The 48,685-nt window shown below is 71.3% G+C and carries 48 protein-coding genes and 1 pseudogene; 29 read left to right on the forward strand and 20 right to left on the reverse strand.

The features are described from left to right. Positions 1 to 348: 348 nt before the first annotated feature. Positions 349 to 1,221 (reverse strand): aldo/keto reductase family oxidoreductase, encoded by an 873-nt coding sequence (locus tag AB0J87_RS63020; protein WP_363985450.1) that lies wholly within the window; start codon positions 1,219 to 1,221, stop codon positions 349 to 351. 131 nt (positions 1,222 to 1,352) lie between these two features. Here AB0J87_RS63020 and AB0J87_RS63025 point away from each other — a divergent pair, with 131 nt between their 5' ends. Continuing rightward, positions 1,353 to 1,799: a helix-turn-helix domain-containing protein gene (locus AB0J87_RS63025; RefSeq protein ID WP_355196781.1), complete on the forward strand. Its 447-nt coding sequence runs from the start codon at positions 1,353 to 1,355 to the stop codon at positions 1,797 to 1,799. Positions 1,800 to 1,936: 137 nt separating this feature from the next. Here the strand turns inward: AB0J87_RS63025 and AB0J87_RS63030 are convergent, their stop codons facing one another. From AB0J87_RS63030 to AB0J87_RS63055, 6 genes are all read right to left on the reverse strand, one after another. Further along, complete coding sequence (locus AB0J87_RS63030) at positions 1,937 to 2,272, reverse strand: hypothetical protein (RefSeq protein ID WP_363985453.1); 336 nt, start codon at positions 2,270 to 2,272, stop codon at positions 1,937 to 1,939. A 191-nt stretch (positions 2,273 to 2,463) separates the two neighbouring features. Next, positions 2,464 to 3,708, reverse strand: coding sequence for an FAD-dependent oxidoreductase (locus AB0J87_RS63035; protein ID WP_363985455.1), 1,245 nt, complete (start codon positions 3,706 to 3,708; stop codon positions 2,464 to 2,466). 120 nt (positions 3,709 to 3,828) lie between these two features. Continuing rightward, positions 3,829 to 5,376, reverse strand: coding sequence for a helix-turn-helix domain-containing protein (locus AB0J87_RS63040; protein ID WP_363985457.1), 1,548 nt, complete (start codon positions 5,374 to 5,376; stop codon positions 3,829 to 3,831). 54 nt (positions 5,377 to 5,430) lie between these two features. Further along, complete coding sequence (locus tag AB0J87_RS63045; protein WP_363985459.1) at positions 5,431 to 5,772, reverse strand: TraR/DksA C4-type zinc finger protein; 342 nt, start codon at positions 5,770 to 5,772, stop codon at positions 5,431 to 5,433. A 31-nt stretch (positions 5,773 to 5,803) separates the two neighbouring features. Further along, entirely contained in the window at positions 5,804 to 6,556 is a 753-nt protein-coding gene (locus tag AB0J87_RS63050; RefSeq protein WP_363985461.1) for a rod shape-determining protein, read from the reverse strand. A gap of 272 nt (positions 6,557 to 6,828) precedes the next feature. Then, entirely contained in the window at positions 6,829 to 7,212 is a 384-nt protein-coding gene (locus AB0J87_RS63055) for a hypothetical protein (RefSeq protein ID WP_363985463.1), read from the reverse strand. 142 nt (positions 7,213 to 7,354) lie between these two features. On the opposite strand from AB0J87_RS63055, the gene AB0J87_RS63060 reads away from it, so the two are divergent. Then, positions 7,355 to 9,436 carry a hypothetical protein gene (locus AB0J87_RS63060; protein ID WP_363985465.1) on the forward strand — a complete coding sequence of 694 codons (2,082 nt, stop codon included), beginning with the start codon at positions 7,355 to 7,357 and terminating at the stop codon, positions 9,434 to 9,436. Positions 9,437 to 9,713: 277 nt separating this feature from the next. Here the strand turns inward: AB0J87_RS63060 and AB0J87_RS63065 are convergent, their stop codons facing one another. Beyond that, on the reverse strand, positions 9,714 to 10,094 hold the full coding sequence (locus AB0J87_RS63065; protein ID WP_363985467.1) for an ester cyclase: 381 nt from the start codon (positions 10,092 to 10,094) through the stop codon (positions 9,714 to 9,716). Positions 10,095 to 10,175: 81 nt separating this feature from the next. Here AB0J87_RS63065 and AB0J87_RS63070 point away from each other — a divergent pair, with 81 nt between their 5' ends. The 6 genes from AB0J87_RS63070 to AB0J87_RS63095 all read left to right on the forward strand — a co-directional run bounded on the left by AB0J87_RS63070 (position 10,176) and on the right by AB0J87_RS63095 (position 16,462). Next, positions 10,176 to 10,640: a MarR family transcriptional regulator gene (locus AB0J87_RS63070; protein ID WP_350730862.1), complete on the forward strand. Its 465-nt coding sequence runs from the start codon at positions 10,176 to 10,178 to the stop codon at positions 10,638 to 10,640. 175 nt (positions 10,641 to 10,815) lie between these two features. Next, positions 10,816 to 11,985: an MFS transporter gene (locus AB0J87_RS63075; RefSeq protein WP_363985469.1), complete on the forward strand. Its 1,170-nt coding sequence runs from the start codon at positions 10,816 to 10,818 to the stop codon at positions 11,983 to 11,985. Between the two features lie 146 nt (positions 11,986 to 12,131). Beyond that, the gene (locus AB0J87_RS63080) at positions 12,132 to 12,695 is read left to right on the forward strand and encodes a hypothetical protein (protein ID WP_363985472.1); all 564 of its coding nucleotides are present in this window, start codon (positions 12,132 to 12,134) and stop codon (positions 12,693 to 12,695) included. 303 nt (positions 12,696 to 12,998) lie between these two features. After that, complete coding sequence (locus AB0J87_RS63085; RefSeq protein ID WP_363985474.1) at positions 12,999 to 13,361, forward strand: hypothetical protein; 363 nt, start codon at positions 12,999 to 13,001, stop codon at positions 13,359 to 13,361. Positions 13,362 to 13,515: 154 nt separating this feature from the next. After that, positions 13,516 to 15,222, forward strand: a complete 1,707-nt coding sequence (locus AB0J87_RS63090; protein ID WP_363985476.1) for a SpoIIE family protein phosphatase — start codon at positions 13,516 to 13,518, stop codon at positions 15,220 to 15,222. Between the two features lie 91 nt (positions 15,223 to 15,313). Next, complete coding sequence (locus tag AB0J87_RS63095; protein ID WP_363985478.1) at positions 15,314 to 16,462, forward strand: DUF418 domain-containing protein; 1,149 nt, start codon at positions 15,314 to 15,316, stop codon at positions 16,460 to 16,462. Here AB0J87_RS63095 and AB0J87_RS63100 read toward each other — a convergent pair. Both AB0J87_RS63100 and AB0J87_RS63105 read right to left on the reverse strand, forming a co-directional pair. Next, positions 16,446 to 17,549 carry a HAMP domain-containing sensor histidine kinase gene (locus tag AB0J87_RS63100; RefSeq protein ID WP_363985480.1) on the reverse strand — a complete coding sequence of 368 codons (1,104 nt, stop codon included), beginning with the start codon at positions 17,547 to 17,549 and terminating at the stop codon, positions 16,446 to 16,448. The genes AB0J87_RS63095 and AB0J87_RS63100 overlap by 17 nt on opposite strands. Further along, positions 17,546 to 18,208 carry a response regulator transcription factor gene (locus AB0J87_RS63105; RefSeq protein ID WP_350730873.1) on the reverse strand — a complete coding sequence of 221 codons (663 nt, stop codon included), beginning with the start codon at positions 18,206 to 18,208 and terminating at the stop codon, positions 17,546 to 17,548. The genes AB0J87_RS63100 and AB0J87_RS63105 overlap by 4 nt, the downstream gene beginning before the upstream one ends. Before the next feature lie 151 nt (positions 18,209 to 18,359). Between AB0J87_RS63105 and AB0J87_RS63110 the strand changes: the two genes are divergently transcribed. Next, positions 18,360 to 19,886: a hypothetical protein gene (locus AB0J87_RS63110; protein WP_363985482.1), complete on the forward strand. Its 1,527-nt coding sequence runs from the start codon at positions 18,360 to 18,362 to the stop codon at positions 19,884 to 19,886. On the opposite strand, the gene AB0J87_RS63115 is transcribed toward AB0J87_RS63110, so the two are convergent. Continuing rightward, positions 19,883 to 20,494 (reverse strand): methyltransferase domain-containing protein, encoded by a 612-nt coding sequence (locus AB0J87_RS63115; RefSeq protein ID WP_363985484.1) that lies wholly within the window; start codon positions 20,492 to 20,494, stop codon positions 19,883 to 19,885. The genes AB0J87_RS63110 and AB0J87_RS63115 overlap by 4 nt on opposite strands. A 57-nt stretch (positions 20,495 to 20,551) precedes the next feature. Between AB0J87_RS63115 and AB0J87_RS63120 the strand changes: the two genes are divergently transcribed. Then, a complete protein-coding gene (locus AB0J87_RS63120; protein ID WP_363985486.1) occupies positions 20,552 to 20,698 on the forward strand; it encodes a hypothetical protein in 147 nt (48 codons plus the stop codon). A gap of 56 nt (positions 20,699 to 20,754) precedes the next feature. On the opposite strand, the gene AB0J87_RS63125 is transcribed toward AB0J87_RS63120, so the two are convergent. The 3 genes from AB0J87_RS63125 to AB0J87_RS63135 form a co-directional block, all read right to left on the reverse strand. Continuing rightward, a complete protein-coding gene (locus tag AB0J87_RS63125; protein WP_363985488.1) occupies positions 20,755 to 21,174 on the reverse strand; it encodes a hypothetical protein in 420 nt (139 codons plus the stop codon). A gap of 172 nt (positions 21,175 to 21,346) precedes the next feature. Further along, complete coding sequence (locus AB0J87_RS63130; RefSeq protein WP_363985490.1) at positions 21,347 to 22,543, reverse strand: serine hydrolase domain-containing protein; 1,197 nt, start codon at positions 22,541 to 22,543, stop codon at positions 21,347 to 21,349. Between the two features lie 41 nt (positions 22,544 to 22,584). Then, on the reverse strand, positions 22,585 to 22,962 hold the full coding sequence (locus AB0J87_RS63135; protein WP_363985492.1) for a hypothetical protein: 378 nt from the start codon (positions 22,960 to 22,962) through the stop codon (positions 22,585 to 22,587). Positions 22,963 to 23,434: 472 nt separating this feature from the next. On the opposite strand from AB0J87_RS63135, the gene AB0J87_RS63140 reads away from it, so the two are divergent. The 3 genes from AB0J87_RS63140 to AB0J87_RS63150 all read left to right on the forward strand — a co-directional run bounded on the left by AB0J87_RS63140 (position 23,435) and on the right by AB0J87_RS63150 (position 27,284). Next, the gene (locus AB0J87_RS63140; protein WP_363985494.1) at positions 23,435 to 25,060 is read left to right on the forward strand and encodes a DHA2 family efflux MFS transporter permease subunit; all 1,626 of its coding nucleotides are present in this window, start codon (positions 23,435 to 23,437) and stop codon (positions 25,058 to 25,060) included. A gap of 111 nt (positions 25,061 to 25,171) precedes the next feature. Further along, positions 25,172 to 26,125: a prolyl aminopeptidase gene (gene pip / locus AB0J87_RS63145; protein WP_363985532.1), complete on the forward strand. Its 954-nt coding sequence runs from the start codon at positions 25,172 to 25,174 to the stop codon at positions 26,123 to 26,125. 220 nt (positions 26,126 to 26,345) lie between these two features. Beyond that, positions 26,346 to 27,284 (forward strand): hypothetical protein, encoded by a 939-nt coding sequence (locus tag AB0J87_RS63150; RefSeq protein WP_363985496.1) that lies wholly within the window; start codon positions 26,346 to 26,348, stop codon positions 27,282 to 27,284. A gap of 295 nt (positions 27,285 to 27,579) precedes the next feature. Here AB0J87_RS63150 and AB0J87_RS63155 read toward each other — a convergent pair whose 3' ends face one another. Then, positions 27,580 to 28,284, reverse strand: a complete 705-nt coding sequence (locus tag AB0J87_RS63155; protein ID WP_363985498.1) for a cytidylate kinase family protein — start codon at positions 28,282 to 28,284, stop codon at positions 27,580 to 27,582. 222 nt (positions 28,285 to 28,506) lie between these two features. Between AB0J87_RS63155 and AB0J87_RS63160 the strand changes: the two are divergent. Together AB0J87_RS63160 and AB0J87_RS63165 are read left to right on the forward strand one after the other, a co-directional pair. After that, positions 28,507 to 29,024, forward strand: a pseudogene (locus tag AB0J87_RS63160) (hypothetical protein); the annotation flags it as partial. A 255-nt stretch (positions 29,025 to 29,279) separates the two neighbouring features. Further along, positions 29,280 to 29,714, forward strand: coding sequence for a dihydrofolate reductase family protein (locus AB0J87_RS63165; RefSeq protein ID WP_363985534.1), 435 nt, complete (start codon positions 29,280 to 29,282; stop codon positions 29,712 to 29,714). A gap of 691 nt (positions 29,715 to 30,405) precedes the next feature. Here the strand turns inward: AB0J87_RS63165 and AB0J87_RS63170 are convergent. Then, entirely contained in the window at positions 30,406 to 31,356 is a 951-nt protein-coding gene (locus AB0J87_RS63170) for an NADP-dependent oxidoreductase (protein WP_363985500.1), read from the reverse strand. A gap of 49 nt (positions 31,357 to 31,405) precedes the next feature. Between AB0J87_RS63170 and AB0J87_RS63175 the strand changes: the two genes are divergently transcribed. Beyond that, entirely contained in the window at positions 31,406 to 32,020 is a 615-nt protein-coding gene (locus AB0J87_RS63175; RefSeq protein ID WP_363985502.1) for a helix-turn-helix domain-containing protein, read from the forward strand. A gap of 49 nt (positions 32,021 to 32,069) precedes the next feature. Here the strand turns inward: AB0J87_RS63175 and AB0J87_RS63180 are convergent, their stop codons facing one another. Beyond that, a complete protein-coding gene (locus AB0J87_RS63180; protein ID WP_363985504.1) occupies positions 32,070 to 32,843 on the reverse strand; it encodes an IclR family transcriptional regulator in 774 nt (257 codons plus the stop codon). A 126-nt stretch (positions 32,844 to 32,969) separates the two neighbouring features. Here AB0J87_RS63180 and AB0J87_RS63185 point away from each other — a divergent pair, with 126 nt between their 5' ends. The 8 genes from AB0J87_RS63185 to AB0J87_RS63220 all read left to right on the forward strand — a co-directional run bounded on the left by AB0J87_RS63185 (position 32,970) and on the right by AB0J87_RS63220 (position 40,839). Continuing rightward, the gene (locus tag AB0J87_RS63185) at positions 32,970 to 33,944 is read left to right on the forward strand and encodes an ABC transporter substrate-binding protein (protein WP_363985506.1); all 975 of its coding nucleotides are present in this window, start codon (positions 32,970 to 32,972) and stop codon (positions 33,942 to 33,944) included. After that, complete coding sequence (locus tag AB0J87_RS63190) at positions 33,937 to 34,926, forward strand: ABC transporter substrate-binding protein (protein WP_363985508.1); 990 nt, start codon at positions 33,937 to 33,939, stop codon at positions 34,924 to 34,926. Before AB0J87_RS63185 ends, AB0J87_RS63190 begins: the two co-directional genes overlap by 8 nt. Further along, entirely contained in the window at positions 34,923 to 35,744 is an 822-nt protein-coding gene (locus tag AB0J87_RS63195; protein ID WP_350730899.1) for an ABC transporter permease subunit, read from the forward strand. Before AB0J87_RS63190 ends, AB0J87_RS63195 begins: the two co-directional genes overlap by 4 nt. Further along, complete coding sequence (locus tag AB0J87_RS63200) at positions 35,741 to 36,484, forward strand: ABC transporter ATP-binding protein (protein ID WP_363985510.1); 744 nt, start codon at positions 35,741 to 35,743, stop codon at positions 36,482 to 36,484. The genes AB0J87_RS63195 and AB0J87_RS63200 overlap by 4 nt, the downstream gene beginning before the upstream one ends. Further along, a complete protein-coding gene (locus AB0J87_RS63205) occupies positions 36,481 to 37,995 on the forward strand; it encodes a hypothetical protein (RefSeq protein WP_363985512.1) in 1,515 nt (504 codons plus the stop codon). Before AB0J87_RS63200 ends, AB0J87_RS63205 begins: the two co-directional genes overlap by 4 nt. A gap of 87 nt (positions 37,996 to 38,082) precedes the next feature. Then, complete coding sequence (locus AB0J87_RS63210) at positions 38,083 to 38,871, forward strand: LLM class flavin-dependent oxidoreductase (protein WP_363985514.1); 789 nt, start codon at positions 38,083 to 38,085, stop codon at positions 38,869 to 38,871. Then, positions 38,861 to 39,961 carry an LLM class flavin-dependent oxidoreductase gene (locus tag AB0J87_RS63215; protein WP_363985516.1) on the forward strand — a complete coding sequence of 367 codons (1,101 nt, stop codon included), beginning with the start codon at positions 38,861 to 38,863 and terminating at the stop codon, positions 39,959 to 39,961. The genes AB0J87_RS63210 and AB0J87_RS63215 overlap by 11 nt, the downstream gene beginning before the upstream one ends. Further along, entirely contained in the window at positions 39,958 to 40,839 is an 882-nt protein-coding gene (locus AB0J87_RS63220; protein WP_363985518.1) for an ABC transporter substrate-binding protein, read from the forward strand. The genes AB0J87_RS63215 and AB0J87_RS63220 overlap by 4 nt, the downstream gene beginning before the upstream one ends. Before the next feature lie 20 nt (positions 40,840 to 40,859). On the opposite strand, the gene AB0J87_RS63225 is transcribed toward AB0J87_RS63220, so the two are convergent. Both AB0J87_RS63225 and AB0J87_RS63230 read right to left on the reverse strand, forming a co-directional pair. Continuing rightward, entirely contained in the window at positions 40,860 to 42,113 is a 1,254-nt protein-coding gene (locus AB0J87_RS63225) for an NAD(P)-binding domain-containing protein (protein WP_363985536.1), read from the reverse strand. 4 nt (positions 42,114 to 42,117) lie between these two features. Continuing rightward, positions 42,118 to 42,666 (reverse strand): OsmC family protein, encoded by a 549-nt coding sequence (locus AB0J87_RS63230; RefSeq protein ID WP_355196847.1) that lies wholly within the window; start codon positions 42,664 to 42,666, stop codon positions 42,118 to 42,120. 78 nt (positions 42,667 to 42,744) lie between these two features. Between AB0J87_RS63230 and AB0J87_RS63235 the strand changes: the two genes are divergently transcribed. From AB0J87_RS63235 to AB0J87_RS63255, 5 genes are all read left to right on the forward strand, one after another. After that, positions 42,745 to 43,977: a homoserine O-acetyltransferase gene (locus tag AB0J87_RS63235; RefSeq protein ID WP_363985520.1), complete on the forward strand. Its 1,233-nt coding sequence runs from the start codon at positions 42,745 to 42,747 to the stop codon at positions 43,975 to 43,977. Further along, on the forward strand, positions 43,974 to 45,311 hold the full coding sequence (locus tag AB0J87_RS63240) for an O-acetylhomoserine aminocarboxypropyltransferase/cysteine synthase family protein (protein WP_363985522.1): 1,338 nt from the start codon (positions 43,974 to 43,976) through the stop codon (positions 45,309 to 45,311). The genes AB0J87_RS63235 and AB0J87_RS63240 overlap by 4 nt, the downstream gene beginning before the upstream one ends. After that, positions 45,308 to 45,790 carry a CoA-binding protein gene (locus AB0J87_RS63245; RefSeq protein WP_363985524.1) on the forward strand — a complete coding sequence of 161 codons (483 nt, stop codon included), beginning with the start codon at positions 45,308 to 45,310 and terminating at the stop codon, positions 45,788 to 45,790. The genes AB0J87_RS63240 and AB0J87_RS63245 overlap by 4 nt, the downstream gene beginning before the upstream one ends. 48 nt (positions 45,791 to 45,838) lie before the next feature. Then, on the forward strand, positions 45,839 to 46,231 hold the full coding sequence (locus AB0J87_RS63250; protein WP_363985526.1) for a hypothetical protein: 393 nt from the start codon (positions 45,839 to 45,841) through the stop codon (positions 46,229 to 46,231). 208 nt (positions 46,232 to 46,439) lie between these two features. Next, the gene (locus AB0J87_RS63255; RefSeq protein WP_363985528.1) at positions 46,440 to 47,477 is read left to right on the forward strand and encodes an alcohol dehydrogenase catalytic domain-containing protein; all 1,038 of its coding nucleotides are present in this window, start codon (positions 46,440 to 46,442) and stop codon (positions 47,475 to 47,477) included. 27 nt (positions 47,478 to 47,504) lie between these two features. Here the strand turns inward: AB0J87_RS63255 and AB0J87_RS63260 are convergent, their stop codons facing one another. Beyond that, complete coding sequence (locus tag AB0J87_RS63260; RefSeq protein ID WP_363985530.1) at positions 47,505 to 48,479, reverse strand: NAD(P)-dependent alcohol dehydrogenase; 975 nt, start codon at positions 48,477 to 48,479, stop codon at positions 47,505 to 47,507. Positions 48,480 to 48,685: the final 206 nt, after the last annotated feature.

Raw genomic sequence — 48,685 nt, forward strand, 5'->3', positions numbered from 1 at the left:
GACGGGGCCTTAGACAAGTCCGATCCTCCCAGCTCAAGGGCACTTTTCTTATGTGAACGATCAGGCCGGCTCAAATTCGCCGTGAAAGCCGCAGGTTAGGGCAAAACGGCTCTTCGCAATCCAAGCCGCCGGTTTGGCTCACTTGTTCAGTGTCCGGCCGAGCGTGATGATCCGGCTCAACGCGCTCAGGACGCCTGCCACCGCCGCTCCCCGACGGTTGATGATCTGAAGTCATCCAGGCGAGGGCGAATCGTCCTGCTTCGGCCCCGGTCGCGCAAAGGTGACCGGGGCCGGGAACTTGAATCGTGGCTTCGGTCGTGGCTTGTGGGCCGTTCAGCTCTGGGGCATTCAGCGGCTGATGTCGTCCAGCTCGGTCAAGTCATCCTGAGAGAGGGAGAGTCCCGCGCCGGCGATGTTCTCGCGCAGGTGTGCCGTGGATGACGTGCCGGGGATGAGCAGGATGTTCGGTGATCGCTGCAGCAGCCAGGCCAGTGCGACGGACATCGGTGTCGCCTCCAGTCGAGCGGCGACCGCCGAGAGGGCCGAGGACTGAAGCGGGGTGAAGCCCCCGAGGGGGAAGAAGGGCACGTACGCGACGCCGTCGGTGGCGAGCCGGTCGATGAGCTTGTCGTCGTGGCGGTGGGCGAGGTTGTACATGTTCTGCACGCACACGATCGGCGCGATGCTCTGTGCCTCGGTGACCTGCTCCGCGGTGGCGTTGCTGACCCCGAGGTGGCGGATCAGGCCCTGCCGCTGGAGTTCGACGAGCGTCTCGAACGCCTCGGCGAGCGAGCCGGACTGGGGACCTTCGGCGTTGCCGAGCCGGAGGTTGACCAGGTCGAGCACGTCGAGCCGGAGGGACTTGAGGTTGTCGTGGACCTGGCGGCGCAGATCTTCGGGTCGCCGGGCCGGAGGCCAGCCACCCTGTTCGTCGCGGGTCGCGCCCACCTTGGTCACGATGTGCAGCGACTCGGGATAGGGGTGCAGTGCCTCGCGGATCAACTCGTTGGTGACGCGCGGCCCGTAGGCGTCGCTGGTGTCGATGTGAGTGATACCGAGGTCGACCGCTTCGCGCAGAACGGCCAGGGCACCGTCGCGATCGGCGGGCGGCCCCATGACCCACGGGCCGGCCAGTTGCATGGCGCCGTAGCCGAACCGGGTGACGGTCAGGTCACTCAGAGTCCAAGTGCCGCCGGGAAGAGAGAGGGAGAGCGTGCTCATCTTGTTGCCTTTCGTCGTGCACTTGGGGGTGGCGCCTTCTGCCTCCCTGCATCAGCATTGGAGAGAAACTTCCTGTCAGGAAGTAGGCACTTTGGAGTGCGTAACCCACCCATCGGTGAGAGGTGCGATCAGTGACGACGATGAAGGCGGCCCAGAAGAGGGCTCAGGCCAAGGTGGAGTACAACGCGTTCCTGGCAGAGTGCCCCAGCCGGCAGCTGCTCGACCGGATCTCGGACAAGTGGGTCGTCCTGATCCTGTGCGCGCTGGGCGGCGACAACAGCCCTCGCCGGCCCGGTGCGGCACACGCGGACGCTCCGAAGGCGATGCGTTACTCCGAGATCTCTCGGCTTCTGGCCGGGGTCAGCCAGAAGATGCTGACCCAGACGCTACGGTCGCTGGAACACGATGGCCTGCTCACCCGTACCGTGACGCCAACCGTCCCTGTCACCGTCTCCTACGAGCTGACCGACCTCGGCCTCTCGCTCCACCACATGACGCGCGGGCTCAGAAACTGGGCGCAGACGCACATGGCCGAGGTCCTCGCAAACCGCGAGAACTACGACGCTCGCACCTCCTGACGACTCACCCTTTCAGCGGCGCGACCGTCAGCGGCGACGGGGACGACGATGGACGTCCTGGCCGTGCACGACGAAAGCCCTCGCTGCGACGACGACCGCGCGGACGAACCTCGCCCGCGCGGCGGCATCGGCTTAGGTCAGACCGAGTACCTGCAGATCAGCGCCTGGCTGGCGCCCTGGGCAGAGCCGAGGTAGGTGTAGGTGGGGTTGAAGTACGCGCACGCGGCGGAGGCGCTTCCGCTGCCGGTGTAGGTCATGCCGGAGCCGCCGCTGCTCCAGCGGTAGCAGCTCAGGCCGCCGTTGTAGAAGCCGATGGTGGAGGAGGAATTGACCCTGGCGGAGCAGTAGTCGCCGAGCGAGATCGGGCTGTAGGTCACCTCCACGTCTGCCGCCTGCGCCGGCGCGGCGGAGATGGACAGCGCGCCGAGCGCGGCGAGCATGACGGTGAGGAGGGCAGGGACACGACGAACCACGAGGACCTCCGGGCAGTAAGTCGCCGAGCCGGTGGGACAGGGCGTCACGTGCAGCAGGAGCGCGATGGAGCATCGCGCGCCGCGATACGCTGCGTTGATCGCAGTATTAAATAGGAAAGCTTCCTATGCAATAGCTGTCTCACGCGGCTCCTGGGGTACGTCTCCGTCAGGCTCGGCGGCGCTGCCGTGGGTCAGCGGAGGGGGTCGAAGTCGGCCAGGGCGGCGGGCTGCTTGCCGGTGGTGATCTGTTCGGCCAGCAGCCGTCCCGTGATCGGGCCGTGGGCCATGCCCCACATGCCGTGCCCGCCCGCCACGTAGACGGTGGGAGCCACCGTCGCGCCGATGAGCGGCCGTCCGTCCGAAGTGACGGGGCGGGGCCCCACCCAGAGGTCGGTCCGCTCCTCCCAGCGCACACCCCGCAGCAGCGGACGGGCGGAGGCGATGATGGCCTCCAGCCGGGCGGGCACCTGCGGGGCGTCCGGGTCCCGGAACTCCATGGTGCCCGCCACCCGCAGCCGGCCCTGGTACGGCGTGCACGCCACACGTACGTCGGGCAGGTAGACGGGACCGGGGACGGGATGGTCGACCGGCACGGTGAAGGAGTAACCGCGGCCCGCCCGCACCGGGACGCGCACGCCCCACTCCCGGGCCAGCCGGGGCAGCCACGCGCCGGTGGCGAGCACCACCGCGTCGGCGGACAGGACGGTGCCCTTGGCCGTGCGGACGACCACCTTCCTGTCATCGGTACGCACCTCGTCGACCTCGACCGCGTACACGGTCGCGCCGCGTCGCATGACGGCCTTGCCCAGAGCGTGCACGAAAGCGCCCGGGTCGACGTAGCGCTGGCCGTCGATCCGTACCCCTGCCCTGAGCGCGTCGCCGGCGAGCGGGACGTGCTCGCTGAGCCGGTCGCCGTCCAGCACGGTGTGATCGACCCGCTGCCCGACCGCCTGGAGCCTGCGCAGCTCGCGCAGCAGCCCCTGGGCCTGGCGTGGCGTACGGAACGCGGCCGTGATCGGCGCCGCGACGACCGGGGCGGACACGCCGTCGGCGGCGAGCACCTCGTAGGCCTCGATGCATTCGTCGTTGAGCGGCACGTTGGCCCGCGCGGCGCGGGTCCAGGACCGCCAGTGGCTGTTGGCGGCGAACCCGGCCAGGAACCGCCACAGGCCCGGGTCGAGGCTCGCGGGCACGTGCAGCGGCGCGGCCGGGTTCAGCAGCGAGCGCAGGCCGTAGCGCAGGACGGCGGGCTCGTTCAGCGGGATGGCCAGGCCGGGGGCGATCCATCCGGCGTTGCCCCAGGAGGCGCCGGCCGCCACTCCCCCGCGGTCCACCACGTCGACCTGGACGCCGCGTTCCTGCAGGAACCAGGCGGTCGACAGGCCCACGATGCCCGCGCCCACCACGATCACCGATCTCGGCCAGTTGCCGACCATGCCCAACCTCCAACGGGACGAATGACGGGGTGTCCCAGTCAGCATGGCCCTGGCGGCGACCTGCGGCGTTGTGGGCGGGCGACAATCGCGGCGCCGCCGTTGTCGATCCGGTACAACGTGTCAGTGACGGGGCTCGTCCTCCACGGCGGCCAACATGATGATCATGGCGAGGCGCTTGCGACCGTCGTTCAGGTCCAGGGGAACGAGCCCGTCCATCTTGCGCAGCCGGTTGCGCACGGTGTTGGGATGGACTCCAAGCTGCTCGGCGGCCAGGGCCAGGTCGCCCTGGCTCATCAGCCAGGCCCGCAGCGTGGCCACGAAGCCCGTACCGTGACGGGTGTCGTGCCGCAGCAGCGTGCTCACCGGCCCGCGGGCCGGAGTCCGGCCGGTACGCGCCGCCGCGCGCAGCCGCCGCAGCAGAATGTCGTCCCAGGACTCGTCGTAGGCGGGCGGGACGGCGCCGGGCCTGGCGCTCTCGTGCAGCGCCAGGCACTCGTCGGCTTCCTGGCGGGCGGCGGGCAGCTCCGCGACCTCGGCGGGCGCGCTGATCCCGGCCGCGACGTGCATCTGAGCGGGCAGTTCGCGGTGGAGGGCGATGATCCACTGCCGGGCCGCGTCGGCCTGCTCGGTCGGCATGATGGTGTAGAGCGTGTCGCCGAGCAGCGCGCTGCGGCCGGGCCTGGACCAGCCGAATCCGGTGGTCGCCTGCTCGAAGGCCAGCAGCAGCGCGGCGTGCCGATCGGCGGTGTGCGCGCGGACGGCGATGACCCGCATCGGCTGCGGCGCCAGGCCCAGCCGGCTGATCACCGTCTCGGCGTCGGAGCTGCCCTCCAGCAGCCGGATGACCAGGTCCGACTCCACCTGCCGCTCCAGGTCGGCGCTGGCCCGGGAACGCAGCAGGTGCAGCGCGACGGTGCGGGCGCCGTCCGCCAGCGCGCGGAGATGGGCGCCGGTCAGCGGGCGCTCGCAGGTCACCCACACCCAACCGAGCAGCTCGCGGCCGGCCCGCGCCGCCACGGCCATCCGCCCGGTCAGGCCGTGCCCGGCATCGGCGGGGACGAACACCGGCTCGTCCGTCGCAGCCAGCCGGGCGAACACCCCCTGCTCCTGGAACAGCTCGCGCAGCCGGTCGGGAACGCGCCGGGCGAGGATGGTCTCCAACCGGGCCGGGTCGCCTGCCTGCTGGGAACGGGAGTAGGCCAGCACCCGCGAGTGCCGGTCCTCGATGGTCACCGCCCCGCCGATGACGTCGGCCAGGCTGTCGGCCAGGGCGAACAGGTCGGTCGGGCCGCGTCCGGAGGCGGTCTCACGGCTCTCCAGCACCAGCCCGTACACCACGCCGGCGAGCTGGCTCCACGAGACGGCGGGGTCGGCCAGCAGGACGGCCACCCCGTGCCGGTCGCCGAGCGCGGCGGCGTCCCGCTCGACGTCCGCGCCGCTTTCGGCGGGGCGGACCAGGACCGCTGTGGCTCGGGACGCGGCGGCCCACTCCACGGCCTCGGCGATCGAGGTGGTGCCGACGGCCAGGAGCAGGTCGCCGGCGGCGTGGCGGTCGGTGGCATCGGGCATCGCCACGCTGCGCAGCCAGGCCGAGCGCGCCTCGGGGTTGCCGCACAGCCGCACGCCGTACCCGCCGAGCACGTTCACCAGGCGGTCCAATGTGATCATGTTCAACTCCGGGTCGGTGGAAGGGAGCGGGCTGCCCCGCTCCCTTCCGCGGTGTCAGGCGGCCTCGTGCCGCCGCTGGCAGTCGATGCAGTTGCGGGCCAGCGGCCGGACCTTGAGCCGTTCGAACGGGATGGCCGCCTGGCAGCGCGCGCAGCGGCCGTAGGTGCCGGCCACCAGCCTGTCGTAGGCCTGGGACAGCTCGGCGACGGCGCGCTCGGCGGCGGTGATCGAGATGACCAGCTCCTGCCACGTGCCGTCGGCGCCGCTGCCTTCCTGCTCCTGCACCCGCAGCCCGTCCAGGTGCCGCCTGCGCTGCTCCAGCTGCTGCTGCAGGTCCTGGCGCAGCGACTGGAGCTGCACGCTGCTGAGGTGTGAGGTCTCGTGGTTGTCGGTCATGATGGAAGGTCCTTTCTGCGAACGGAATACGTCAGCGGGCGCGCAGGCCGAGGCCTTCGGCCAGGGCCGGCTGCAGGCACAGGCGCATCAGGCCGCGGATGGTGGCGTGCTGCGGCTGGGGTGCCACGCTGATCCGCAGCCGCAGCGCGGTGCGCAGGCGGCTCAGCAGCAGCTCCTGATGAGCGCCGCCGCCGGTGACCACCAGGCCCCGGGAGCGCGACGCGGCCGGCAGGCGGCGTAGCAGGCCCGCCGTCATCTCGACGACGCTTTCCAGCGCGTACGGCGGCAGCCCCTCGGCGGTGGTGGCGCCGAGCTGGAGAGAGGCCGCGTCGACGGCGGCCCCGGCACCGATGGCCGCGACCTCGACGATGCCCGCCCCGACGTCCAGCACCAGGCAGGGCTGGGGATCGAGGACGTCCAGGCCGACGCCGACGGCGGCGGCCAGCGGCTCCTCCACCAGCGTCACCTCGCACCCGGCGATCTCGGATACCGCGGCGTGGACGGCCCGGCGATCGCCCGGCGACGCCGCGATCGGCACCCCGGCCAGGACTCGCGCCGGCGGCCGGCCGTCGTAGAGCCGGGTGTCCTGCAACACCAGGCGCACCAGCCGGACGCAGGCGCCGGGGTCGGCCACCATGCCGTGCCGGATGGGCCGCACCACATCCGCCACGCCGGAAGCTCGCCTCATGATCGCCGACGGCCGGTCGGCGATGGCGTGCCCGCTCAGCGATCGAGTACGCGCGGTGCCCAGGTCGAGCGCCACCAGGCGCCGCATCGGGCTCATCCCGCGCTCCCACGTGCCATCGGGCCGGGCTCGCGCAAGCGCTCCAGCCACAGAGATCCAACAAACGGCATGACGATGATCAGCTCCTAGCTGACGTCGAGAGAAAAGGCGGCATGGGACAGGTGGCCCTGTCACTTCTCCTGCCACAGGGACGGTCATCAGACGTCTCCAGGCGCAACGGCACGCAGAGACCCGGCGCCGACAGACGGCGCGGGCGCGCGGTCAGACTCCGCGGCGCGCGTGGCCGCAGAGCCGAACGGGGAAGACGTCGGCTAGGTGAGCGGCGGGCTGCGCGATCCCGCGGTGCGGTGCGCCAGCTGTTGAGGATCGCGGAACGTGTCCACGATCGAGCCCGGTGACGGCAGCAGCGCCAGATGGGCGAGCTCGCCGTGGCGTTGGCCGCGCATCGGCGGCCACAGCGACAGTACGTGGTGCTCGCGGACGCCGCTCGCCTGCGGCGGCAGGCTGGACAGGTCGGCGTCCCCTCCGCCCAGGCTCCACGCCGGGCCGGAGGCCGACCCCTGCACGACGACGGGATCGCCGCTCGCTCTGCCCGAAGCGCTGGTCAGCATCAGCGACACCAGGGACAGCAGGACCAGGGCCATCACGCCGACGAGCGCGATGGACCCTTGTGGTGTTCTCCACGGTCCCGTCATACGGCCGACCATAGCCCACACCACCGGAAAAGGCATGCCAGGCCATCACCGGCGGCGTGTGCGCCCGCTGCCGCCGCTCAGATGCCCACGAGCAGGCCTTGCGGGAGCCCGCGGCCCGTACCTTTTGGCAAGATGTCTGCCCATGACAGTCGAGGATGACCTGTTCGCCGGCTTGGACGAGATTCGCTGGGGGCGCATGCGCCACGCCTATGGGTCCGCCGCCGAGGTTCCGGGCCTGCTGCGTGACCTGGTCGACCCCGACCCCGCCGTCCGCGAGAGCGCGCTCGACGGCATCTACGGCGCGGTGCACCATCAGGGCGACGTCTATCCGTGCACGGTCGCGGCGATCCCGTTCCTGTTGCGCATCGCCGAGCGCCCGGACCTCCCAGGCCGGCCCGGTGTCGTGGAACTGCTGGCCAGCATGGGTTCGGCGGAGGATCCCACCGAACTTTCCGGGCTGTACCGGAAGGCCAACGAGGCGGTCGAGGCGGCGTACCCGCTGTGGGAGCGGTTGTTGGAGGACGCGGATCCGCGGGTGCGCGGGGCGGTGCTCGAGGTGCTGCCCGCCTGCACGCGCCGGCGGCGGGCGGCGCTGACGCGGCTGCCCGGGCGCCTGGCGGAGGAGACCGACGAGGAGGTACGGCGCGCGATCGTGCGTACCGCCGGCACGCTGGCGCGGTTCGAGGAAGGCGTCGACCCCGCGCTGCGCGGGTGGCTGGCGGGGATCGTCGCGGCGGAGCCCGACCTGCCGCTCCGGCTGGTGGCGCTGGCCGAGCTCACCTCGTTGCCCGGCGCGCCGGACGAGCCGCCGGTGGCCGTGGTCGACGACGCGTTGGAGATGCTCTCGGCCGTGTACGGATCAGGCACGGCAGTCACCGCGCCCGCCGGTTTCGAGACCGGCACCCTCATCGGTGCCGTACGCCGGTTACGCGAACAGGGCGACGAAGGCCGGCGGGCCCCCGGAGCAAACGCACTCGTGCGCGGCCTGAGCGCGTCCTTCGGCGACCGCGTGGACGAGCGGGTACGTCTCCTGACGGGCCTGCTGCGCTCCCAGGACTGGGAGCGTCACCTGGACGCCCTGACCTCGGCGGGCAATCTCGTCGACGGCTGGCGCGGTGACTACCGTGAGCTGATCGGTCTGGTCGGCGAGCGGATCGGCGATGGGCACCCGCGCACGCGAGCGCGGGCGGTCGGCGTACTGGAGCATCTGGATGACCTGACCGCTCCCGCCGCGGACGCCCTGGCGGCGGCTCTGGAGTCCACGAGCCGGCGGGCCCTGCCGCACACCGAGGCGGACGCGCACCTGCCGTGGGTGATCGAATGGTCGCGCGAACTGCCCACCGTCTCGCCGGCGCTGCGGGCTCTCAGCGGGGCGGGTGACCCGCGTGCGCTGCCGATGCTGGCCTGGGCGCTCGATCGCGAGCCGATGCCGAGCGACGCCGGCGAGCTTGTGATCAGGTTCGGGCCCCGCGCGGCGCCGCTGATGCCGCTGCTCCTGCGCCGCCTGCGCGACCTGCCCGCCGACGACCCGCACGATCACCGTCGCGACAGCGTCGTCCGCGCGCTCGCCGCGATCGGCCCGGCCGCCGCCGAAGCCCTGCCCGACCTGCTCGGCGGCCCCATCACCGCGGCCGTGCTCGTGGCGCTCGCGGCGATCGCTCCCGATGCCGGGGAATGCCTGCCGGTCCTCCGCCGGGCCGCCGCCGCAGCGGACCTCGGGCTCGCGGTGCCGGCCGCCCGGGCCTTGTGGCAGGTCGACGGCTCCGCAGACGCGGCCCTCGCGGTCGCGGGCCGGTGTCTCGACGACGACAGCGACTACGCCTGGCGCGACGCGGCCGGCCTCCTGGCCGAACTGGGTCAGGCCACAAAGTCCCAGGGCACGCGGCTGCGCCGGTTGGCCCGCCGCAAGGACCCGTACGGCTGGCTCGTGCTCTCGGCCGCCCACGCGCTGTGGCGGATCACCGGCGACCCGGCCCCGGCGCTGCCGGTGCTGGAACGGGTGTGGACGACGAACGTCCACACCCGGCGCAAGGTCGCCGTGCTCTGGGCCGAGTTGGGCCCGGTCGCGGCGGACTCGGCCCCGCTGCTGACCGCCGAACTGGATCGCGTACGCCGGCACAACGCGCGCGAGGACGGTTACAGCACCGCACAGGTCACCGAGGACGAGAGGTTGCTCGACCGCTGCCGCGCGGCGCTGGCCGCCGTCGGCGGGCATGCGCGATGATCGCGACCGTGGTGCGGCGGGCGGGAGGTTGCGTACCTGCGGTTCGACGGTGAGCCGAGGGAGCAGCTGGATCAGCCGCCGATGCCGCCCTCGGGGCCCTCCTGCTTTCGTGGCTGATCCGCACCTCGCCGCGCCGCCGCCACGCCTCCAGGAACACCGCGGAGGTGAGGTCCTCGGCGGCCGACCAGTCCGCGGTGCGACGGAAGCTCGGTTCCATGTGGTGGAGCGCACGCTGGGTTCATGATCGGTCAGGCGCCGGACCGCCCGTCGGAGAACGTCATCGCCTCGCGGCCGCGAGGGAGCTGGAGTCGATGACCGGCCAGATCTCGGCCACCTTGCCGTTCTCCATGCGGAAGATGACGCAGGCGCGCACCTCCAGCGGCTTGCCGGTGGGCGGGAAACCGAAGAAGTCCCCCTCGTGCGTGCCCCGTAACGTCCACCGGGTGGCCACCCGGTCGCCTTCGGCGATCAGGTCCTCGATGTCGAAGCGCAGGTCGGGCAGGGCCGAGCGGAGGTAGCGGGCGACCTGTTTGAGCGCTTCGGGGCCGGCGACCCCGCCGCCCCGGGGCGCGAAGCCGGGGCCGACGATCTCGTCGGCGGCGTCGAGGTCACCGGCGTTGAGCACCTCGTCGTAGAAGCGCTTGATGACATCCTTCATCGTGCCATCCTTCCGGTAGGCTAGTCACTAGAGAACCATATCTCTAGTTTTCCTAAACACTTGGAACGCTAAGGAGTTTGGATGGCGATGTCAAGGCGCGCCGAGCTCGTGGCCCAGCTGCTCGACGCGCTGCGCCGTACCAACGCGCTGTCGGTGGCGATGAGCCAGGGCGCCGCGGAGCGGATCGGCGTCAACACCACCGACCTGCACTGCCTCAACCTGCTCAGCGACGGCCCGCTGACGGCGAGCGAGCTGGCCAGGCGCGCGGGCATCACGACCGCGTCCGTCACCGGGGTGATCGACAGGCTCGAGGCGGTGGGGTACGTACGGCGCGAGCGCGACCGCGTCGACCGCCGCAAGGTCGTGGTGACGCTCCAGACCCAGGAGGCCGCGCAGGTGATCGGCCCGGTGTTCGCCCCGTTCGTACGGGCGTGGCGCGGCGCAATGGACGGCTACACCGACGAGCAACTGGAGCTGATCGCCGACTTCCTGGACAGGACGGAGGGGGTCTTCCAGTCAGAGGTCGGGCGCATGCGCGCCGAGTGACATCAGGGACGCAACCGGATGTGTCCGAACACCGCCGGGCGCGGGTGACCCCACACGCAGCGCGTAGACGCGAAAACGCGTTGCCGCGAATACCCTCGCAACGTATGGTTTTGCGCTCGTGATCACAGTGGTTGAGCGAGTACTGCCTGCCCGGCTGGGGACAGGATTCCGATGGTTGCTGGCCTCGAGCTGGCTGACAAATCTCGGTGACGGAGTCGCGGCCGCCGCGGGCCCACTGCTGATCGCGACGTTGACCCGCGACCCGCTGATGATTTCGCTGTCGGCCCTGGTGGGCTGGGCGCCGCCGCTGATGTTCAGCCTGTACGCGGGCGTGCTGTCGGATCGGTACAACCGGCGCAGGATCGTCCTCGTCGCGAACGCGGTGCGCGCCGTGGTGCTGGCGGCGCTCGTCGCGCTCATGGTGACCGGCACCGTGACCGTGGCGACGGCGCTGGTCGCGCTCACGCTCCGGTCGATCGCCGAGGTGTTCGCCGACAACGCGACGGCCACGCTGACACCCATGATGGTCGGCAAGGACGATCTCGTCATCGCCAACGCCCGCCTGGGCACGGGATTCATCACGCTCAACCAGCTCGCCGGGCCGCCGATCGGCGCGGCACTGTTCGGCCTCGGCCTGACCTGGCCGTTCGCGAGCCAGCTGCTCCTGGTGGTGGCGGGGATCGTGCTGGTCTCCCGGATCACGTTGCCACCGCACGGCCGGCAGGCCGACGATCCCAGGCCCAACACCGTACGGGAGCTCATCGCCGGATTCACCTGGACCATCCAGCACGCGGCGGTCCGCACGCTGGCGCTCACCATCCTGATCTTCAACTTCACGTTCGGCGCCGCCTGGTCGGTTCTCGTCCTCTACACCCAGGAGCAGCTCGGCCTCGGCGCCATCGGCTTCGGCCTGATGACCACCATCGGCGGGATCGGCGGCTTGATCGGCACCGGCCTGTACGGAGCCATCACCCGCAAGGTGAGCCTCGGCGCCCTGATGCGGATCGGACTCATCATCGAGACGTTCACCCACCTGGGCCTGGCCCTGACCCATTCGCCGTGGGTCGCCGGGGGTATCTTCCTGGCCTTCGGCGCGCACGCGTTCATCTGGGGCACGACCTCGGTCACCGTCCGCCAGCGCGCGGTCCCGCGCGAACTCCAGGGCCGGGTGGGCAGCGTCAATGCCATCTGCGTCTACGCCGGTCTGGTGGTCGGCTCGCTGATCGGCGGCGTCCTGGCCACCCGCTTCGGCGTCGCGGCGCCTTTCTGGTTCGCCTTCGCTGGTTCCGCGGTGTTCGTGGTGCTGCTGTGGCGGCAGCTCATGCTCATCGCCCACGACGACTGAGACGTTCGGTGGAGGCCCCTCGCGGGGAACTGCGGGTGGATCACCGTACAGGCGGACCTGCGCTCACCCTGCAGGCGGACGACGGTCGACATCGTGACGGCGATCATGGACTCCGCTTACCGCAGGCTCTCCTCAAAGGACACGACATGCTCAAGAAGGCTCTGCCGGCCGCGCTGGCGGCGACGGCCGTCGCCGCCCTCACCTTGGTCCCCGCCGGCCCCGCCGCGGCCGCCACGATCGAGATCCGTCCCGGGCAGGTCTCGACCCTGAAACAGTCGAACAGCAAGTTCAACTGCCCGACGAACGAAGTGCTGATCGGCCGCGGGCACCGCGGCGACGAGAACGGCGACACCACGTTCTCCTGCGGCCGCATCTACATCGACAACGTCCAGGTCACGGTGCTCAGGTGGGACATCTGGGGCACCAAGACGGATGAGAACCAGCACGATTACAAAACCCCGGCGAACGAGGCCATCATCGGGATCCGGCACGACGGGGACGAGAACGGCGACACCATCTACTACCACGGTGCGCTGTTCTGGCAGGGCAAGGCGGTGCAGATCACCCCCAGGCAACTGGAGGGCTGGGTCAGGGAGAACAACCACGCCTCCATGGGCGGCACCAACCAGGTGATGACCGGCCGCAGGCACAGCGGGGACGAGAACGGCTGGACGCAGTACGAATACGGCTGGATCTCCTACAGCGGCTGATCGCGGGAGCCGGGTGGCGGTCCGTCCCCCAGGGACGCCGCCACCCGCTCGAACGCCGCCGCGCCCACCTCATCGGTCTGGTCACTGTCCCAGGTTGGGGCGTTCTTTCAGGCGGCGGTCAAAGGGCTGGCGCCGCACCCGAACACAGATACGTATGGACACGCTAAGTAATAGCACCGATACTCATCGTGTCAGCACCTTTGCCCCCCGTGATCAGACCACCACTCTCAGTGTGCGCAATCGCCGGCGTGCCGCGCGCTGCCCGGAGTCGTGGCCGTCTGGGGACAGGACAGAAGGAGAACGATGCAGTCGAAGTGGTTCCTGACCCTCCCCCTCACCGTCATCGCGGCGGGGGCGTGTCTGACGACGACCGCCGCCGCCAGCCAGGCGTCCGCACCGGTCCAGGCGGCCGCCCACCTGTCGGCTCTCCCATCCGGCTACCAGCTCGTCACCCTCCCCAACGCCAACGTCCCCAACTTCCAGCGCCGCACGCTCTTCTGCCCCGGCAACAAGAGGGTTCTCGGCGGTGGCGCCGAGGCCCGCGGCAACAGGGCGATCCTGGTCGGGTCCTTCCCCACCGATGACGGCCGCGGCTGGATCGGCATCGGCCGTCAGGACGGCTACAACGACGTCGGCATCAGCGTCTTCGCGATCTGCGCCGACTGACGTCCGGCGCACCCGGCCCCGGTCGTCCGTCGACCGGGGCCGGCCCATGCCCGGGGCCCGACGGCGCGTGACGACTTTGCTGGGGCATATGCCGCGTTCCTCTAGGCTGCCTGTGACGAAGCAGGTCACCGGTACCAGGGAAGGAGCGCCGTCCATGAACGTGTCGGCCGGCGATACCGGGGCATCGTGGACGGCCCACGGCATGCGGCTGTGCCGCCTGCCCGACCTCTCCGACGCGGGGGCGTACGTGGTGGACGACCGCGGTCGGATCGTGGAGGTCACCGCCCAGGCCGAACGGCTGCTGGGCCGCCCCGTCGAGGAGCTGCTGGGCCGGGACGCGCACGACCTGCTGCACCGGGGCAAGTACGGCGAGCCCCTGCCGCGCAGCCGGTGCGCGATGCGGCAGCCCCTCATCGTGGGCGGCAGCGCGCAGGGCGAAGGGGAATGGTTCGAACGCGGCGACGGCGTGCTGATGCGGGTCTCCTGGATGGTCACCCCCTGCCGGCTCGACGAGGGCAGGACGGGAGCGCTGGTGCTCTTCCACGAGTCGCCCGCGCCGGCCCCGTACGAGACGGCCGGCGCCACGGCCTCGATGTCGCAGCTCGACCGGCTGGCCCTGCTCGCGGAGACGACCACGACGCTCACCGCCAGCCTGGACGTGGACGAGACGCTGCGCCAGCTCGTACGCCTGGTCCTGCCGCTGCTGGCGGACTGGGCGGTGATCGACCTGCTCACCGAGGAGAGCGGGGTGTCGCGCGCCGCCGTCGCCCACTTCGAGGGCGGTCTCCTGACGTACCGGGACGACCTGGAGGGGCCGATGCCGCCCGTTCCCCAGGAGTCGCCGATGCCCCTGTCGCGGGCGCTGCGCGGAGTCACCGCCACGCTCGTGGGCCCGGAGACCTACCAGGGGCTTCCCGACTCGGGCATCGCGGTCGCCCAGCAGGAGCTGTTCCGGGTGACGGGCATGCACTCGGCGTGCATCGCGCCGATCCGCGGCGTGCGGGACGTGGTCGGGGCCCTGACGCTGGGGCGTTCCGGGCAGCCGGCGGCGTTCACGACCGCCGACCTGCTGCTGGTGGAGGACATCGCCCGCCGGGCGGGCCTGGCGCTGGACAACGCCCGCCTGTACGAGCGGCAGCGGCGGGTCGCCGAGACCATGCAGCGCCACCTGCTCCCCAAGCTGCCGTCGGTGCCCGGGCTGGAGATGAGCGCCTCCTACCGGCCCGCGCCCCGCGCCTCGCAGGTCGGAGGCGACTGGTACGACTCCTTCGTCCTGCCCGACGGCGCCACCGCCCTGGTGATCGGCGACGTGGTCGGCCACGACCTGGACGCCGCCGCCGGCATGGCGCAGGTCTGCAACATGCTGCGCGCCTACGCCGGCGCGGGCCAGGATCCGCCCAGCGTCATCGTGGACCGGCTCGACCAGGCGGTGGCCCGCATGGCCGAGACCACGATGGCCACCGCCGTCCTCGCCCGGCTGGAGCGCCGCGACGACGGCGGATGGCGGCTGCGCTGGACCAACGCGGGCCACCCGCCGCCGCTGCTGGTGGAGCGGGACGGGCGGACCCGCTTCCTGGAGGAGGGCCAGGACCTGCTCCTGGGCACCGGTATCCCCACCGTCCGCGTCGACGCCACCGCCGACCTGCCGGCCCGCTCCACGCTGGTGCTCTACACCGACGGCCTGATCGAGTCCCCGACCCGGACGCTGGACGAGGGGATGTCCCGGTTGAGCCGGTACGCCGCCTCGATGGCCCAGCGGCCCGTCGCCTCGCTGGGCGACGTACTCATCGACCGCGTCCGCCCCGCGGACAACGACGACGACGTCGCCCTGCTCACGGTGCGCATCCCGGACCACCCCTGAGACGGAGAGCGGGACCCGTGCTGCTTTAGTCGCCCGGAGGCAGACCAAGGTCGGATGCCCTGGCAGGCACGCCGTCCGTAGCTTCAGGTCCATGACACAAGTGAGCACGCCGCTCGCCGGCCGGGTCCACGAGATCGACGTGGTGCGCGGTTTCGCGCTCGCGGGCATCCTGGTGGCCAACATCGGCTTCTTCGCCGACCCCGGTTACGCGGTCAACGGCACCATGCCCATCCCCGACGGGCCCGTGGCCACGGTCATCACCGCCCTCGTGCTGACCAAGTTCTACATCATCTTCTCGTTCCTGTTCGGCTACTCGTTCACGCTGCAGATGCGCTCGGCGGAGCGGGCGGGCGCGAGCGTGCGGGCCAGGACGCTGCGCAGGTGCCTGGGCCTGTTCGTGATCGGCCTGGCACACGGGATCCTGCTGTGGATCGGGGACATCCTCACCCTGTACGCCATGCTCGGCCTGCTCCTGCTCGCGCTGCGTGACATCAGGCCGAAGACCGCCGTCGTGACCGGATCGGTCATCGTCGGCGTGCTGGCCCTGCTGTGGACCGGGCTGGCGTGGCTGTCCACCCTCGACCCGACGGCGGGCCAGGCTCCGGTGGCCGACACCGCGGCGGCGGCCCACACGCTGGCCCTGGCCACCGGCAGCCCGCTCGACGTGCTGACCCTGCAACTGGAGCTCTACCCGCCGCTCGTCGCGATGGTCTGGATCTTCCAGGGGCCGATGGCGCTGGCCATGTTCCTGTTCGGGCTGGCGGCGGGCAGGTCCAGGCTGCTGGAGGAGACCGAGCGGTGGTGGCATCTCGCGCCGCGCGTCCAGTGGATCGGCTTCGGCCTCGGCCTTCCCGGCGGGATCCTGCTCGCGCTGACGGCCAGTGCGGGAGGCACGTGGGAGCTGGCCGGCATGGCGGTGTCCACAGTGACCTCGATCCTGCTGGCCGCCGCGTACGTGGTGACCCTGCTGCGGGTGATCCGGCGTTTCCCCGCCGCCGGGCGCGCGCTGTCCCCCGCCGGGCGGGTGGCGGCCTCCAACTACGTCGGGCAGTCGGTGCTGTGCTGCCTGGTCTTCACCGGGTACGGCCTGGCGCTGGCGGGCAAACTGTCGCCGCTCGCCGTGATGGGCGTGGCCCTGGCGATCTACACGGTCCTGCTCTGGCTGAGCGCGCGCTGGCTGCGTACGCACCGCTACGGACCGGTCGAGTACGTCCTGCGCCGCGTCACCAACTGGGCTTAGCGAACCGCACGGTGATGGCCAGGCCGCCTTCGGGGCGTGCGCGGGTGGTGAGGGTGGCGTGGTGGGCTCGGGTGACGGCATTGACGATGGCGAGGCCGAGACCGTAGCCATCGTGGCGACCGTTTCGATCGGGCGCCAGTTTCTGGAAGGGTTGGAAGAGGCGCTGGATCTGGTCGTCGGGGATGACCGGCCCGCTGTTGGTGACCGTCAGGGCCACCTGCGTGCCGGAGGTCTGCGTGGTGACCTTCACCTGCCCGTCCGCGTGGTTGTGGCGGATGGCGTTGTCGATGAGGTTGGCGACGAGGCTTTCGATCAGTCTCGGGTCCCCGGCCGTCACCGCGGGCGTCAGGTGTTCGGCGAGGTCGATGCCCGTCTCGGCTGCCTGGTCGCGGCGGGAGGCGAGCACTCCTTCGACGACGTGGGCGAGGTCGAAAGTGTCCCAGCGGGTGACGCCGCGCTCGCTGGTGGCCAGCGCGAGCAGCGCCTGGACGAGCCGCTCCTGGTGTCCGCCGAGAGCCAGGGCCTCCTGGCAGGCCGAGCGCAGGGTGTCGGCGTCGGCGTCGGGGTCGGCGAGGGCGACTTCGAGGAGGGTACGCAGGCCGGCGAGGGGGGTGCGCAGTTCGTGGGAGGCGTTCGCGACGAAGTGCCGTTGGGCGTCGAAGGACGCCTGCAGGCGGGCGAACAGGTCGTCGAGGGTGTGGCCGAGCTCGGTCAGCTCGTCCGTGGGCTCGCCGAGGTCGAGGCGCCGGTGGAGGTCTCCGGCGGAGATGACCTTGGCGGTGGAGGTGATGGCGCGCAGCGGATGCAGGAACCGGCCGGCGACGTACCAGCCGAGAGCCAGGGCGACGGGAATGAGAATGACCAGGGCGACGGCGGATCCCATGAGGAGCTGGGGCAGGCTGATCCCGGACCCGGTTTCGATGCTCGCGCCTGTGGAGGGTTGACCTACAGGTTTGGCCGCGTGGATGCCGGCGAGCGGGACGTCGACGAAGATGAGCACGAAGACCCCTGCGGCGTAGATGCCCGCCGCGTAAGCCAGCGCGAGCCGCGTCTGCAAGGACCTTCTGGCGAGTTGCGGGGAGGTCATGACGATCCGATGCGGTAGCCGCCTTCGCGGATGGTCTCGATCACGGGCGGGTCGCCGAGCTTGGCCCGCAACCGGTGCATGGTGTGCTTGACGGCGCTGCTGAAGGGGTCGGCGGCCTCGTCCCAGACGCGTTCGAGCAGCTCCTCGGCGGAGATGACCACGCCGGGCACGGCGAGCAGGCATTCGAGCAGGGCGAACTCCCTGGGGCTCAGCTCCAGGCGCCGCCCGGCCCGGAACGCGATACGGCGGGCCGGATCGAGGGTGATGTCCCCGCAGGCCAGGGTGGGCGGCAGCGGCGGGGTGGCGCGGCGGGCCAGGGCACGGACGCGGGCGACCAGTTCGGCGAACGCGAACGGCTTGGGCAGGTAGTCGTCGGCGCCGAGACTGAGCCCGTCCACGCGGTCCTCGATCGTGCCGGAGGCGGTGAGCATCAGTACGCGGGTCTCACAGCGGCCGTGGGCCAGTCGCCGGCAGATCTCGTCCCCGTGGACGCCGGGCAGGTCCCGGTCGAGGATCACCACGTCGTAACGGGTGACGGCCAGGCGGTCGAGGGCCGCGATTCCGTCCAGGACGACGTCGACGGCCATGCCCTCGCGGCGCAGCCCGGTTCCGATGGAGCGGGCGAGGACCTCGAAGTCCTCGACGACGAGGACCCTCACCGCCGTTCACCGCCGGTCGTCGTGCGGGCTGAGCGGCCGGACCGGCCGCCGGGTCGAGGTGCCATGGGTCAACGATGCCAGATGCCCGGTTCCAGCCAGGTCGCAGCGGCTGCGACCCTGCTGGAACCGGGTGCCGCGTACAACCGTCGGCATGAGTTCATTCACGCCCCACCGATCCGGCCAGGACCGTTTCCCGCCGTTGCTGCGCGCGGAGTGGACCAAGTTCCGCACCGCGCGCGGCTGGGCGCTCGCCATGGCGGCCTCCGTACTGGTCACCGTGTCGCTCGGGCTGCTGATCGCCGGGGGCGCCCGCACCACCTGCGTGACCGGGAAGGGGGAGGGTCCCTGCCCCGCGCCGCTGGTGGGACCCGACGGCACGGCGGTGAAGGACAAGTACTACTTCGTGCACCAGCCGCTCAAGGGGAACGGCAGCATCACCGCCCGCGTGTCGGACATGACCGGGCAGATCCGGCTGCCGGACGCCGTACCCGGGGTGCGCAACGTCAAAGAAGGAGTGGTGCCGTGGGCGAAGGCCGGGCTCCTCGTCAGGCAGAGCCTCAAGGAGGGCACACCGTACGCCGCCGTCATGCTCACCGGCGATCACGGCGTGCGGATGCAGTACAACTTCACCCACGACGTGCCCGGCGGTCCGCACAACGGCCCCCAGTGGCTGCGGCTGACCAGGTCGGGCGACACCGTCACCGGCTACGAGTCGGACGACGGCAAGGCCTGGACCGAGGTCAGCACGGTCAAGCTGACCGGGCTGCCGGAGACGGTCGAGATCGGGATGTTCGCCACCTCACCAGGCGCCTTGTGGAGCATGGCGAAGGCCTTCGCCCAGGCCACCGCCACCTTCGACCAGATCACGCTGGAGGGTGCGAACGGTTCGTGGCGCCGCGACGACGTCGGCGTCTCGATGGAGTCCGACGGCAAGACCCCGCATCACCCGGGCGGGGTCGTCGAGTCCGGCGACAAGCTCATCGTGACCGGGGGCGGTGACATCGGGCCCGCCACGATGGAGGGCGGCCTGCGCGCCGACCTCATGCTGATCGGCGGGGCCGTGGGGTTGATCCCGGTGCTCGTGGGGGCGGTCACCTTCTTCACGGCGGAACACCGGCGCGGGCTGATCAGGACCGGCCCGCCGGCCGCCCCTCATCCGGCGCGGCTGCTGGCGGCCAAGGCCGTGGTGGTCGGCGCGGTCGCGTTCGTGACGGGGCTGGTGGCCTCAGGGGTCGTGATCCCCGTCGGCCTGGCGATGTTGCGCGCCAATCAGAACCCGATCCAGCCGCTCACCCTGGCGACCGAGTTGCGGGTGATCGTCGGCTTCGCGGCCCTGACCGCGGCCGCCGCCGTGCTGGCGCTGGGCCTCGCGGCGTTGGTCAAGCGGGGTGTCGTCGCCATCGGGCTGGCCGTCGCGCTGGTCGTCGTGCCCTACCTGCTGGCGACCGCGGGCCTGGCGCCATGGCTGCTGATGATCACCCCTGCCGCCGGGTTCGCGATCACGCAGAGCGTCCCCACGTTCGCGCATGTGGACGTGGACCCGTCGCTGATCGGGGGCTACTACCCGCTCCCGCCGTGGGCAGGGCTGGCCGTGACCTGCGGCTATGCGGCCATCGCCCTCGGGGCGGCGATCGCCGTACGCCGCAGGAAAGTGCCGGGTCAGCTTCCGCTCACCTAAGAGGGCGGGTTGTCGGCCAGCACGCAGGCAACGGGCGGGTCGAGTTCGAGGGTCTCGACCCGCAGATGGGTGAAGCCGGCCTGGGTGAGCAGGTCCTGGAGCTCTTGGGCGGCCCGGACGGTGGTGTCCCGGGTGGCACCGGGGCAGCGGGGCTGGCTGACGAGCGCGATGCGTCCTCCGGGGCGGAGCAGGCGGCGCAGCTCGCTCAGCCGTTCCACCGGGTCGGGCCAGAACCCCACGGAGTTGACGGCGAGGATGGCGTCGAGCGGCTCGCCGAAGCTCGGCAGTTGCTCCACGGAGGCGTGCGTGAGGTGCACGCGGTGAGCGCGGACGGCGGCGGCGTTGCGACGGGTGGCCTGCCGGACCATGGCCTGCGAGTGGTCGACGCCGAAGACGTGGCCCCGGGTGGCGCGCCGGGCGAACTCGGCGATGGCGATGCCGGGGCCGAAGCCGATCTCGAGCACCCGGTCGGTGGGCCGCACGTCCAGCAACGACACCGCCCAGATGTTGCGCTGCCGGTTGGAGGGGCGATGAGCGAACATCTGGCCGTTCGCCCACCCGACGATGCCCCGGGGGTGGTGCGCCTGGCGCACCAAGTACCTGATCACGCGTTGCTTGAGAGATGTGCCTGCTGTCTGCATGATCGCCAGTCAACGACTTCAAGTGTGCTTGAAGTCAAATGGGTGAGCGGCCGCGCCTACTGGCCGGTTCCCGTGCCCGGATCGCCGTTCCCCGCGCCCAACGGCCCGGTCGGCCTCAAGGCCACCCCCGACCACGCCGAGGTCGCGGCGGTCGCGTTCACCGCCCGCTGAGCCAGTCCATCGTCGTACGCCCGGTCCCCGCACCCTCTCGGCAAGGTGCCGGCTCCTCACTCCCACTCGATCTCGCGCAGCGCGGCCGCACCCTCGTCCGGGTCGCTGATCACCTCGTCGTCGCCGTCCTCGTCGGCCGGCGAGAGGACCCGGGGAGACAGCTCGATCAGCGAAGCGACGAAGGCCCGCCAGGTCACCTCGGACAGTGACGACTGATCGCGGGTGATCAGATCGAGAATCCGGTCCGGGGAGTCCTGGAAGGAGATGGACAGCCGAGCCAGGTGCTCCTCGGATTCGAAATCGAATCGGATCGCGCTGGTGTCCGGCAGATACCTGATCCGGAGCGTGGCGTCGTCGTTCCGGTACGTGTGGTCGACCCAGCGCCATCCTTGGCCGCTTTCGGCCTGCCATCCGCAGCTCTCCAGCCGGACCTGGATGTCGTCGATCAGGTCACCCTGTCCGGGCGAGGTCGTCATGCGTCGAATACCAGCCTTGGTCACTTGCTGTGGCGGATCGCCGCCCGTACGGCCGTGTAGATGACGACCCAGAGAGCCGCCAGGGGGATGAGGAACGCGAAGATGATCTCAACTAAACCGATGTTGGGCATGCCCAGAACATAAGGGACCGTGGTTGGAGAACGCTTGACGATCACTTGCCGTACGGCGCGGTCAGATCACCGAGGGCATTCCGGACCGCGGCGAGAAGGTTCGCGGCCCTCAGGTCCGGCACGCCTTCCAGGACGTGGTTCATGACGTAACCGAAGGCGAGACCGGTCGCCGGATCGGCGAAACCGAGCGAGCCGCCGCGGCCGGGGAATCCGAAGGCGGTCGGGGAGTACCAGAACGCGTCCGGCGTCGGGAGGCCGAAACCGGTGCCGATGCGGACGGGCATGCGCAGGATGCGGTCGATGCCACTGGCCTGTTCCGCGGTCGCGGCGGTCAGGGTGCCGGGGGTGAGAATGCGGTGCCCGTCCACCTCGCCGATGAGCGCGGCGTAGAAGCGGGCCAGCGCGCGGGCCGTGCAGATGCCGTTGGTGGCGGGCATCTCGGCGGCCTGCTCCTCCGGCCTGTTGTGGTCCAGCGGGGGCGTGACGACGGCGAGCGAGCGCCTGGTCAACGACGTGGGGTCGGCGAAGGCGGTCATGACCTCGCGCATGGGTTCGGGAAGGGCGTTCAGGTCGATCCGGGCCATGGCCTGGAAGTCGGGCGGGGTGTCGATGATCCGGCTGACCCGGTGCCGCTCGGTCTCCGGCAGCCCGATCCACAGGTCCAGTCCGAGCGGGCCGGCGATCTCGTCCGCGAGGAATGTACCCAGGCTGCGGCCGGACACCCGGCGGACGACCTCTCCGACGAGCCAGCCATAGGTGAGCCCGTGGTAGCCGTGATCCGTGCCGGGCTCCCAGTACGGGCGCTGGGCCGCCAGCGCGGTCACCATGGGCTCCCAGGCGATCGCCTCCCGCGGGGTGATCGGGTGGTCGATCGCGGGTAGCCCGGCCTGATGGGTGAGCAGCCACCGCACCGGGATGCGTTTCTTCCCGTTGGCCGCGAACTCCGGCCAGTACTCCGCCACGGGTGCGTCGAGGTCCAACTCGCCCCGCTGGGACAGCAGAAGGGCGCAGGTGGCCGTGACGGCCTTGGTGGTGGAGTAGACGAGCTGCAGGGTGTCGCGCTCCCAGGGACGGCCGGTGCCGGGGTCGGCGACGCCGCCCCACAGGTCGACGACCTTCCGGCCGTGCAGATAGACGCCGACCGCGGCGCCTGCTTCCGGCTCGCCGGCCAGATCGGCCGCGAACGCCTCGCGTACTGCTTCGAATCCCGGTGCGGTCTCTCCGCCGATTTCGGGCATGCGTCATCGCCTTCCGCGCTGATGGGGTTTGGGGAACGGTTTCAGCCGCGCCATTTCCCGACGAGCCAGGCGCAGATCTCCGGCTCGGTCATCTCGGGAAACTCCTCGCCGAACGTGGCGAGCGTGCGTATGGCTTCGTCCCGGGTCAGGCCGCGCGACCCTGCTTCCTTGAGGTACTCCTGACGTGCGAGGGAAGGACGGCCTCCGCCCGCGCCGCGGCCGGGCAGCCCCTCGCGCCACCGTACGATCTCCGCCAGCCGGTCGGACCGCCAGCCCGGAGCTCCGTCGACTTCGACGTCGGGCAGGGGGAACGGGTGATCGGAGTCGTCCGAATAGCGGCTGCGCCACTTGTGCACCGCATGACGGCTCACGCCCAGGGCCTCGGCGATGCCGAGGACACCGAGGTAGCGCTCGATCATGGGTGCACCTGCTTGTCTGTGCGGCCTCCTTCGCGGATTTCCAGTACTACCACGGCCGACGCGGAGATCTCCCCAACGTCGTCTCTAGCGGAGACAACGTTAGCGCGCCGAGAGAAACCTCGTCTACAAGAGAGACGAGTTTTTCGAGAGCGAGCCATCGGAGCGGCGCAGAACGTCATCGGGCCGGCCGAACTGCTGTGCTAAGCTCCGAGCCGACTTCTCACCGTTGGGCTTTCCGCCTCGCCAACCAGCTTCACCCGGGTCCCGATGACACGGGGAAGGTGGAAGTCACCCACTACATCCTGGAAAAGGGTGTTCTGTGACGGTGGCGACGCGTGTCAACCCTCCTGCTCCTTTGCGAGCCTTCGGGAATCCGGCCGGGGACCATTCCGGCGTGAGCGCTGTCGGACCTCAGCGGCCTTGCTCCGCGTCGCCACTCCAGCAGACGGTTCTCCTCAGGGAGGTCTCCGGAGTGCCGGAATTCAAATCCGCCGGACAACCGGCCACGCAGCGTCCGTGGCTGGTTCTCGCGATCATGTGCATCGGCTTCTTCATGTCGTTGCTCGACGGATCCATCGTCAACATCGCCATCCCCACACTGATCCACAGCATCGACGCCTCCTACGACCAGGTGCTGTGGATCATCGACGGCTACCTGCTCATCTTCTCGGTGCTGCTGATCACCACGGGACGGCTGGGAGACATCTTCGGATACCGCCGGGTGTACGTGATCGGCATCGTCGTCTTCACCGTCGCCTCGGCACTGTGCGGGCTGGCCGGCTCACCATCCCAACTGCTGGCCGCCCGGCTGCTGCAGGGATCGGGCGGGGCGCTGCTGTTCCCGCAGGTCATCTCGTCAATCCTGACGATCTTTCCACCGCAGCTAAGGGGCCGCGCATTCGGCCTGTTCGGCGCGATCGTCGGCTTCGCCCCGATCGTCGGCCCGGTCCTCGGCGGCTTCCTGCTGGCCCACCTCGACTGGCGCTGGATCTTCTTCATCAACGTCCCCGTGGGGATCATCGCCGCCGTACTGGCGATGACCGTCGCGCCGCCCATGCGCCCGTACCGGCGACACCGGCTCGACCTGGTCGGCGTCGCGCTGGCCACCGCCGGGCTGAGCGGCATCGTGTTCGGCCTGATCGAGGGAGAACGCTACGGCTGGGGCACCGTCACCGGGCCGATCAGCATCCCCTCGGTCATCGTCGCCGGCGTCGCGCTGCTGGCGGTGTTCGTCGTCTGGCAGCACCGGCAGCGCGAGGAGCCCCTGATGCCGCCGGCCCTGTTCGGCGTGCGCAACTTCGCCGTCGGCAACGGGGTCGGGTTCGTCTTCCAGCTCGGCATGATCGGCATCATGTTCGTGGTGGTGCTGTACCTGCAGATGGCGCGCGGGTACTCGGCGCTGGAGACCGGTCTGGTGGTGCTGCCGAACGCCGTGCTCACCGCGGTCGGCTCGGCGTACGCCGGGCGGCTGTCGGACACCTTCGGCGGCAAGTACATCCTGATGACCGGGATGACGCTGCTGGCCGCCGGCCTGCTGGTGCTGGTCGCCATGACCGGACCCAGCACCAGCGCGTGGAGCCTGCTGCCCGGGCTGACCATCATCGGGCTCGCCAGCGGCGCCACGTTCGCACCACTGCAGCAGGCCACCATGGACGGCGTCGATCCCCGGCTGGCCGGGGCGGCCTCCGGCGTCTCCAGCACCATCCGGCAGATCGGCGGCGTCCTGGGCACCGCCGTGCTGGGCACCCTGCTGTCGGCCCGTCTCTCCTCGACCCTGCGCACCGAGGCCGAGGAACGCGCCGGTCAGCTACCGGAGCATCTGCGCGCCCGGTTCATCGACAGCAGCACGGCCGCCGCGCACCACTACAGCCCGCCCACGCCGCCCAGCGGCCTGAACCCTGCCACGACCAGCCTGTACGAACGCGTCACCGCCGACACGTTCGCCGCCGGCTTCGTCAACGCCATGCAGACCACCCTTGTGGCATGCGCCATCGCCCTGGTGGCCGCCGCCCTGCTCTGCTTCTTGTTCAGCTCACGCAAGGAGGCGACGACCGAGCCCGCCCAGAACCGGCAGGCCGAAACCGCACCACAGGACTGACCTCGCGATGACAATGGTCGCGGTCCGACGGCCGCGACCATTGTCGCTCCGTCGTCCGTCACCCGGTGCGCCCGCCCGCCCCGGTCGGGTGGTCTACTTGATCACATGGCGCTGAAAGAGTTCTATCCGCCGATCGAACCGTACGACTCCGGTCTGCTCGACGTCGGAGACGGCAACGAGATCTACTGGGAGAGTTGCGGAAACCCGGCCGGCAAGCCCGCCGTCTTCCTGCACGGCGGCCCCGGCGGCGGCATCCTGCCCGCCTTCCGCCGGTTCTTCGACCCGGCCGCGTACCGGATCGTGCTGTTCGACCAGCGCAACTGCGGCGCCAGCCGGCCGAGCGCCGCGGACCCGGGGGTGTCGCTGCGGCACAACACCACCTCGCACCTGGTCGCCGACATGGAGCGCCTCCGCGAGCACCTGTCCGTCGACCGCTGGCTCGTCTTCGGCGGAAGCTGGGGCAGCACCCTCGCCCTCTCGTACGCCCAGGCCCACCCCGACCGTGTCACCGAACTCGTGCTCCGCGGCATCTACCTCGTCCGGCCCTCCGACGAGGACTGGACGTTCACCTCCGCCGGCGCGGCCCGCCTCTATCCCGCCGAGTGGGCCGCGTTCCGCGACGCGATCCCCGCCGACGAACGATACGACCTGATCGCCGCGTACGGCCGCCGCATCGGCGACCCCGACCCTGCCGTCCATCTCCCGGCCGCCCGCGCCTGGATGGACTGGGAGTTCTCGGCCAACACCCTGCTGCCTGTCGACCCGCCGGAGCTCGACGACGGCGCTATCCTCCTTTTCGCCCGCATCACCCACCACTACATCAGCAACGGCGGCTTCCTCCCCAAGGAGGGCCTCCTGGCGGGCGTCGACCGCATCCGGCACATCCCCACCGTGATCGTCAACGGCCGCTACGACATGAAGACGCCGCCCGACCAGGCATGGGATCTGCACCAGGCCTGGCCCGAGGCCGAGTTCCACCTCGTCGAGGACGCGGGCCACGGCGGCGCCGAACCCGGCACCCGGCACCGCCTGATCGACACCACCGACCGCTTCCGCCAACCTTGACGGCCACGCCGTCCCCGCGACTGCGGCGGCCCGGCGGGCGGGTCGCCGGGGATCGCAGAGCCGGCCGGCCACTTCGCGCCCTCGCCGCAAAGCCGCCGCACCGCCTCGCCGGGCCCATCGCGATGACGCCGCGCTGGTCGACCGCATCATCGCCGAGCTGCGCCGAGCTCGGTGACTGCCTGGTTGGAACGTCTGGGGTTGTTCGTTCGTCATCCGAAGTGTGACGAGCTCTTCAGATCTCGACGAGCGGCTGCGCGTGGCGGCCGCCCGAACGCACCGTGCCGATCACCTGCGGCGCCAACTCGCGGCCACCAAGGAGCAGATCCAGCAGGCCCACCTCACCCTGACCGGCCTGGAGAAGGACCTGTCCAAGGAGGAGGCCGACGTCACCCGCCTGGAAGGCGGGCTGACCGCGTTCCTGGCCCGCCTGGTGAGCCAGCGCGAGGAGCGGCTGGATCGCGAGCGTGCCGAGGCCGCCGCCGCCAGGCAGCGGCTCGACGGCCACCGGGCCCGGCTGGCCCAGATCGAAGCGGACGCGCGGGCGATCGAAGCCGAGCTGGCAGGGCTCGCGACGGCCTCGGAGGAGTACGGGAAGCTGCTGGCCGAGAAGGAGCGGCAGCTCCTCGCCCGTGGTGATGCCCGCGCCGGCGAGCTGACGGACCTCGGCGCCGCCCTCGACCGTGTCTCGGCGGAGCGGCGGGAGCACACGGAGGCGTACGAGGCCGGGCAGGCTGCACTCCACGCGCTGGCCCAGGTGCTCGGCTACCTCGGCTCGGCCAAGGGCGCCTCCACCTGGGACCTCCTGGGCGGCGGCCTGATCGCCGACGCCGTCGAGCACAACCGGCTGCGCTCCGCCGACGAGGCCGCCTGGCACGCCCAACGGGCCCTGGACGTCTTCTCCCGCGAACTCGCTGACGTCGGCGTCTCCGCGCGAGCCCGCCTGCCCAAGGTGGACACGCGGTGGTTCGTCGACACGCTCTTCGACAACATCATCACCGATCTGATGAAGCATCAGCGCATCGAGAACACCCGCGCCGAGGTCGAGCGGACAGCCCGGTGGGTCCAGGACGTGGGGACGCACCTGCGGCACCGCGACGCCGAGCTGTCCAAAGAACGAGCGCGACTGCTGGCCAGGCGCGAGGAGCTGCTGCGCGGTTGAGGCGTCCGAGCGGCGCCGGGACCGGCTTTGGAACCGGCCGACAAGGAGGCGGGCGGCAGGCCTCGATTCCGGCGCGTCCATGAACGCGAGCTACATCCAGTACGCCCAGAACGCGTCCGCGTTCAAGGGGTTCCCGGCGCAGTATCGCCAAGACTTCAGCGGGGTGTCGCTCGGCGTGGGCCGCAAGCTCGGTTCCATGGCGGCCGCCCGCCGGTCTTCGACGCACAGGCCTCCAAGGAACGCAACACCGTCGAGCGCTGCTTCAGCAAGCTCCGCGAGTTCCGTGCGGTCGCTGTCAAATCCTGTGTATCGATGAGTGTGGTGGGACTTCCCAGGTCGGCCGTTGGAGCTGATCGTTGTACACGACGATGTCGGCGTGGTCGGTTGGGCGGGCTGTGGCGAAGTAGAGCTGTTGGGAGGGGATATAGCGGTTGCGCCAGGACCGTTCGATTTCGGCGGTGTCGGCGGTGGATCCGGCCGGCGCTGTGCCTCGGTCCCGGGCGCGATCTACCGTCTGCTCGAATGGGACGGACACGAAGATGCGCAGGTCCCACCGGTCGATGAGCTCTGGGCGCAGGAGGAAAACGCCGTCGAAGAGCAGTACGGCGTCTGCGGGGGCGGTCGTGGCCGGCGGGGACGATGGGGTGTCGGTGTCTCTGTCGTAGATCGTATGTTGGAACCTTCGGTCTCCGCCTGGGCCCAGCGGATCGAGCAGGACCCGGCACAGCGCGGCGTGGTCGTGGGCGTCGAAGTAGCAGCCTTCGGCCGAGTACTGACCGCGTCGGTAGCGCTGTGCACGAGGGAAGAGGAAGTCGTCGATGGTCGCGCGGATGACGTCGCGGTCCTGCGCGCGCAGGACGACGGCGAGCTCGTCGGCCAGCGTGGTCTTGCCGGCGGCGGGCGGCCCGTCGATGGCGACCCGCAGCGGGTGCGCGGTCGTGACGGACCTGATCGCCTCGGCCAGCCGGCTGATGAGCTCGCCGCGGGTGCCTTGGTCCATTGCTGCCTCTCTCACGGTGTCTCTGTTTTAGCACCGCATGTCAGGCTGCGGTCGCCGGCTCGCGTTCGACGAGGACGCCTCGTTCGAAGCGGGCTCCGGCGCGGACGAGGGCGACGAGGTGGGGTAACGCCCAGTCTTGACCCACCCGCGCTGCCGCCCGCGGTGCGATCTTCGAGTTCATCGAGGGTTGGTAACCTGCACCGCTTGCATAGCAGCCTGGGTTACCGCTGCACCGGCTGTGGGCGTGTGTGGCGGCAGGACACGAGCCGGGTGGCCGAACCGCGAGCCCGCCTGTCGCGGCGTGCACTGCGCTGGGCGTTGGAGGCCATCGAGTGCCGTTACCTCACGGTCGCTCGCGTAGCACTGGCCGGTGACGCCTCGGCAGCGTGTTCAGCAACAGACCTGTGGGCACCGCGGGCGCACCGGTGACCCGCTCCACGTACGGCATCCGCCGCGTGCTGCGCACCGACCGACAACCCCAAGGACCGACTGCCGTGTTCGCCACCGAGCAGCACGTCGACGTCGCGGCCACCTGGGGCATCTACCAACGCATCGTCGCCACCTGCCGCAACCCGGATCGAACCTCCGCGAAGACCATCACCGTCATCATCGCGGCGGTGCCCACGGCCCTGACCGAGCTGATCACACTCGGGCGAACGCTCAAACGCCAGGCCGCCGACTTCGATCGCGCCTACACCAGCAACGGACCGAAAGAAGCGATCAACGGCCGCCTCGAACACAGCCCGGAAAGTTTTGAAAGAAATCCGGGAGGCGTGTCGGATCGGGGCGGTGGTGTTCGTAGCAGGGGTGAGGCCGCCGCAAGGCGCGCGACCAACTGCCCGCAAGGAGACACCATGACTGCCACGTACACCTTCGACATCTTCTCCACGCTCGACGGCTTCGCCAACCACAACGGCGACTGGGGCGGCTACTGGGGCAAGCAGGGCCCCGAATTCCTCGCGTATCGCGCCGCTGCCTACCGTGACCCGCTGCGCATGGTGCTCGGGGCCAAGACCTACTCGTCGAACGCGCCGTTCCTTGACGCAGGCTTCGACCGCAACCTGTTCGACGGGTGGATCACGCGCATGTTCGACTCCCCGGTCACGGTGCTCTCCAGCCGGCTGACCGAGCCGCTCGAGTGGCCGGGCACGACCATCGAGTCCGGCGATCCTGTCGAGGTGGTCACGCGCCTCAAGGCCGAATCCGATGTGCCGCTGCGCTCCCACGGCAGCCTGACGCTCAACCGGGCGCTGCTGAACGCCGGCTTGATCGACACCATCGAGGTGACGGTCTTCCCAGTGATCTCCGGGACGACCGGCGTGGACCGGATCTTCGACGGTGCGGACGACTTCGACCTCGAACTGCTCGAGGCCCGGACCTTCGACGGCCACACGCAGGTGCTGACCTATCGACCGACCCGACACAGTTGATCGGCGACGGGGCGTCGTTCGGCCATGCCGGGATCGTCATCCTCGCCGCGTGCGTGGTGTATGGCGCTGAGTCCCAGGGAAATTTCCAGCGGACTTGCCTGACCTGCGGCGATACAAAGGGTCTGGACGGCGGCTCTGTGGAGCGAGCGAGTCCGGGACGCACTGCGTTCCTGACGTCGACACGTTGACCACCAGCGAAAAAACTCTGCACGCCTCAACTCGACGACTCCGTGCGGGGTCGACTCTCTCGTCGCTGACGATGGTCGTGGCCCCACGTTGATCGCTCAGGTTCGATTGGTGCCGGTGGTGAAGTGAGCGGGGATGATGCTGCTGCCTGGAACCGGCCGGGCTGGGGTTCCGCCTGGAACACCTACGCGGCTCCGCCCTGGGCTTCCGCAACCTCACCGACTACGTCGCCCGGTCACTGCTCGAGACCGGCGGATTCAGATCCCAGTCACACCCTCGATCATGAAGAGCCGGTTACCGACCGGACAGACGTACGCCTGTGGCTGCCATGGGCCGGTAAGGCTGGGAATTTCTGCCGAGGAAAGGTCGCCCGCCCGATTCGCGTTCTCCTCCAGGACCTCCACGAGCGTCACCGCGTCGTCCGGGATGAAGCCCATCAGTCGCGTGGGGGCGGTCGGGCTCGGAAGCGGGCCAGCACGTACGGCGTGTGGGTCGGTGGGGCTGGTCAGTTCACCAGCACGATCTTCCCGCGAGCGTGACGGCTCTCGCTCAACTCGTGCGCCGCAGCGGCCTCGGTGAGCGGGAACGCCGCCGCGACCGGCACCCGTAGCCGGCCCTGCCCGGCGAGCTCGACCGCGATGCCGAGGCCGTGCACCGCCAGCGGGTCGGCGGCTCCAACGGCCGCCGCCGTGTCGCCGGCCGGCACGCCGTGCGACAGGTGCACGCCGAGGGCCGCCGCGGTGAGGTCGGGAGCGATCGTCACCACGCGCGCCGGGTTCCCGGTGATGGCGATCAGGTCGGGCAGCGCCCCTCCTGCGCAGTCGAACACCGCGTCCACCCCGCCTGGCGCCAGCGCGCGGACCCGTTCTACCAGACCCGCCCCGTACGTCGTCGGCTCGGAGCCCAGCGAGCGCAGGAAGTCGTGGTTGTGCTCCCCGGCCGTGCCGATGACGGTGGCGCCACGGGCGACCGCGAGCTGCACGGCGACCGTGCCCACCCCGCCGGCCGCGCCGTGCACCAGCACGGTGTGCCCGGCGCCGACCGCGAGCCGGTCGAGCACCCGGGTGGCCGTCTCGACGCTGCCTGCGGCACCACCGGCCTCCTCCCAGCTCCACGCGGCGGGTTTCGGCGCCCAGGCGACCAGGACCGCGTGATCGGCGTTGGCGCCGCGCGCGGTCGTCGCGGTCATGCCGAACACCTCGTCGCCGACCCCGACACCCGTGACGCCGTCGCCGACCTCGTCCACTACGCCGGCGGCGTCGAACCCGGTCCGGTACGGGAACGTCACGGGCACCACGTCACGCATCCTCCCTGAGCGGATGGACGTCTCTCCCGTCGACAATCCGGACGCCCGTACGGCGATGCGGATCGTCCCCGGCCCGGCATGCGGTTCCTCGACCTCGGCGACATGCACCACGCCGGCCGGGCCGTACTCCGAAAACTGAACTGCTCTCATGCGCCGTACGGTAACGGAACACCCCGTCCGTTTGACTAAAGTGAGAGCGGTGACGGCAGAAGTGAGTCAGAAGCTGCGCTCGGACGCCCGCGACAACCGCGCGCGCATCCTCGCGGTCGCCCGCGCGACCTTCGCCGCCGAAGGGCTCGATGTGCCGATCCGGGAGATCGCCCGGCGCGCGCAAGTCGGCGCGGCCACCGTCTACCGGCACTTCCCGACCAAGGAAGCGCTGCTCAGCGAGGTCTTCGCCGAGCCGATGGCCATGTGCTCGGCGGTCGTCGAGGAAGGGCTGGCGCAGGCCGACCCGTGGCGCGGGTTCTGCCTGGTGATCGAGAAGCTCATGGAGGTGCACGCCCTCGACCGGGGGCTGTCCGGCGCGTTCACCTCGCAGCTGCCGTACTTCGCCGCGGACCGCGACCGTACGATCCGGCTGCTGCTCCAACTCATCCGGCGCGCGAAGGAGGCGGGCGGCCTGCGGGCGGACTTCGTCCTGGAGGACTTCATCCTGGCGATGATGGCGAACGAGGGCATCCGCGCCGAGTCACCCGAGCAGCGAGCGGCGGCGTCGCGCCGTTTCGCGGCCCTGATGATCCAGTCGTTCCGCGCCGACCCCGTCCGCGCGCCGCTTCCGCCGGCGGTCCGGCTGCTGCCGGCCGTTCAGTAGCGCCTCGGCGCTCGGAGAGGGCCCCCGTGAGACGACGGGCAAAACCGCTTCACTCGGAGGTGCGCAGGCGGCGCTCGGCGGGTGGGATCAGCAGCACTTCCAGCGCCCGGGCGCAGGCCCGCGCGTGCGTGACGAACCAGTCGATCCGCGCGTCGCTCATCACCAGCGGCGTTGAGCGCACGGCCAGCGCGTAGCGTACGTGGCCCTGCCGGTCGAGGACCGGCACCGCGACCGTGCGGATGCCGTCGCCCGACTCCCCGTCGTTGAGCGCGTACCCGGCTTCGCGTACCCGGTCCAGTTCGGCGCGCAGCTCGCCGTGGTCCACGATCGTGCGGCCGGTCAGCGGCCGCAGGGGCCCGAGCGCCTCCAGGTCCGCCCTGCCCTCCGGGTCCCAGGCCAGCAGGACCTTGCCCAGCGCCGTGGAGTGCAGCGGGCGGCGCAGGCCGATGCCGCTGTCGGGGTTGAGCGAGCCGCCGCTCAGGATGACCGCGTGCCTGTCGTTGCGGACGGCCAGGTCCACGGTGGCGGAGGTGATGCGGGCCAGCTCAGCCAGTTCGGGCGGGATGCGGTGCAGGCCGCGCCGGTGGAAGGAGAGCTGCCCCAGCTCGGTGATCGACGGCCCGAGCCGGTAGCGGCCCGTGCGCGCCTCCTGTTCGAGGAAGCCGGCGGCGGTCAGCGTCCTGGCCAGGCGGTGCGTGGTCGAGGTGGACAGGCCCATCCTGCGCGAGAGGTCGGACAGGCCGAGCGAGGCGTCCCCGCCGCCGAAGCAGTCGAGCACGCCGATCGCCCTGCGTACGGACTGCACGCCGCCTTCTGCTGCCATGCGGGAAACTCCGTCTTCCGAGTAGGGAGAGCCGTGACCAGGTGAGAGCCGGTCCGGCCGGGAACGCTTCCCGCATCGCGGGATATTCTTTGCATTTCCTACCAATTTACAAGCAAACTGTCTGCCATGACCACAGCCGCACTCGACACCATCTGGTTCACCCGCTGTCCCGTGCCCACCGCGACGGGCATCGCGGCGGACCAGGGCTGGCTGGCCGGGGAGTTCGCCGCCGACGGGATCGAGGTCCGGTCCCTGCAGGACGACTCGCCTGACGTCCCCCGCGAGACGCACTACACCCACGCCCTGACCGGCCTGTTCCGCGAGGGCGGCAACGTGCCCGCGCTCTGGGCGCGCTCCCGCGGCGAGGCCACCCGGCTCATCGGGCTCACCTGGATCGAGGAGCACCAGGCCGTCCTGGTCCGCGCCGGCACCGCTCTGGAGCGCCCCGAGCAGCTCAAGGGCCTGCGCCTGGCCGTTCCCCGGCACCGCATCGCGATCGACTTCTGGCGGGCCATGGCCCTGCACGGCTTCCACGGAGCCCTGTCCCTGGCCGGGCTCGGCCTCGGCGACGCCGAGCTGGTGGACGTCGCGGCCGAGCCGGGCGGCGGCCAGTGGGAGGCCGAGCTGGCCGCGCTGGCCGCCGGCGAGGTGGACGCGGTCTACGTCAAGGGCGCGCTCGCCGTCGAGGCCGCTCTGCGCCATGGCGCGGAGGTCGGCATCGACCTCGACGCCGTGCCGGACCGGCGGGCGCGGGTGAACAACGGCACCCCGAGGCCGATCACCGTGCACCAGCGCCTGCTCGACGAGCACCCCGACGTGGTCACCCGCTTCCTCGGCGTCCTGCTGCGGGCGGCCGACTGGGCCGCCGATCACCCGGCGGAGGTCGCCAGAATCCTCGGCGCCGAGACCGGAGCGGGCGCGACCGGCGTGGCCGCCGCCTACGTCCCCGGCGCCTCCCTCCACCTGGACCTGTCGCCCGAACGCCTCGACCTACTGGCCGAGCAGGAGCACTTCCTGCGCGGCCACCACTTCCTCGAATCGCCCGTGGACGTCGCGGCCTGGGCCGACCACACCCCGCTCCAAGGAGTCACCCATGCGTAAGCTGCTGCTCGCCGTCCCTCTCGTCCTCCTGGCCGCGGCCTGTGGCGGCGGCACCGGCGCCACCACCGCCCAGGAGCAGGTGGTCGTCCGGATCGCGGACCCGGGCAACAGCGGCTTCCTGGCCGTCGCGAAGAAGGACGGCAGCTTGGATGCCGCCCTGGCCAAGGTCAACGCCAAGGTCAAGTGGGCCGGCGACTTCTCCGTCTTCGCCCCTGCCGCCCAGGCCATCAACGCCGGCTCGCTCGACATCGCGACCGGCTCGATCACCTCCGGCGTCACCGCGCTGGCCGTCAAGCCCAGCTTCAAGATCTTCGCCACGGTGCCGCCCGACCTCGCCGGCGAGGGGATCGTGGTCAAGAACGGCTCGCCGATCAAGTCGGTCGCGGACCTGGCCGGGCGCACCGTGGCCGTCGGGCACGGCGGGACCAGCGAGTACCTGCTGCTCAAGGCGCTGCAGACGTTCAACGTGCCGGTGGACAAGGTCAAGCGCGTCTACCTGCTGCCGCCGCAGACCGCACCGGTCTTCGGCTCGGGCAAGGTGGACGCCTGGGCGACGTTCTCCACCTTCCTCATCCCCGCCGTCACCGACCTGGACGCGCGGATCCTGGCCGACGGCGAGGCCATCAAGTCGGACAACTACGTGATCTACGTGGCCGCCAACAAGCTGCTCGGCGAGCATCCCGAGGTGGTCAAGGCCCTGTTCGAGTTCCTCAAGGAGGGCAGCGCGAAGGAGATCGCCGACCCGGCCGCGTACCTGAACGTCTTCACCCAGGCGGGCCCGCAGGCCGTGCAGGGCAAGCAGAAGGACCTGGTGGTCGACATCCAGAAGAAGGGCAAGCCCGCCCAGGCGGTCACCGCACCCGAGATCGCGAAATATCAGGAGGTCGCGAAGTTCTTCCTCGACCAGAAGGTGCTCACCGCGCCGCTGGACGTCTCCCAGCACGTCGTGGACGTGACGACGCTGGGGAACGCGAAGCAATGAGCGCCGCAGTGCAGGGGCTTGTCGCCCCGAACCCGCCCCGCGCCGCCGGACGCGCGCCCGCGTTGACGTTCGCGCTGCGGGCCATCGGCCCCGTCCTGCTGCTGGCGGCCTGGTACGCGGCCACCGCCTCTGGCGCCCTCACCAAGGACGTGCTCGCCGGCCCCCAGGACGTCGTCAAGACCTTCGGCGAGCTGTGGGCCGACGGCCAGCTCCCGGAGGCGCTGCGCGTGTCCGTCACCCGGGCCGGCCTCGGCCTGGTGCTGGGCGCCTCCACCGGACTGCTGCTCGGCGTCGTCTCCGGCTTCACCCGGCTCGGCGAGGAGCTCGTGGACTCCTCGATGCAGGCGCTGCGCGCCATCCCCTTCCTGGCGCTGACCTCGCTGTTCGTCGTCTGGTTCGGGATCGAGGAGGCCTCCAAGATCCTGCTGATCGGCGTGGCCTGCACCTTCCCCATGTACGTCAACGTCTCCAGCGGCGTGCGCAACGTGGACCGCAAGGTCGTCGAGGCGGCGCGCTCGTTCGGCCTGGGCCGGCTCGCGATCGCCCGCGAGGTCGTGCTGCCGGGCGCGCTGCCGTCGGTCTTCGCCGGGCTGCGCCTGGCCACCACGCTCAGCGTGATCGCGCTGATCGCGGCCGAGGAGATCAACGTGACGGCCGGGCTCGGCTACCTCATGGCCCGCGCCACCGACTACCTGCGCACCGACATCCTGGCGCTGTGCGTGCTGCTCTACGCCGTGATCGGGCTGCTGGCCGACCTGGCGCTGCGGCTGGTCGAACGGGGGACGATGCCCTGGCGCAAGGCGGTGAGCATCCGATGAGCACCCCAGGATCGGCGGACCTCGCCGTACGGACGAGAGGGCTGCGCAAGGTCTTCGGCGAGCGCGCCGTGCTCGACGGGGTGGACCTGGACGTGCGCCGTGGCGAGTTCCTCGCGCTGCTCGGCGCGAGCGGCACGGGGAAGACCACGCTGCTGCGCATCCTCGCCGGCCTGGACGCCGCCACCGGCGGAACCGTGCTCGTACCCCCGGTGCGCACGGTCGTCTTCCAGGAGCCGCGGCTCATCCCCTCCAAGCGCGCGCTCGCGAACGTGATCATCGGGCAGGGCCGCTCCGCCCGCGCCAAGGGGCTCGAGGCGCTGGCGGAGGTGGGCCTGAGCCGGCACGCCGACGCCTGGCCCGCGACGCTGTCCGGCGGCGAGGCCCAGCGGGTGGCGCTGGCCAGGGCCCTGGTACGCGAGCCGGAGCTGCTCCTGCTGGACGAGCCGTTCGCCGCGCTCGACGCGCTCACCCGGCTGCACATGCAGGACCTGATCGCGGAGTTGTGCGCCCGGCACCGCCCGGCCGTGGTGCTGGTCACGCACGACGTCGAGGAGGCGATCCTGCTCGCCGACCGGATCGCGGTGCTGCGCGAGGGCCGGTTCGTCACGGACCTGCGCGTCGGCATCGACCGTCCGCGCGACAGGACGGACCCCGTCTTCGTCGAGCTGCGCCGCCGCCTCCTCGCCGACCTCGGCGTCGACACCCACGCGGGCACGCCGCGCGAGGAGGTGGCACGGTGACCGCGCCCATCCCGCCTGCGCCCCGCACCCCGAGGGCCACGACCACACACCGCGCATCGCGCACCGCGCCGACCGCGTGGATCGACGAGAACGCGCCCGTGCTGACCGGGCTCGCGGACCGCATCTGGGCCTACGCCGAGCCGTCGCTGCGCGAGTGGCGCTCCGCGCTGGCCACCGCCGAGTTGCTGCGTACGCACGGCTTCGCGATCTCGTGGGGCACCGCCGGTCTGCCGGCCGCCTTCGTCGCCACCTCCGGTGACGGCGGCCCCGTGCTCGGCTTCAACGTCGAGTACGACGCGCTGCCCGGCCTGTCCCAGCGCGCGGGCGTCCCCCGCCACGAGCCCACCGTGTTCGAGGGCGACGAGTACGCCCCCGCCTACGGTCCCGGCCACGGGTGCGGCCACAACGCCCTGGCGGCGGCGTCGACCGGCGCGGCCATCGCCGCCGCCAGGGCCCTGCGCGGCCGGGCGACCATCAAGGTGTTCGCCTCCACGGGCGAGGAACAGCTCGTCGGCAAGGCGTACGCGGTGCGCGACGGCGCGTACGACGGCCTCGACGCCTTCCTCGACTGGCATCCCGCTCCCGTCACCGGAACGGGCTGGGACGTCACCAGCGCGCTGTACTCGGCCACGTTCTCCTTCCTCGGCTCGCCCGGCCACGGCTCGAACCCGCTGGGCACCCGCAGCGGCCTGGACGGGGTGCTCCTGCTGACCGGCATGATCGAGCGCCTGCGTGCGGGCAACGTCTCCCCGTCGGGCCGGATCGGCTACGCGATCGGCGGGGGTGGCGCTCCCAACGTCACCCCCGACCTGCAGACGTTGTGGGTCTACGTCCGCGAGGCCACCCACGAGCGGGCCAGGACCCTCTATGACAAGGTCGTGGCCTGTGCCGGGGCCGCCGCCGTCGCCAGTCAGACCCGGCTCGAACACCGGCTGGTGACGGCGATCAGGCAGGGGCTCGGCAACCGGGCGGGCGCGGAGCTGCTGCACCACACGATGAGCGAGCTCGGTCCGCCCGCGTTCACCGACGCCGACCACGAGTTCGCGGTGCGGCTGCAGGAGGCGATCGGCAGGCCGGGTTCCGGCCTGGCGGCAGGGGTCCTGCCGCTGCGCCCGCCCACCGGGCCGGACCTGGGCGGGCCGTCCAGCGACACCTCGGAGGTGAGCTGGACGGCGCCGCACCTCAGCCTGACCGCGGCGGTGGTTCCGATCGGCGTGCCGCTGCACTCGTGGGCGGCCACGGCCGCCACCGGCACCACGATCGCCCACGCCGGGCTGCTGGCCACCGCCCGCTACCTGGCCGCGGCGGCCGTCACGCTGGTCGAGCAGCCCGAGACGCTGGCGGCGGTCCGGCAGGAGTTCGCCGCCCGCGAACGGGGGCCGGGACCGCTGCCCGCCGGGGCGGAGCCTCCGTACCACCTGCCGCCGCCCACGTTCCTCCAGGAGACGGGGCAGTCGGCGCGCCCGATCAGGACGCCGCCCGTTTCCGCCGAACTCCTAGGAAAGATCTGACATGACCGTCCTGCTCATCTGCGGCCGCATGATCGACCACCTGTCCGGGCGGCCCGCCGCGGTCCTGCGCCTGGCGGCGGTGGCGTGATGACCCGCCCCGTGGCATCCCGCTTCCACGTCGTCCTCCCCACCAGGAGCACCGCCGCGCCGGAGTTGCCCGCGTTCGTCACCGATGTGCGGCCCGCCCTGACCGATCCGGCCGGACGGACCGCCGTGGCCGCGGACCTGGCGGGGCTGGCGGGGGCGCTGGTGCCGTTCGACCCCGGCGGGCAGGAGTCCCTGACCGTCGCCGCGAACGTCCTGCGCCGTACCCGGCACCTGCGCGTGGTCGCCGGGTTCCACGCCGCGGCCGCCACCCCCGTCTACGCCGCCAAGCTCTCGGCCTCGCTGCAGCGTTTCGCCGCCGGCCGGCTGGGCTGGCGGCTCGCGGTTGACCTGGACCCGGCCGTGGCCAGGGCGCAGGGAGACTTCCTGACCGGCGCCGATCGCCATGCCCGCGCCGGCGAGTTCCTGACCGTCGCCAAGGGCGTCTGGCAGGGCGGGCCGTTCGACTTCCGGGGCGACTTCTACGAGGTCGCCGCGGGCGGCTTCGGCCCGCCGCTGTCGGCGCCGCCCTTCCCCGAGGTGCAGCTCTCCGGCATCTCCCCCGAGGCCCTCGCGCTGTCGCGGCGGCACGCGGACGTGCACGTCTTCGCCGAGGGCGACGACCTGGACGCCCTCGTCCCCGAGCTGCCGGGCCTGCGCTACGGCGTCCAGCTGTCCTCGCTCGACCACGTGGAGGAGTACGCCCGCCGCGGCGTGAGCGAGTTCTTCGTCCCCGCCGAGGACGTCTACCACCTCGGTGAGCATCTCAAGGAGCAGGCTCTTGCCGGTTGACATCTACTGGCGCATCCACATGGAGGGCGACCAGCCGTCGCTGCGCCGCAGGGTCCGCAGCCGCGGCGGCTTCGCCCCGGGCGGCACCGCCCCCGGCACCCGGGACGGCCGCGACGACGGCTACACCCACGCCGACTACATGGCCGAGGTCGCGCGGGCGGCCGAGGAGTCCGGCTTCGTCGGAGGGCTGCTGCCGAACTTCCCGCACACCGACGACCCGTGGGCCGCCGCCGCGACGCTGGCCCGCGAGACCACCTCCTACCGCTTCATGGTGGCCTTCCAGCCCGGGTTCCTGCACCCGGTGCAGGCGGCCCGGATGACGGCCACGCTGCAGCGGGCGACCGGCGGCCGGATCGTCTACAACGTCATCTCCGGCGGCGGCGGTCCCGCGCAGCTCTGGTGGGGCGACAAAGTGGACCACGACGACCGCTACGCGCGGACCTCGGAGTTCCTGGACGTGCTCAAGGGCGTCTGGCAGGGCGGGCACACCCACCACGGCCGCTTCTACCAGGTGGAGGACGCGGGCCTGCCGGAGGAGCTGGCCGGGCAGCCGTTCCCGGAGATCTTCTTCTCCGGCTCCTCCCCCGCCGCCATCGACGCCGCCGGCCGGCACGCCGACTACTACCTGTCCTGGCTGGAGCCGTTCGACGCGCTGGCGGAGAAGTTCGACGCCGTACGCGCGCACAGCGCCACGCCGCCCCGGTTCGCCGTGCGCGTGGACGTGCTGGCCCGGGAAAGCGAGGAGGAGGCGTGGGAGGAGATCCGGCAGGGCTGGGCGGCCAGGCCGCGCGGCGACGACTCCGGCGGGGGCGACTCCGTCGGCGTGCGGCGCAGCCGTTCCTTCCTCGCCGGGGCCGGTGACGACCCCCGCGCCCTGGAGGTCGCCCCGAACGTGTGGGGCGGGTTCGGCCAGTTGCGCGACGGCCCCGCCTTCGGCCTGGTCGGCGACTACCACCAGGTCGCCGAACGCCTCGACCAGCTCCTGGACCTCGGCGTGGACGCCTTCATCCTGGCCGGAATCCCCCATCTCGAAGAGGCCCGCCGCGTGGGCCGCCAGGTTTTGCCGCTACTGAAAGGACGCACCTCATGACCACCCGAGCCGGCTTCTTCCCGCAGAACAACACCTTGTGGGTGGCCCGCCACCGCGACCTGCTGCCCGGCGTGGAGTGGGTGGACCTGAACGCGCTGGGCCGGGGCGCGCCGGTCGATCCCACCAGGGCGCTCCCGTCCGCCCACGGCGACCATCTGTTCGACGGCGGGTACGACTTCATCGGCACCGGCTCCACTCCCCCGGTCACCGCCCAGGCCAAGGGGCACGACATCGTGTACGTGGCGATCTCGGAGCCACGGGTCGAGAACGGCCGCCTGGTGGTGCGGGACGACTCGCCGATCGGCTCCGTGGCGGAGCTGAAGGGCAAGCGGGTGGCCCTCGGCCACGGCTCATGGCAGACCACGCTGCTGCTGCTGGCGCTGGAGCGCGCCGGGCTCGGCTGGGGCGACATCGTCCCCGTGGACGCCTACGGCAACGCCGCCGAACTCCTGGTGAACGGCGACGTGGACGCCTGGGTGGGCTCCTACCCGTACCTGACGCCGGTCGAGTCGCGCACCAGGACGCTCGTGGAGACCGACGGCCTGTTCAGCCACCGCTCGCTCTGGTTCACCCGCCGCGACTTCGCGCGCGACCGGCCCGACGAGCTGGCCAGGATCGTCACCGCGCTCCAGGAGGCCGACCGCTGGACCGCCGGGCACCCGCGCGAGGCGGCCGCCCTGTTCGACGGCGACCTCGACGCCTGGGAGCACGCGCTGCGCACCCGCCCCTGGGGGTTGCACCCGGTCAGCGAGGAGTTCGTCGCCGAGCAGCAGCACGCCGCCGACCTCTTCCACGCCAACGGGCTGATCCGGAAGAAGATCTCGGTCGCGGACGCCGTACTTCCCGAGATCGGCGAGCTGGTGCTGCGGACCCGCTGAGCCGTCCGGGCGGCCGGGGATCACCGTCGTACGGCCAGATACCGCGCGAGGTGGTCGATCACCTCGCGCGCGTCGTCCTCGATGCCGTGGATGAACGTGGACCTGCGCCGCCGCAGCACGGGCAGCCCCAGCGCGTACAGTCCCGGGCTGTCGACGACGCCGCCGTCGTGGCGCAGCCGGCCCTTCTCGTCGATCACGGGCACGTCGAGCCAGCCGTAATCGGGCCGGAAACCCGTCGCCCACACGATCGTGCGGATCTCGCCGCTCCGCAGGTCGAGCCGCAGGCGCGCCGACTCGGGCACCCGGGTGGGCGCGAAGCGCTCGGGCGGGCCGGCCTCGGCGTCGCGGCCGCGCGTACGCGCCCACTCGTCGAACGTGCCCAGCAGGCGCTCCATCTTGAGGTCCGCGAGCGAGAACACGTTGCGCAGCCCGCCGGAGAACAGCGCGCATCCGTCGCGCACGGCCGCCCAGCGGCCGACCAGCTCGACGCCCATCGAGGTGAGCGCGTTGAGATCGAGCGTCCCGCGCTCGGGAGTGCCGACGAGCTGGGGCGATGGCAGCCGCCGGGCCCGCGCGAGATCGTCGACCTCGTCGTAGCGCTGGTCCCACACGCCGGAGGCGTCCATCCACCACAGCACGTCGCGCCCGCGGTAGGTGCGGGGCAGCCGCACGTGCTCCCCCACCGAGAGCGTCACCGGCCGGCCGGACCCGCGCAGCTCGGCGGCCAGCTGCACGCCGGTCGCCGACGCTCCCACCACGAGCACCCCGCCGTCGGGCAGCCGATCGGGGGCACGGTAGTCGAACGGCGTCAGCTGCTCGACGGACGACGGCACCTCGTCGCCGAACCGCGGCACCGCCGGCCGGTTGCAGGCCCCGCTGGCGATGACCACCGTCCGGCAGCGGATCTCGCCGCGGCTCGTGGTCACGTGGTATCCGTCGCCGGTACGCCGGACGGACGTGACGTTCGTGCCGGTCCGGACGGGAGCCCGGGAGAACGCGGCGAAGCGCTCGATGAACTGCGTCACCTCCTTCGTGGTCATGTAGCCGTCGGGCTCCGGGCCTTCGTAGCGAAGGCCCGGCAGGCGGCTCTGCCAGTTGGGGGTGAGCAGCCGGAAGGAGTCCCAGCGTTCGCGCCGCCAGGAGTTCGCCACCTCGCCGCGCTCGATCACCAGGTGATCGAGCGACCGTTCGCGCAGGAAGTGGCTCGCGGCGAGACCGGCGTGGCCCGCGCCGATGACGACCGTGGTGACGTGCTCGATGGCTCGGCCTTTCAGGCTTTCAGGCGACGTCGACGGTGACGTTCGTCGGGTTGGTGAGGGCGTCGAACACGGCCGACCGCTTCTGGGACTGGGCCACCAGCGCCTCGATCTCCTGCTTGGAGGCGTCCGCGTCGATGGTGAACGTCACCTTGATGTCGTTGAAGCCGTTGCGGACGTCGGCGTCGACGCCGAGGATGCCGCGGATGTCGTGCTCGCCTTCGAGCGTCGCCTCGACCGAGCGCAGCTGGATGCCGCGGTTCTGCGCGACGGACGCCACGCCGGCCGTCAGGCAGCTCGCCAGGCCGACGAGGAGGTACTCGATCGGCGTGATGCCGTTGTCCTCGGCCGCGAAGACCTCGGGGTGGTCGGCGTCGAACACCGCTTCGGTCCGGTGGCTCTGCTCCTGCCCGAGCCCGAAGAACTCCTTGACCGTGGTGGTGCTGTGGACGCCGTTCTGCCATCTGGAGGATGCCCGCCAGACGAACTGCGCGGCCTCGGGTGCGCCTTTCAGAGCCTCGCGCGCGTCCAGCAGCGCCTGCACGTTCACGCCGTTGGCGACCGTGGTCATGTCCCGCCCCTTCCGGATCTTCCCGCATTCCCGGTAGGTATTTGACCATACACGCGCCGTGGCGGCTACCATAGCCCTATGTCGCAGCCAGCCCCGGCGCTCGCGGCCGGCACGATCGGCACGGTCGGCACCGTGGAAACCCGGTACCTCGACCTGCCGGAGCCGCTACACCTCGACTGCGGCCGGGAGCTGCACCCGGTCCGCGTGGCCTACGAGACCTACGGCGCCCTCTCGCCCCGGCGCGACAACGTCGTCCTGGTGTGTCACGCGCTCAGCGGTGACGCCCATGCCGCGGGCCTGGCGAAGGCGCCGTCCGGCCAGAGCACGCGCGACGGTTTCGGGGCCGAGGACCGCGACGGCGCGGGCGGCAAGGGGCTCGGCTGGTGGGACGGGATGATCGGCCCCGGCAAGGCGTTCGACACCGACCGGTTCTTCGTCATCTGCACGAACCTGCTCGGCGGCTGCCGCGGGACGACGGGTCCGTCGTCGATCGACCCGGCGACGGGCAGGCCGTACGGGCCGGACTTCCCCGTGGTCACGGTCGCGGACATGGTACGGACGCAGCGAGCGTTCCTCGACGTCCTGGGCATCGACCGGCTCGCGGCGGTGGCCGGGGGCTCGCTCGGCGGAATGCAGGCGCTGCAGTGGGCGGTCCTGTTCCCCGGCCAGGTCGACGCGGTCGTGGCCATCGCCAGCACGCACGCCCTCCACCCGCAGGGGGTGGCCTGGAACGCGATCGCGCGTGACTCGATCATGCGCGATCCGGCCTGGCAGGGCGGCCACTACTACGGCACGGGCCGCGCGCCCCATGCGGGCATGGGGGTGGCGCGGATGGTCGGCCACATCACGTACCTGTCCGCACCCGCGCTGAGCGAGAAGTTCGGCAGGCGGCTGCAGTCCGCCGACGCGCTGCGCTACACGATCACCGAGCCGGAGTTCGAGGTGGAGAGCTACCTGCGCCACCAGGCCGACTCGTTCGTCAAGCGCTTCGACGCCAACACCTACCTCTACACCTCGCGCGCGCTGACGTATTTCGATCTCGCGCGGCAGCATGGCGGCGGGTCTCTCTCACTGGCCCTCGAAGGCGTTTGCGCCCGGACGCTGCTCATCGCCTTCAGCTCCGATTGGCTGTACCCGCCGTCGGCGTCGGAGGAGATCGAGCAGGCGCTGCGCGCCCTCGGCAAACCGGTCGAGTTCGAGGTGATCGAGGCGCCGTACGGCCACGACTGCTTCCTGCTCGAGGAGGCGCGGCAGACGCCCATCATCCGCCGGTTCCTGGCCGGGGCGACGTCGAGGAAGGGGTCTTCGTGACCGATCAGTTCCCCCGTGCCGAGCAGGCCCGCGCGTTCGGGTTCGAGACCCGGCAACTGCACGCCGGGCAGCGGCCCGACCCGAACACGGGCGCCCGTGCGGTGCCGATCTTCCAGACCACCAGCTATGTCTTCGAAGACCCCGAGTCCGCGGCGGCGTACTTCAACCTTCAGGAGTACGGGAACACGTACTCGCGCATCATGAACCCGACCGTCGCGGTGTTCGAGGAGCGGGTGGCAAACCTCGAGGGCGGCAGCGGCGCGGTGGCGTTCGCCAGCGGGATCGCCGCGCAGGCGGCCGCGCTGTTCACGCTGCTGCAGCCGGGCGACCACGTCGTCTCGTCCTCGGCGCTGTACGGCGGGACGGTGAACCAGCTCAAGCACCTGCTGCGCAAGATGGGCGTGGAGCTGACATGGGTCGATCCCGACGATCCGGACGCCTGGCGCCAGGCGGTGCGGGCGAACACGAAGGCGTTCTTCGGCGAGACGATCGGCAATCCCGCCGGTAACGTGCTGGACATCGAGACCGTGGCGGCCATCGCCCACGAGCACGAGCTGCCGCTGATCGTGGACAACACGTTCGCGACGCCGTACCTGTGCCGCCCGATCGAGTGGGGCGCCGACATCGTGATCCACTCGGCGACCAAGTTCATCGGCGGCCACGGCACGAGCATCGGCGGCGTCGTGGTCGAGGCCGGCACGTTCAACTGGTCCAACGGACGGTTCCCGGTGGTCGCGGATCCGTCGCCCGCCTACCACGGCCTGCGGTTCCACGAGACGTTCGGGACGTATGGCTACCTGATGAAACTGCGGGCCGAAACCCTGCGCGACCTCGGCGCGGCGCTCTCGCCGTTCAACGCCTTCCTGTTCCTGCAGGGGCTGGAGACGCTGTCGCTGCGCATGGACCGCCACGTCGACAACGCGCGGGCCGTCGCGGCCTTCCTCCAGGCGCACGACCTGGCCTCCAACGTGACCTACCCCGGCCTGCCCAAGAGCAGGTACCGGCCGCTGGTGGAGAAGTACCTCCCGCGCGGCGCCGGCGCCGTCTTCTCCTTCGACTGCGCCGGCGGCCGGACCGGCGGGCAGAACCTCATCGGCGGCCTGACGCTCTGGTCCCACCTGGCGAACGTCGGCGACGCCAAGAGCCTGGTCATCCACCCCGCCAGCACGACGCACCGCCAGCTCGGCGACGACGAACTGCGGGCGGCCGGCGTCGGGCCGGGGACGGTGCGGCTGTCGGTCGGCACCGAGTCCGTCGAGGACCTGATCTGGGATCTGGAGCAGGGTTTCGCCCGCGTCGCCGGGACGAACGGAAAGAAGGTGGAGACGCCATGACCGATCTCGGGCGATACCAGGACCCGCTGACGATCCAGCGCGTGCTGCACTCCACCAGGACGATCGCGATCGTCGGCCTGTCGGGCAACGAGCTGCGAGCCAGCTACTTCGTCGGCTACTACCTCAGGCGGCACGGCTACCGGGTGATCCCCGTGAACCCCCGCGAGAGGGAGATCCTCGGGGAGACCAGCTACCCGAGCCTGCTCGACGTGCCCGTTCCGGTGGACCTCGTGAACGTCTTCCGCGCGCCGGACGCGCTGCCCGCCATCGCGGAGGAGACCGTGGCGATTCGCGCCGGCGCCCTGTGGTGCCAGTTCGGCGTGATCAACGAGGAGGGCGCGCGGATCGCCGGGGACGGCGGCGTGACCGTGATCATGGACCGCTGTCTCAAGGTCGAGCACGCGCGGTATGTGGGCCGGATGCACTGGCTCGGCTTCAACACCCAGCGCATCACGTCCGTCCGCGCCGGGCTTCAGTAGCCGCCCCTCGGCCCGCGGGCTCGCGTGCCGGCCGGGGCCGCCGCGGCCGTGCCGGCAGTAGCCGACGAACGCGATGTCGCCCTTGGCCGTGCCGCGGCCGTTCACCAGGTGCCGGTGCCGGCGGGCCGCGCCCCGCACGACCGGGCGCTGATCGAGCTGATCGGCGGGCTGTCGACGCGGAGCGAAGTCTTCCGGCAGCGCTGGGCCTCCCACGACGTGCAGTTCCACCGCAGCGGCCGCAAGCGGCTGCGTCACCCGGTGGTCGGCCGGCTCGACCTGGACTTCGAATCGATGGAGCTGCCGTCGGAGCCGGGCCTGACCCTCAACGTCAACACCGCCGCCCCCGGCAGTCCCGGCGCCGACGGCCTCAGGATGCTCGCCAGCTGGGCCGCCACCCAGGACCTCGCCGAGGCGCAACCGACGGCCGCCGACCGGCGCTGACCAGCGCTGACCAGCGCTGACCTCATGGGGGGCTCTGCCATTACCTGTAACGGCAGGCCCTGCCACATGCCCGGGTGAGCCTGTTCTATGGAGCTTGACCAGGGGAAACCTTGGCATTCGACGCGGCGGCGGGGGTGGCCGCGGCCCGTGGCCCCGGAGCCGCCCCGCCGCACGCCCGACGACGAAGACAAGAGACGGAAAACCTTTGATGCGAGCTACTTTCATGTACGGTGCCGGCGACGTGCGCGTGGAGCACGCGCCCGACCCGGTCCTGCGCGAGCCCACCGACGCGATCGTCCGCATCCTGCGCTCGTGCGTCTGCGGCAGCGACCTGCACCCTTACCACAACCTGCCGGCCTCGGAGCAGGGCACGCCGATGGGGCACGAGTTCCTCGGCGTGATCGAGGACCTCGGCGGGCAGGTGTCCGGGCTCAAGCGCGGCGACCTGGTCGTGGCGCCGTTCGCCTACGCCGACAACACCTGCGCCCTGTGCCGCGAGGGCCTGCACACCTCCTGCCCCAACGGCGGCTTCTGGGCCTCCGGCGACGTCGGCGGCGGCCAGGCCGAGGCGATCCGCGTCCCGCAGGCCGCCGGCACCCTGGTCAAGCTGCCCGTCGGCGAGGACTCCGAGCTGCTGCCGTCGCTGCTGACCCTGGCCGACGTGTACGGCACCGGCCACCACGCCGCCAAGCAGGCCCAGGTCAACCCGCGCACCACCGTGGCCGTCATCGGTGACGGCGCGGTCGGCCTGCTGGCCGTGCTGTCGGCCAGGCAGCTCGGCGCCGAGCGAATCATCCTGATGGGCCGCCACGACGACCGGACCAAGCTCGGCATCGACTTCGGCGCCACCGACGTCGTGCCCGAGCGCGGCACCGAAGGCATCGAGAAGGTACGCGAGCTGACCCGCGGCCAGGGCGTGCACGCGGTGCTGGAGGCCGTCGGCTACATGAACGCCTACCAGACGGCGGTCGGCATCGTCCGCCCCGGCGGGGTGATCAGCCGCGTCGGCGTGCCGCAGTACGAGGACGCCCCGGTCGGGTTCGGCAGCCTGTTCGGCCCCAACATCACCCTGACCGGCGGCCCCGCCCCGGTGCGCGCCTACATCGAGGACCTGCTGCCCGGCGTGCTGGACGGCACCGTCGAGCCGGGCCGGGTGTTCGACCGCACGGTCACGCTGGACGAGGTGCCCGACGGCTACCGCGCCATGGACGGCAGGACCGCGCTGAAGGTCCTCATCCAGCCCTGACCATCCGCCCCTGGGCGACGCCTGGTCTCAGACGACGCGGACGATGATCTTGCCGCGCACGCCGCCCGACTCCAGGGCCCGGTGCGCCTTGGCGATCTCCTCCAGCGGGAACACGGTGTCCACGACCGGGCGGATGGCGCCGCTCTCCACGTACCGGGCCAGATCGGCGAAAAGGCGGTGGGTGGGCTGACCGCTGAAAATGCGCACGCGCCGCCGGCCGTACACGGTGGAGGCGGCGAGGTACGACAGCGTCGAGGCGGCCCGGTTGACGTCGAAGGCGATCGCCACCATGCGACCCGACGGGGTCAGCAGGCGCCGGTAGGCGGGGTGCTCGGTGCCCACGGTGTCCAGGACCACGTCGAACCGCGGCAGATCAGCGGGCCGCGTGGTGGCGTAGTCGTAGACCTCGTGGGCCCCCAGGTCACGGACGAGGTCGAGGTTGCGCGCCCCGGCCAGGGCGGTGACGTGGGCGCCGAGTGCCCTGCCGAGCTGCACCGCCACGACGCCCACGCCGCCGCTGCCGCCGCGTACGAGCAGGCGCTCGCCCGGCCGCAGCTCCGCCTTGTCGCGCAGCGCCGTGATCGCCGTCGTCCCCACCGGGAGCGCCGCGGCCTCCACCAGGTCCAGGCCCGCCGGGACGAGGGACAGCTGACGGGGCCGGACGATCAGGTACTCGGCGGCACTGCCGAACGTGCGGCCCAGCACGCCCCACACCCGATCGCCCACCCGGGGGCCGGGTTCGGCCGGGTCCGGGCCCAGGGCGACGACCTCGCCGGTGAAGTCGAGCCCCATGCGTTTCGGGAAGCCCCGCCGCGTCAGCCCCGTCACGAGCCGCACCTTGCCCGCCCGGCCGTGCAGCTCGCCGCCGTTCACGCTGATGGCGTGCACGCGCACCAGCACCTCACCGGGTCCGGGGACCGGCTTGGGCACCGTGCCCACATACAGCACCTCCGGCGGCCCGTACCGGTCGAACAGGGCCGCGCGCATCTCAGTCGCATTCATCTCCACGTGAGCGACGCTACCGGGCTAAACGGATGGGACCGTCCACTTACGTTAATGTGAGAAACATGCCTGGTCATCCCTCTCAGATGGAGCCCGCGCCGGCGCTGCGGGCGAGCAATAGTCAAGACCTGTGGATCGTGAGTTCCTAGGCGGCTGTGGGGACGGGCGAGTCTGCGGGACGTTCGACGAGCTTGCCGTCGATGAAG

The sequence above is a fragment of the Nonomuraea sp. NPDC049625 genome (assembly GCF_040675285.1).
Taxonomy (GTDB): domain Bacteria; phylum Actinomycetota; class Actinomycetes; order Streptosporangiales; family Streptosporangiaceae; genus Nonomuraea; species Nonomuraea angiospora_A.

Bases quoted from the DNA above. Each gene is read 5' to 3' on its own strand.
- AB0J87_RS63135 (WP_363985492.1), bottom strand. From the start codon at position 22,962: ATGATCGAGCGCTACCTCGGTGTCCTCGGCATCGCCGAGGCCCTGGGC.
- AB0J87_RS63185 (WP_363985506.1), top strand. From the start codon at position 32,970: ATGACCACAGCCGCACTCGACACCATCTGGTTCACCCGCTGTCCCGTG.
- AB0J87_RS63035 (WP_363985455.1), bottom strand. From the start codon at position 3,708: ATGGTCGGCAACTGGCCGAGATCGGTGATCGTGGTGGGCGCGGGCATC.
- AB0J87_RS63070 (WP_350730862.1), top strand. From the start codon at position 10,176: ATGGCGATGTCAAGGCGCGCCGAGCTCGTGGCCCAGCTGCTCGACGCG.
- AB0J87_RS63090 (WP_363985476.1), top strand. From the start codon at position 13,516: ATGAACGTGTCGGCCGGCGATACCGGGGCATCGTGGACGGCCCACGGC.
- AB0J87_RS63110 (WP_363985482.1), top strand. From the start codon at position 18,360: ATGAGTTCATTCACGCCCCACCGATCCGGCCAGGACCGTTTCCCGCCG.
- AB0J87_RS63045 (WP_363985459.1), bottom strand. From the start codon at position 5,772: ATGACCGACAACCACGAGACCTCACACCTCAGCAGCGTGCAGCTCCAG.
- AB0J87_RS63100 (WP_363985480.1), bottom strand. From the start codon at position 17,549: ATGACCTCCCCGCAACTCGCCAGAAGGTCCTTGCAGACGCGGCTCGCG.
- AB0J87_RS63235 (WP_363985520.1), top strand. From the start codon at position 42,745: ATGTCGCAGCCAGCCCCGGCGCTCGCGGCCGGCACGATCGGCACGGTC.
- AB0J87_RS63220 (WP_363985518.1), top strand. From the start codon at position 39,958: ATGACCACCCGAGCCGGCTTCTTCCCGCAGAACAACACCTTGTGGGTG.
- AB0J87_RS63055 (WP_363985463.1), bottom strand. From the start codon at position 7,212: ATGACGGGACCGTGGAGAACACCACAAGGGTCCATCGCGCTCGTCGGC.
- AB0J87_RS63255 (WP_363985528.1), top strand. From the start codon at position 46,440: ATGCGAGCTACTTTCATGTACGGTGCCGGCGACGTGCGCGTGGAGCAC.
- AB0J87_RS63050 (WP_363985461.1), bottom strand. From the start codon at position 6,556: ATGAGCCCGATGCGGCGCCTGGTGGCGCTCGACCTGGGCACCGCGCGT.
- AB0J87_RS63155 (WP_363985498.1), bottom strand. From the start codon at position 28,284: ATGGACCAAGGCACCCGCGGCGAGCTCATCAGCCGGCTGGCCGAGGCG.
- AB0J87_RS63195 (WP_350730899.1), top strand. From the start codon at position 34,923: ATGAGCGCCGCAGTGCAGGGGCTTGTCGCCCCGAACCCGCCCCGCGCC.
- AB0J87_RS63085 (WP_363985474.1), top strand. From the start codon at position 12,999: ATGCAGTCGAAGTGGTTCCTGACCCTCCCCCTCACCGTCATCGCGGCG.
- AB0J87_RS63040 (WP_363985457.1), bottom strand. From the start codon at position 5,376: ATGATCACATTGGACCGCCTGGTGAACGTGCTCGGCGGGTACGGCGTG.
- AB0J87_RS63060 (WP_363985465.1), top strand. From the start codon at position 7,355: ATGACAGTCGAGGATGACCTGTTCGCCGGCTTGGACGAGATTCGCTGG.
- AB0J87_RS63200 (WP_363985510.1), top strand. From the start codon at position 35,741: ATGAGCACCCCAGGATCGGCGGACCTCGCCGTACGGACGAGAGGGCTG.
- AB0J87_RS63260 (WP_363985530.1), bottom strand. From the start codon at position 48,479: ATGAATGCGACTGAGATGCGCGCGGCCCTGTTCGACCGGTACGGGCCG.
- AB0J87_RS63245 (WP_363985524.1), top strand. From the start codon at position 45,308: ATGACCGATCTCGGGCGATACCAGGACCCGCTGACGATCCAGCGCGTG.
- AB0J87_RS63095 (WP_363985478.1), top strand. From the start codon at position 15,314: ATGACACAAGTGAGCACGCCGCTCGCCGGCCGGGTCCACGAGATCGAC.
- AB0J87_RS63130 (WP_363985490.1), bottom strand. From the start codon at position 22,543: ATGCCCGAAATCGGCGGAGAGACCGCACCGGGATTCGAAGCAGTACGC.
- AB0J87_RS63210 (WP_363985514.1), top strand. From the start codon at position 38,083: ATGACCCGCCCCGTGGCATCCCGCTTCCACGTCGTCCTCCCCACCAGG.
- AB0J87_RS63230 (WP_355196847.1), bottom strand. From the start codon at position 42,666: ATGACCACGGTCGCCAACGGCGTGAACGTGCAGGCGCTGCTGGACGCG.
- AB0J87_RS63080 (WP_363985472.1), top strand. From the start codon at position 12,132: ATGCTCAAGAAGGCTCTGCCGGCCGCGCTGGCGGCGACGGCCGTCGCC.
- AB0J87_RS63065 (WP_363985467.1), bottom strand. From the start codon at position 10,094: ATGAAGGATGTCATCAAGCGCTTCTACGACGAGGTGCTCAACGCCGGT.
- AB0J87_RS63020 (WP_363985450.1), bottom strand. From the start codon at position 1,221: ATGAGCACGCTCTCCCTCTCTCTTCCCGGCGGCACTTGGACTCTGAGT.
- AB0J87_RS63190 (WP_363985508.1), top strand. From the start codon at position 33,937: ATGCGTAAGCTGCTGCTCGCCGTCCCTCTCGTCCTCCTGGCCGCGGCC.
- AB0J87_RS63125 (WP_363985488.1), bottom strand. From the start codon at position 21,174: ATGACGACCTCGCCCGGACAGGGTGACCTGATCGACGACATCCAGGTC.
- AB0J87_RS63180 (WP_363985504.1), bottom strand. From the start codon at position 32,843: ATGGCAGCAGAAGGCGGCGTGCAGTCCGTACGCAGGGCGATCGGCGTG.
- AB0J87_RS63170 (WP_363985500.1), bottom strand. From the start codon at position 31,356: ATGAGAGCAGTTCAGTTTTCGGAGTACGGCCCGGCCGGCGTGGTGCAT.
- AB0J87_RS63165 (WP_363985534.1), top strand. From the start codon at position 29,280: ATGGTGCTCGGGGCCAAGACCTACTCGTCGAACGCGCCGTTCCTTGAC.